The sequence below is a fragment of the Christiangramia sediminis genome (assembly GCF_020552705.1).
GTDB classification, from domain to species: Bacteria; Bacteroidota; Bacteroidia; order Flavobacteriales; family Flavobacteriaceae; genus Christiangramia; species Christiangramia sediminis.
Genome location: NZ_JAJBZG010000005.1, coordinates 173,014 through 230,684, shown reverse-complemented (window position 1 = coordinate 230,684; position 57,671 = coordinate 173,014). Strand labels below are relative to the sequence as shown.

Below are 57,671 nucleotides of genomic sequence, written 5' to 3'. Positions count from 1 at the left end.
AATTATAAACAGGATCATTATCAGCTTCTTTGGAACCAGGATTATAACAGCAACTGGTCTTCAAATATCGCACTGCATTATACGTATGGGAGAGGATATTATGAAGAATATAATGAAGATGCAGATCTTGTAGAATTTGGTTTGCCTTCGTTTGTTTCAGAAGGGGAAGAAGTGAATACTTCCGATATAGTTGGAACCAAATGGCTGGATAATCATTTCTACGGAACGGTTTTCAGTTTAAATTATCAAAATACCAACTGGGATGTAACCTTTGGTGGTGGATGGAATAAATATGAAGGAGATCATTTTGGAGAAGTGGTTTATACCAGATTTGCCAGAAATAATGATCCTTATGAGCCATATTATTTTAACCAGGCAGATAAGACAGATTTCAATATGTATGCTAAGGCTAATTTCGCGATCACGGAGAAACTTTCCGGTTATGCCGATCTTCAGCTAAGAACTGTGAATTATGAGACAGAGGGTTTGCTTGATGATCAATCAAGGTTTGATAATGAAGATAATTTCAATTTTTTCAATCCTAAAGCTGGTTTAACCTATGAGATCAATCCGTTTAATCAGCTTTATTTATCATATGCGCGAGCGAACAGGGAACCAAGCAGGAATGATTATGAAAATGGGGATCCTGAGCCTGAAGAATTGAATGATTTTGAATTGGGATGGAGACATAATACCAGGTCTTTTCAGGTAAATACCAATTTATATTATATGGGCTATCAAAATCAACTGGTGCTTACCGGTGGAATTGATGACGTGGGCGCTTTTATCCGTCAGAATAGCGGAAACAGTTATAGATTAGGACTGGAGGTAGATGCAACAGTTAGACTTTCAGATAAATTTACCATAAGGCCAAATATTGCTTTGAGCCGAAATAAGAATATTGATTTTGTTTCCACATTCAACGGAGGCCTGGTAGAATACGGGGATACAGATATATCCTATTCTCCTGCGATCGTTGCCGGTAATATCATCAATTATGAGCCGGTTGACGGTTTAGAGCTTAGGTTGCTTTCCAAATATGTAGGGGAGCAGTATATGAGCAACATAGAAGCCGAAAACTCTAAGCTGGACAGTTATTTTGTGAACGATATTAATGTTCAGTATAGCTGGGATCAGCCCTGGGTTTTCAGAGAGATTGTGCTTACAGCTTTGGTCAATAATATTCTCAATGAGAAAAATGTATCTAATGGATATTACTACACTTTTGATATTCCCAATGAAGATGTTCCCTCGGGAGTGCAAACTTTAGATGGAGCAGGGTATTACCCACAAGCCACTACTAACTTTTTATTGGGATTAACCTTGAAGTTCTAAAGATTTCAAGGGTTTAGCTGCCTCCTTTTCAAAATGTAGGGTTTTGAAAGGGAGGTTTTTTAATTAAAAACTTCCAGTCTGTTCCCAGATCTCTGAACACGGTAAGGCTTCATGGTATATTGACCATCCCCTTCTACTATTTCGCCGGTAATCACGTTATATTGGTTGCCCTCGCAACCACAGGTAGCGATCACCCCATTTACCGTCATAGCAGAACAACTGTTTGGTGGATGATTAGGATCACTTAGCTCAAAAGCTGCGTACTGAGAATTATTAATGTTATAGATTACTATCCCGCGCACCCCATAATTATAGGTAGCAAAAGAGTTTCCGGGAAAACTTAGATCATTGTATTCGGGGAAACTTAGATCAAGCTGAAACCTGAAATTAAGATCGGGGAGATTTGGGTTATTCCTCACTTCATCATCAGAGCCGGAACAGGCCGTGACCATTATAAATACTACTATTAAACTGAAGATCTTTTTCATATAATGTTTAGTTGCAACGAAAATAATATAATTGTTCCGAAAGATTAAATTTCTTACATTTGTTTAAAGAAATCCCGCGAGAAATGGGATTTTTTTAGTTAATGATGCAATAGTTTAAACCCGGAGAGCTAAAACTTTATAGATCCGGGCAATCCCGCATCCAGGGATTCAATTATTAATAAAATCATTATAAGGTATTTTTTCCGGTTCGGGAGGGTTTGTCCCCCCTGACTGCGAAATATTAAAACGATAAAGTTATGAGTAAAGTATCTTATTACACCCCGGAAGGGTTGAAAAAGCTTAGAGATGAACTTAATCATCTTAAAGACGTTGAGAGACCAAAAGCGTCTCAGGCGATTGGAGAGGCCAGAGATAAAGGAGACTTGAGTGAGAATGCCGAGTATGATGCGGCAAAAGAAGCTCAGGGGCTTTTAGAGATGAAGATATCCAAACTGGAAGAAGTTTTTGCCAATGCAAGAGTTATTGATGAATCGCAATTAGATACTTCCAAAGTACTGGTTCATTCTCATGTGAAAATTAAGAATCAAACTAATGGTGCTGAGATGACTTATATGCTGGTTGCCCAGAGCGAAGCCGATCTTAAATCCGGTAAAATTTCAGTTGATTCTCCTATAGGAAAAGGGCTTTTAGGAAAACAGGTGGGTGATACTGCAGAAATAGAAGTTCCAAATGGAACCGTAAAATTTGAAGTGATCGAGATCTGGAGGGAATAATTCGTCTCATTTCAGTTAAAATTAAATCCTTTTCTTTCATCTGTAATTTCGGATTTGAGAAAAGGATTCTTTAATTTTATTAAAAACCAACCCAAGTATGTCTACACTATTTACAAAAATCGTAAAAGGAGAAGTTCCATCTTATAAAGTTGCTGAAAATAGTCAGTTTTTAGCTTTTTTAGATGTCAGGCCAAATGCTAAGGGACACGTATTGTGTATCCCTAAAAAGGAGATCGATAAGATCTGGGATCTGGAAGAAGAAATGTATCAGGAATTGATGCGTTTTACCAGAAGGGTCTCGATCGCGCTTGAAAAAACAATCTCCTGCAAACGAGTGGGAATGGCTGTGGTGGGACTGGAGGTACCTCACTGTCATGTACATTTAATTCCCCTGAATAGTATGAAGGATATGGATTTTTCCAATAATGTTGAAATGAGCGAGCAGGAGTTTAAGGACCTGGCTGCAGCTATAAATTCCAATATTGAACTGTGAGCGATTTCCCTGATTTCAAATTAAGCCTGGAAATTAGAATAGACTGGAGCGATCTCGATATGTATGAGCATGTGAACAATGTTTCCTATATGAGATATCTTCAAAGCGGAAGGGTCAATTTTTGGGAAGCTTCCGGGATCCATGAATTTTACAGGTCTTCTAACCAGGGCACCATGCTGGTTTCCACCAAATGTGATTTCAAAAAAGCATTATTTTATCCCGGGAATGCCATTGTGAAAACCAAACTTGATTTTATTGGGAATACAAGCTTCGGTCTAAAGCATATTATTCTTAATGAAAAGGATGAAATTTGTGCGGAAGGGGATGATGTTGTGGTTTGTTTCGATTTTAAGAAGAAAGAAACTTTTGCTGTTCCCGACTGGATGAGAAATAAGATCTCTGAATTTTAAACTTTTTTCAGACTAATCTGAAATGTAGTTCCTTTACCAATCTCACTTCTGGCAACTTTGATCTTTCCCTTGTGATATTCTTCGATTATTCTTCTTGCTAAAGAAAGTCCGAGTCCCCAACCCCGTTTTTTTGTGGTTTGTCCAGGTTCGAAAATCGATCTGTATTTATTCTTATCTATACCTTTCCCGGTATCTGTAATGTAAATATATGCCTGTTTCAGATCCTGTTTGATCTCTATTTGAAGTTCTCCTTTTCCGCGCATGGCATCGATGGCGTTTTTCACCAGGTTCTCAATGGTCCAGCTGTAAAGCTGTTCATTCAGCATCACGTTGATAGGCTGTCTTGGCGCTCTAATGCTAAAATGTATAAGGTTGGAACTTCGGGTTTTTAAATATTCGTAACTCTCCTTGGTAGAGGCTACAATATCAGTCTGCTTTAAATTAGGTAAAGATCCTATTTTTGAAAATCGTTCTGTGATGGTTCTCAAACGGTCAATATCCTTTTCCATCTCTTCCACATAAGAGGGGTCTATATTTTCTGTTTTCAGAATTTCGGTCCAGCCAATAAGCGAACTTAGAGGGGTTCCGATTTGATGTGCGGTTTCTTTGGCCATCCCTGCCCAAAGCTTATTCTGCTCACTCGATTTTGTGGTAGTGTAAAAGAAATAGACCACCCCAATAAATAAAAATCCTATAAGAGTGAGGCCAATCGGGTAATATTTCAATTTATTAAGAGCGGGAGAGTTGCCATAGTATAGATATTGAACCTGACCTTCACCCAGATCTATAATTATAGGTTCATTCTCGTCTTTAAGATCTTCCAGATATTCCTGAGTTTTTTCAGTATCTTCAATAATGGAAGGATCTAAATTAGTGGTGTAGGCTATTTCTCCATTTTCATCAGTATGAATAATTGGAATAGTGGTGTTATTGTTCAGGATTTCCAGAATAAGGCTTAGGTCTGCATCTTCAGGAGCATTGCTTAGCTCTTCCTGAGCCTTAGCCCAGATATTCATTTTAGCCCGTTCGTCTTCTTTAAGCCGCTGAAAAAATATACTTGTATTCCAGAGCACCAGGCTGGTGACCACAAGGCAGGAAATAATGATAAACCAGCGATTAAAGCTGCGTTCGTCGGGTAGATTCATGTATGCTTCCGGCTTTTAATCCAAAATAAATATAAGCGTTTTAAAACTATTTTTATTGTAATGCATTGCTTTTCATTCCCTGTTCGATTCTTTATCTTTGGCAAAAATCAATCTATGTTCAGTATAGAACCTAAGGATGTAAGTGTAGGAAAATTGCACCAATACCTATTGGGAGCTGTAGGTCCAAGACCTATTGCTTTTGCAAGTACAATTGATGAGGACGGAAATCCTAATCTTTCCCCTTTTAGTTTTTTTAATGTTTTTGGCGCGAATCCGCCGGTTTTGATTTTTTCACCTGCAAGAAGGGGAAGAGATAATACCACAAAACATACGTTTGAAAATGCTAAAAAAGTAGATGAGGTAGTTATCAATATTGTGAATTATGATATTGTTCAACAAATGTCACTTTCCAGCACCGAATATGCCGAAGGAATCAATGAATTTGAAAAAGCGGGTTTAACCATGCTGAAATCTGATCTGGTAAAACCTTTCAGAGTTGCCGAGTCTCCGGTTCAGTTTGAATGCAAGATCAAGGAAGTTATTGAAACCGGCACCGAAGGTGGAGCAGGAAACCTTGTGATCTGTCATGTGGTTAAAATGCATATAAAAGAAGAAATTCTTGATGCAGATGGGTTTATAGACCAGCATAAGATAGACCAGGTAGCCCGGATGGGTGGTAACTGGTATACCAGGGCAAAAGATGGAATGTTCGAAGTTCCTAAACCACTTTCCACTCTTGGAATTGGAGTAGATGCCATGCCTGAAGAGATTAGAAAAAGTAATGTTCTTACCGGGAACGACCTGGGGAAATTAGGGAATGTGGAAGCTTTCCCTGAAAATGCTGAAATTGAAGAATTTCTTAGATCGAATACACAAGAAGCCGAACTTGTAAAAAGTGGTGATAAAGTAAAAATTCATACGCAGGCGCAGTTGTATCTTGAAAAAGGTAAACCGGAAGATGCCTGGAAAATATTATTAGCAAAATAAACGAGACAATGGAAGTACAGGGAAAAATTAAGCTTATTGGCGACATAAAAACATTTGGTAGCAACGGATTTCAGAAAAGAGAGATGGTTGTAACCACAGAGGAGCAGTACCCTCAACATATCATGATAGAATTTGTTCAGGACAAATGCAGCCTTTTGGATGCGTTCCAGGTAGGTCAGCCTGTAAAAGTTGGGGTTAACCTAAGAGGACGTGAGTGGGTAAGCCCTCAGGGAGAAACAAAATATTTCAATTCTATCCAGGGTTGGAGAATTGAAAATCTTGCGGCACAGCAGCCGTCTGGAGGTTCTAATGTACCACCACCAGACCAGTTTGAGCCGGCTAGTGATTTGAATGAAGAGGATTATGATGATCTTCCTTTCTAAAAATAATTTGATTTAGTCATTTCGACCAACGGGAGAAATCTATTGAGATCTCTCACTTCGTTCGAGATGACACATTAAATATCATTTGTAGAACTGAGCTTGTCGAAGTTCGACCTATTTAAACTAAAGTCCGGTTGAATAAATCACCGGACTTTTTTATTTTCAGCCTTAAAAAGAAAAGCAATTGTACTTTATCTATCCAAATCAGGAATTGCCACCGGTAACATTCGCAGACAGCGAGGGTTTGCTTGCAGTGAGCAGGGATATAAGCCCTGAAAGGTTAGAAGAGGCTTATTATAAAGGTATCTTTCCCTGGTATAATAAAGGGCAGCCGGTGCTATGGTGGTCACCAGATCCAAGAATGGTTCTTTATCCGGAGAATCTGAAAATTGCCAAAAGCATGCGGCCTTTCCTGAATCAGGATAAATTTCAGGTGACTTTCAATAAGAATTTCGAAAAAGTGATCGAGAATTGTGGACAGGTTGATAGAAAAGGGCAGGATGGGACCTGGATCACCCCCGAGATCAAAGAGAATTATCTTCAGCTATATCAACAAGGTTTAGCTCAGTCTGTTGAGGTGTGGGATAAAGATAACTTGGTTGGTGGACTCTATGGAATCTATCTAAAAGATAAACATGTCTTCTGTGGCGAAAGCATGTTCGCAAAAGCCAGCAATGCTTCAAAATTTGGTTTTATTAAACTGGTTCAAAAACTGAAAAATGAAGGAGTAAAACTTATAGATTGCCAGATCTATACCAGTCATCTGGAAAGTCTGGGTGCAGAGGAAATTCCGAGAGAGGAGTTTTTGAAATTCCTCAAATAGAGAGGTTAATTCCCGTAAGAATAAACAATTCGTGGGTGGTAGCTTGTGTATAATCATCAAGACGATATTCCAGGCCAATATCAAGCTTTGTATTCCTAAATAGTTCGTTACCTACAGAAATCCCGAAACGATGCTCAAAAGATGGTTTTTGTTGTTTTCCCATACTCCATAATGCTTCAGTATTGGTAACCATAAAAAACTCTTTCTCATCTACTCTGTCTCCACTTAAAGGAAATTCTACTGAAAATTCATAACGACTTCTAAAACTGGTCTGTTCACGAAAACGCTCTTCAAATCTAATTCTGTGGGCAATTTTCACCCGATTGAATTTCCGGCTGCGGCCATATTGCTGGGTTATTCGAATTTCATCTTCCCGGCTGTCCTCAAAAACTTCCCTGAATCTATATCTTAGCCCCAAACTAAGCTTGCTGTAAAAACCAACCTCATAACTCGTAAACTGGCTGAGTTCGAGATGTTGTACTCTGAGTTGATCTGTTTCGTTCTGTAAAATCAGATTTCTGTTCCCAACTCCAAAATTATAAGACCATCTGCTATCACTTTCAATATTAAGAGAGAATTCAGGTTCTGCATATACAGAGAAATCCTCTTGAGAAAACAATAATCCGGAAAGTAGTAAAAATGGAAGAAGGAGGAATTTTTTAGAAGAGAAGATAGTCATAGGAATTCCTTATAATTTTTCGTTGTTCTTCAAAAATTCCCATTTCATCAAAGAGCATTTCGAATTTTTCAAGCTTTCCCTTATCTTTTGTTGCCACTATTAATTCATAATTATCTGGTTGAAGTTTTCGAAAATTAATACTGCGGTAAAACGTATTCTTAGCATCCCCATCTTTTGATAAATATTGAGCCTGAATTTTTTCAATTCGGAATCGCTCGTGATTTTGTTCGAGGTGGGCTTCTATATTGTCATAAACCAGTTTGATTAGTTCGTTTTTTTTCGCAGTAATTTCAACATCTTCAAGATTTCCATCCTTATTAAATTCTACACTGAAGTTGTACCGTTCATATTTGAATTTGGCTTCATAGCTTTTTTTTTGTCCATCTGTTTCATAATAATAGCGGACTTTCTTTATATTTTCCGGAAGGTTCTCCTTCAGAAATAATGAAACACTTTCCGGCATTTCTTCCAGCTTTATGCGATCTTCCTTTTCGATCTTATTGTCCTGAGCAAGAGCAAAAATCGGCAGAATATAAATGAATAGAAGTAACAAATGTTTCATTACAGGTTAACTTTTTTACCTAATTCTTTTACGGGCTTATATCTGAAACAATCTACCTGGTGATCGTTCACCATTCCGGTAGCCTGCATATGTGCATAGATCACTGTTGAGCCAACAAACTTGAATCCTCTTTTTTTGAGATCTTTACTTAGTTTATCGCTAATTTCTGTGGTTGCCGGTGCTTTTTTGTAATCTTCTACTTCGTTCTGAATAGGTTCTCCTTCTACAAATTCCCAGATATATTTGGAAAAGCTGCCAAATTCATCCTGGATCATCATAAATCTTTGAGCATTGGTAACGGCCGCCCGAATCTTCATTTGATTCCTGATGATACCGGCATCCTGCATTAGCTCGGTCACCTTCGCATCTTTATATTGTGCAATTTTTCGATAATCGAAATTATCAAAAGCTTCTCTAAAGTTATTCCGTTTCCGTAAAATAGTGATCCAGCTCAATCCCGCCTGAAAGGTTTCCAGGGTAAGAAATTCAAACAGGGTATCATCGTCAAGTACGGGGATGCCCCATTCGTGATCGTGATAGGCTTCATACAAAGGATCGCCTTCACACCAGCCACAACGTTTTAATTCTGCCATAATTAAGATCTAAAGTGATAAGTGATGGTACCGGGTTGAGAATTCCTACCTGCCAGTTTGCTAAATCTTGCTCCGGCAGAATATTCCAGGGCACGATCTGTTAAACATTCGTTAGAAGTAGTTGAACTCCCTTTGTTTACTGATGAATCTATAACATATCCATTGGCGTCCACGGTAATATTTATTACAACTTTTCCTGCTGTATCACAGGTGTACACCGGATTTGGGATTTTTACTGCCCGTCTCCCTTTTAATGAAAATGAAATAGAACTATAATCGTATGCGGCAGAGCTCTGAGAAGTTTCTTCTGCAGAATCATCTCCGTCTGAACGTTTTTTCTGCTCTTCAGAATTTTTCCTGTTTACCGAATAATTACCGCTAGAACCTTCAGTATCCTCATTTTCTGCCTGTTCCTGCTCGGCACTATTTTTTTCGAATATCTTATCCAGTTGATTTTTAAAATCTGCTTCCCGGGTTTCTTTGTCCTGATTATAGGCCTGGTGGGTTTGAACATCCCGCGGATTTCTTTTTGGAGTTTCTTCCTGCTTTTCAGGTTCTGCTTTTTCCTCTTCCTCAACTTTGAATTGTTCAAGATCCACCAACATCTCTGCAGTTTGCTGATTACTATTGGCAAGATTAAAATTATATAATGCCAGCATCAGGATAGCAAACAGAAGCGAAGTTATGATAAGCGCCTTATGCTTGTCGAAAAAGTTCTCGAAAAATTCCATATCTAATTAACAGTCAGTCGACTTAATTATTCTCTCGTGAAGGTAGCAATTTTTCGAAAGATTCTATATCCATCGCTTCTTCTACAGAATAATCACCAATTGCAGTTCTTCTTAATTCTGAAAGATGCGCACCGCTATCTAAAGCCTGACCAAATTCGTGGGCGAGACTTCTAATGTAAGTTCCCTTGCTGCAAACCACTCTGAAACCTATCTGCGGAAAGTTACTTGAGTCTATCTCAAATTCCGAAATTTCTACCTTTCTTGACTTTACTTCAACTTCCTTGCCTTCCCGGGCATATTCATAAAGTCTTTTTCCGTCTTTTTTTAAAGCAGAGAATACCGGCGGAGTTTGCTCAATTTCGCCAATGAATTTTTTGGAAGTATCCTGTAGAAATTTTTCAGATATATGTTTTGTGGGGAAATCCTGATCAATTTCGGTTTCCAGGTCAAAAGATGGAGTAGTGGCTCCTAAAGTAAAAGTTCCTGTGTATTCTTTGATCTGCCCCTGAAGGTCAGGAATCGTCTTGGTGAATTTACCTGTGCAGATAATGAGTAACCCCGTTGCCAGCGGATCTAATGTTCCTGCGTGACCAACTTTTATCTTTTTGATATTGCAGCTTTTTCTAATAAGCCATCTAACCTTATTTACAACCTGAAATGAGGTCCAGTTCAAAGGTTTGTCAAAAAGTAACACCTGTCCGGTCTTGAATTCTTCGGGAGTAAATTCCTTATTGTGCATATGCAAAAGTAATCGCCGCGAGTCCCACTACAAAACAATAGATAGCAAACCATGATAGCTTACTCTTTTTAACCAGGGAGATCATCCAGGTACAGGCTACAAGACCCGCCAGGAATGCTGCTATAAAACCAACTGCTAAAATTGAAAAATCGGTGGAACTAGCCATTAATTCTCCACTCAAAAGATCTTTAGCGATCTTTCCGAAGATTAATGGAACGACCATTAAAAATGAAAACCTTGCAGCCTTAGTTTTGTCATTCCCCAATAATACTGAAGTTGAGATGGTAGCCCCGCTTCGGGAAATTCCCGGTAACATGGCGATAGCCTGAGAAACTCCTATTACAAATGCATTGCTGTAGCTTACTTTCTTTCCGGTATTTTTGGCTTTATCGGCCAACCATAATAGAAGTGCAGTTATTAAAAGCATAAATCCTACAAAAAGAATATTTCCACCAAATAAAGCTTCTAATTGTTCCTCGAATAAAAGCCCTACGATTACTGCAGGAAGCATGGAAACGATGATCTTCAAGGAGAATTGGGTTTCTTCATTCCATTTGAAACTAAGTAAACCACCAATGATCTCAAGAACATCTTTTCTGAACACTACCAAAGTACTCAAGGCTGTTGCAAAGTGAAGTACTACGGTGAATAACAGGGATTCTTCAGGAACACTGGTGTCTCCTAGAATAGCTTTCCCCAATTCTAAATGTCCGCTGGAAGAAACGGGTAAAAATTCGGTAAGACCCTGAATTATTCCAAGGATCAAAGCATCTAATATGTCCAAACTGCTTATTTTTTATGGGGATTCAACAAAATGGCGTAAACCTCGATGGCAAAGCCAATCAGCACCATGGCTGGAGCAAGTCGAATTCTTTGAAAATTATAAATGGCGTCATTGAACTCATTTGGGTCTTCGCTACCACCGCCAGACATTAATATAAAGCCTAAGGCGATGACAGCCATCCCTATAAACATGAAGGTGTAGTTCTTCTTTCCGAATACAAAACCGGTGTTAAAGCTTCCTCCATTATGTATTTCTTTATCCTTTTTCATCTTCTAATAATAAAGTTCGTCCGTTTTCAAATTAAGAAAACGCGAGGTTGCAAAATACGTACTTATCCATGTAATTACAATTCCCATCAGGAAAATCCCGGAGAAGAGAATTACCAGCATTTTTATATCTCCCAGAAGATTAAGTTCTGTGAAACTGTTGTTTAGATAGTAAAGTACGGCGGCCATTCCTATCAAGGCCAAAATAGCACCGATTAAGCCTAATTTTACACTTTGCCAGATAAATGGTCTTCTTATAAAACCTTTAGTCGCACCAACCATTTGCATGGTTTTAATGATAAATCTTTTGGAATATACGGCAAGTCTGATACTGCTGTTGATCAATAGAACAGCGATAAATGTAAATACGGAACTGGCTACTAAAACCCAGAAACTAATCTTTTTTACATTATCGTTGAGTAGGGCAATAAGAGGTTTATCATAAACTACTTCGTCTACAAAATTCTTTGAGGTAAGATCTTCAGCGATCTTGTCTACCTGTTCAGAAGAAACAAAATCGGCATTCATATAAACATCGATAGAATTCTGCAGTGGATTGTAGCCCAGGAATTCCATGAAATCTTCGCCAATTTCTTCACTATGAGCTGCTGCTGCTTCCTCCTTGGAAACGTAAGTGGTTGATTTGGTATAATCGGCCATTGCAAGGCTTTTCTTCAATTGCTCGATCTCAACTTCCTTCGCAGTGTCTTTCAGGTAAACCGTAAGGGCGATCTGTTCTTTAAAATGATCGGCTACTTTTTTGGTGTTCAATACCAAAAGACCTAGCATTCCTAATAGGAAAAGCACCAGTGAAATACTGATAACTACTGAAAAATAGGAAGATATGAGTCGGCGTTTCTGATACCTTTCAAAAGATGTGGTCATAGAGTGACTTCAGATTTTTTGTAAAAATAAGAAAGTTCGGCTTTCTCAATCTTTAAAACGTTTAAACTTTTAAAAATATTGGGAATCCAAGTTTTTTCTTTTATACATAGGCTTTTAGTAAACTTTCTCATTTGCATTGTTACCTAAAAAATGATTAAGAATGTGAATGTTCAGTATCTTTTGAAAACCTGTAATCCTAAACTCGGCGAAATGCTGAAATCAAGCTATTCCATGGAGTGAATCCCGATCATATTGCCTTCGGTATCTTTAGCCAGACTTATAAATCCATATTCGCCAATAGACATTTTCGGTCTTACAAGTTCCCCGCCGGCGTCTTTAACCCGGGATTCTTCAATACTGCAATCTTTACTTCCAAAATAAACAATAGTACTATTACATCCAGCTTCCATGCCTTTAACCTGGACTAAAGCTCCAGTGGTTTTACCTTTAGATTCCATATTGCCCGGGAACGCCATCATTTTTAATTCATCATTGGATGGATCTCCTAATTCAGATAATTCTGTTTTAAAAACTTGTTCGTAGAAAGATTTAGCACGGCTTAAGTCGTTTACGTAAATCTCAAACCAGACTACAGGATTTTCGATATTCATAACTAATTGATTTAAGGTTAAATACCATTAAATTTAAAATTAATTGCTGAATTCTAGATAAGTCCTCTGACTTAAAAATTAGTACAACCTGCATTTATTTTGGAAACTACTTATTAGAGATTTTTACATGCAGTCGAAATGACATTTGAATATTTGTAGCACTGAGCCTGTCGAAGTACGGTCGAACTGACTTCAAATATTGATTACGCCTGAAAAGAATCATTTTCAAAAGCAGTCCCGATCACCACCAGATCTGCTCCGGCATCATAAGATAACTGAAGTTGTTGTGTGCTGCGGATGCCGCCACCCACAATAATTGGAATATCTAATGCCGCTTTTACTGCCTGAATTATTGCTGAAGAAACAGGGAATTTTGCTCCGCTACCTGCTTCCAGGTAGATCAGTTTTTTTCCCGAATATTGCCCGGCCAGTGCCGTATTTACAATTTGCTGAATGTCATTTTGGGATAAAGGAATGGTTTTACTCACCCTTTCAACTGAAGTTTCTCTCCCTCCGTCGATCAAAATATAACCGGTGGGAATAATCTCAAGATTGGTATTTTTTATCTTTTCTACAGAACGTACCTGTTGTTCAATGAGGAACTCGGGATTTCTTCCGGAAATAAGACTTAAGAAAAGTAAAGCATCTGCATGAGAAGAAATTTGGCTATGATCTCCCGGAAACAGGATTAGAGGTAATTTCGAAACATTTTTAATAGTTTTAACCACAGCACAGGTTCTATCTTTTTCTACCGTACTTCCGCCAATAAAGATATGAGTCGCATCTTTTGGCAATTTCTGAACAAATTCAGAAACTTTTGATTCATCAAATTTATCAGGATCTATAAGTGCCGCGAGCAATTTCCTATTTTCAAAGGCTGCCTGCTGAATTTCTTCCAGATAAGATTGCACCTCGACCATTAGGCTTTCGAATTAGAACTGGAGGACATCGCATGCACGCAGGTAAAATTCTCAAATTCCAGAAAACTGATATCAAACCAGGCATCGATCCCATTATATCTTACATGAGTAGTGGTTTCAGCATCATCAAAATCAAAATCTGTTACATTGATATGTTGTAAAAACCCAATTCCAGGTTGAGCCAGCATTTTATAAACCGATTCCTTAGCTCCCCAGACAATAGTGAGTTTTCGAATTAAGGCCTCCTCGTTGGCGAGGGTATGGTATTCATCCAAAGGAGTGAATTTACTGGCAATTTTCAGGATCTTGTTTCGTTGCTTTTCAATATCTATCCCTACATCTTTGTTGCTAATGATGATTGCGGTAAAATTAAAGGAATGGGTTATGGAAATATATTTATCATCCTTAAGATGGGGTTTTCCCAGCTTGTCATAATAAAGATCATGATCTATATAACCGGCTTCGGCAAGCAAATGCCTGATGCTCATAAAACCACGCCGATGAATTTCAGATTTCATACCGTCCACTCTTTTACGGCAATGTTCGGTTAATTCTATTCCATGAGACAGCCATTCCAAAGATTCTTCCACCTTCCAAATGAAGACTTTAGTATGTTCATCAACTGTTATTGTTTTATAAAGAGGCATAAAATTTCTAAGCTTTTCCTTATTTTTGCAAGCACAAAAATTGCTAATATTCAAATATAATAATATGTCAACTAAAACAGTACCGTATACGGCCTATAAAGTAAAAGATATTGAGCTTGCAGAATATGGACGTCGTGAAATAGAACTTGCTGAAGCTGAAATGCCAGGTCTTATGGCGCTTCGTGCAGAATATGGAGAATCTAAGCCTTTAAAAGGAGCAAGAATTGCGGGATGTTTACATATGACCATACAAACGGCAGTTCTTATTGAAACTCTTGTAGAACTTGGAGCTGAGGTTACCTGGAGTTCATGTAATATTTTCTCTACCCAGGATCATGCTGCCGCTGCTATCGCCGCTGCTGGAATTCCGGTTTACGCCTGGAAAGGAATGACGGAAGAAGAATTTAACTGGTGTATCGAACAAACTCTTTTCTTTGGAGAAGATCGCAAACCTTTGAACATGATTCTTGATGATGGAGGAGATCTTACCAATATGGTTCTCGATGAATATCCTGAACTTGGGAAAGGAATCAAAGGACTTTCTGAAGAAACTACTACCGGAGTTCACAGACTGTATGAGCGTATGAAGAAAGGAACACTTCCTATGCCTGCGATCAATGTAAACGACTCGGTAACAAAATCAAAATTTGACAATAAATATGGATGTCGTGAGAGTGCAGTAGATGCGATTCGTCGTGCTACAGATGTAATGCTTGCCGGTAAGCGTGTAGTTGTTTGTGGATACGGTGATGTTGGTAAAGGAACTGCTCAGTCTTTTAAAGGAGCAGGTTCTATAGTAACTGTTACTGAAATTGATCCAATATGTGCACTTCAGGCGGCAATGGATGGTTTTGAAGTGAAAAAACTTGAAACCGTACTTCCAAAGGCAGATATCGTAATCACTACTACCGGAAATAAAGATATCGTTCGTCCGGAGCATTTTGAAGCGATGAAAGACAAGACCATCGTTGCCAATATTGGCCATTTCGATAATGAGATCGCGGTAGCCTGGTTGAATAACAATCATGGAGATTCTAAAGTAGAGATCAAGCCACAGGTTGACAAGTATACGATCAACGGAAAAGATATCATCCTTCTTGCTGAAGGTCGTTTAGTGAACCTTGGTTGCGCTACAGGACATCCAAGTTTTGTAATGAGTAATTCATTTACAAACCAGACTTTGGCTCAGATCGAACTTTGGAAAAATACCGATCAATATAAAAATGAAGTTTATATGCTTCCTAAGCATTTGGATGAAAAGGTAGCTAAACTTCACCTGGAAAGAATTGGTGTTGAGCTTACCGAGCTTAAACAAGATCAGGCTGATTACATCGGTGTAACGGTTGAAGGACCTTACAAACCGGAATATTACAGATATTAGAATAGATCTTAGACTTAAGATCTAAGAAATTAGACAAAAAAAGCCTCGCAAATTGCGTGGCTTTTTTTATTTATCATTGATAATTTTTAGACCAAACAGTTGAAATTTAAAAAAAAATATTATTTTAACCCTTTGAATATTACTGATCTGTGTTGAGGATTAACAGCCCTATACTGTTTTGAAGGTGGATTACGATTGGAGAATTAATTTGATCTCGTAATTAAAATTTTTAAAACAGGGGAAGCCGAAAACCTATAAGAGTAGGCACATTCTTAAACCAATTTCATGAAAAATTTTGTATTACTAGTTGCGGTTTTTTTAAGCTGCAGCATAGCCGGGGCTCAAAACTTAAAAGAGCCTGACTTTATTGGAGAAGCTTTTATTCTTAAATCAGATTCTACTAGCCTCCCCTTAGAAAAAGAAACTGTAAAAATTAAAACTAAAGCCGGAGCCAGTGTTTATATCGTTGGGATAGGTAAGGTAAAATCAAAAATAGAAGTTGATGGTTGTTGCTCCAATACAAGAACTGCTACTAACAAAAGCCTGGATATCGTTGTAAGATCTGTAGATAACCAGACAGATCCGCTTTCTATTATTAGTTTGTTCAGATTTGATAATAACAGAAAAGTTAGAAAAGCAGAATTATCTTCTACCGGAACATTTTCAGGAGGATCAAATAATAATCTTGACTACATAATGTTTCAGGGTCGAAAATTTGGAGAATCTTCTTATATCATTACTGTACCGGAAATTGAAGATGGTGAATACGGAATTATCGTAAGGAACCCGAATTCCTTAGATGAAAAAAGTACCATTGTTTCTACTTTTGGAATAGGTAACTAAAAAAACTTCTTTTCATAGTAAAAAGCCTCGCAAATTGCGAGGCTTTTATTTGAATAATCAGTAATATTTTATTCAGCTTTTTCAAGTTGTCCTACCTTTTCCCATGTAGGATCAATATTAAGGCTTACGCTAATATGTATATCTTTTCCTCCATCTTTGAATACTACATCAGAATTATCATTTTCTAATCTGGCAGTTAATTCATTAGGAGTTAGTTTATACATCGCTCCTGTAATAGGATCTACCACAAGACCAATAAGACCTCCAAATACTATATTCCCTATATACCACTCATTGAATTTTTTAGAAAGCGTGGTCTTATAGGATTTATAACCATCCATTTTTATAAGAACCTGATATTCCTGATTTCTCTTAAGATCTTTTTCTACAGGAGTTTTACCAACTTCAACTTCGTTGATAAAAACTGTAGCCGCAGCCGGAATAGAGTTAAACTTAACGGTTTGTCTGGAACCCGATACAATCGTAGCGCAGCTTTGTAGCAATAAAAAGCTAACCAGAGGTAAAATTTTAATTAGATTTTTCATTTATAAGTTCAAAATTAGGTTAGTCGAGAGTTAGTTCGTATTGAGGCAAGCTCGACACATCGCCTTCAAATTTGTATAGCTCGATATCAAGACGATAACAGCTGCTCCAGATATCAGGTTTCTTTTTTCCAACTACTTTTACAATGTTGGCACCATTCTCTCTAGCAGTTTTTCTGGCCTGATTCATAATACTATTAAAACTACAATCAGTTGAGAATCCTGAATCCTGGAATTTGAGATTACCAATTTTTAAGATATTTTCGGGAAGATGATGATCAATATCCAGCAAAGCCACCTCCTGGTCAATTGATAATTTCGGTTGTGTGTTAGTAAAATTAGATTTGATTTTCGGGCTACAACTTACAAGCCCGATAAGCAGTAAAAAGAATAATTTTTTCATTTCATTTTTAATGTGTTATATCCCTGTTAATAAGGCTCTTCAGTTGAGCCCTATTAAAAATTTTTAATTTTCGGAAGACGAATTTATATTAAAAAGCAATTGGTTTTACACCTAACAGTTATTTTTTTAGTACACTTCAAAAAATTCTTAATAAAAACTACAATGGGATTTTATCTACCTTAGAACATTACTATAAAAATTTTAATATGTACAAGAAATTAATTTTTGCTATTCTGTTGGTTGTTTGCTTCGTTGGCTGTAAAAATGAAGATTCTAAAGCTTCCGCAGAAAAAGAGGCCGCTCAGGTGAGTGCAAAGTTCGACTCTATTCTGAACAATTATTATGAAGATGGGTTGAAACTCAATCCTATTTCAGCCACCACCTCTGGAGATATGCGCTATAATTATAAGTTTCCAGATTTCCTTTCTTCAGAATATCAAGACAGTTTGAGAAATTACTATACGAAGTACAGAGACGAGGTTAATTCTATAAATGACGAAGATCTTAGTGATACCGAAAAAATGAGTAAGGATATCCTGCTTTGGGAGTGCGATATCAATCTTGCTTCTATGGAATTTAAAAAATCCAAATACATTCCTGTAGACCAAATGTGGTCTGTAAATCTTTTTATGGGACAATTGGCCAGTGGGGTAGGTGCACAACCCTTCAAAACTGTAGAAGATTATGAAAACTGGCTAGAACGCGTAGATGGTTTTTTAACCTGGATGGATTCAGCCGAAAAGAATATGCGTGAAGGTATGGAGAAAGGCTATGTGTTACCGGCATCCTTAATTCAGAAAGTAATCCCGCAAATGGAGTCTATGACTGGTTCTAATGTCGAAGAGCATTTGTTCTATGGACCGGTGAATAATTTTCCGGATAGTTTTTCAGAAGAAGAAAAGCAGAGAATTACGGAAGAATATAAAACCATGATCACCGAAAAAGTGATTCCGCAATATAAAAAAATGTATTCTTTTTTAAAGCAGGATTATTTGCCAAAGGGACGAAAATCAAGTGGAATAGCAGATATTCCTGAAGGAGAAGCCTACTACAAACACCAGATAAAGCTTTATACCACTACCAATATGACTGCGGAAGAAATTCATCAGCTCGGTCTGGATGAAGTGGCGAGGATCTCAAAGGAAATGGAGAAAGTGAAAAAAGAAGTTGGATATGAGGGAGATCTAAAATCCTTTTTCAATCATGTGCGTGAAAACAAAGAATTGATGCCTTTTACAAAACCGGAAGAAGTGATCGCAAATTTTGAGGAGATCCATGAAACTATGAAGCCAAACATCGATAAACTTTTTAGTGTTACTCCAAGAACAGAATTTGAAGTTAGAAGAACGGAAGCATTTCGTGAAAATTCGGCGAGCGCAGAATATAACCCCGGCTCCCTTGATGGAACAAGACCAGGAATTTTTTATGTGCCAATTCCCGATGCTGCAACTTATAATGTATATAGCGATGAATCCTTATTTCTGCATGAAGCCATCCCGGGACATCACTACCAGGTTTCTTTAACCCAGGAAAATGAAGATTTACCAGATTTCAGAAAGACCCTCTGGTATAGCGGTTATGGTGAAGGCTGGGCCTTATATTCAGAATCTTTAGGAAAAGAGTTAGGACTGTATACAGACCCTTACCAGTATTTCGGTACGTTGGGTGCAGAAATGCATCGTGCGGTACGCCTGGTGGTTGATACAGGTTTACATAGTAAAGGATGGACCCGAGAGGAGGCAATCCAGTATTCTCTGGATAATGAAGCGGAACCAAAAGCCAGTGTAATTTCAGAAATTGAAAGATATATGGCCAATCCAGGACAGGCCTTGTCTTATAAAATAGGTCAGTTAAAGATCCAGGAGCTAAGAGAGCGTGCAAAATCTGAATTAGGCGATAATTTCGATATCAGGGAATATCACAAGGAAGTATTGGAGACCGGATGTGTACCATTGCAGTTACTGGAAAATAAAATAGATAACTGGATCGCAGAAGCGAAATAAAGTTTTTAGAAATAGCAGAAAGCCTTTCTGGAATTTTAGCCGTCAAGCTGAACTTGACTCAGCTTCTCTAGAGATCCTGAATCAAGTTCAGGATGAGGATAATTAAAATTTCAGACGGGCCTTTCTATTTATAACCCGGTATACCCTGACCCAGCACAAAATCTCTTTCTATAAGTGCCATTTTTCCTGTCTTTGTTAATTGAACCACACCCTTACTGCCCCGGGGAGGATCTTCCATATGATCTTTAGTGAAGCGGGGATCATCTTCGAAGAAATAGGCTGAGAGATAATAATAGCTTCCGTCAGGCTCCAGAATATAGGGATGTATATGCGCCGGGGTTCTACGGTCTGGATAACCTGCCGGCACTTGAGTATAAAAAGTAAACTCCCCGTCCTTCCCGGTCTTAATCCAGCCTCTAAGGTAGCCGTGTCTTTTAGCCCAGTCTTTTTCATCCCCTTTGGTAGGATAAACACCGTCTGCATTGGTATGATGAATATAAAGCACAATATCTTCAGCAGGGGTACTGCCATCAGCTTCATAAATAGTTCCGGTGATCTTCAGTTTATTTTCTGCAGAAGCGAATTCCGGAAGGGTGTCCACCGCATTCAAATCACGTTTTCCATATTCCAGCACAGCTTCACAACCCTCACAAGGTCCGCCCACAAGTATGGGTGCTAGTTGCTGTTGCGACCTGGCACATGAAAAGAGTAAGAGTGAAATCCCGAAAATGATTATTCTTAAGTCCATATCTATAATGTTCTACCTAAATTTACTTAAAAATTGATTATCAGTCAACTAACCAGTTGACGCTGAATACTTTCCTTTGATCCAAAAATTAAGACCGAATCAATTCAATTCCCTGTTTTTGAGTAAATTGAAGTCTAACCAAAACCCAATTATATGAAAGTATTCAAATTGTTACCCATTTTCGCCCTGCTTTTATTCAGCAGTTGTGATGAAGAAAAGAAAGAAACTGACGATATGGATGACATGGCTGAGCAGGCCGATTTACGTGATCCTTCCGAAGCCAATAAGCAATGGATAGCTGCCTGGAATAGAAATAATCCACAGGAGCTGGACACGCTTACGTCTAAAGATGCGGTTCTTTATATGCAGGGTCAAAGTATGAGTGCAGACAGTATTCGTTCCTGGTATAAAAATGCGGCGCCCATGATGAAAGACCTCAAAACTACTCCAGAAGTTGAATATTCAGGTGATGAGGTTGCTTATGAAGCCGGCACCTATATGCATGGTATAAAAAATGACAGTACTAATGCTTCCTATCAGGGTTCCTATACTTTTATCTGGAAAAAAATGAATAATGACTGGAAGCTACAGGTGATGAATATTACCGATAAAGAAAATGATACCACCGCTACCAATTAATTAGCTGGATAAAGTTTCTATAAAAAATAAAGCTCTTTCAAATATTTGAAAGAGCTTTATTTTTTAATTCAATGAAGACTGAAAGTTCTTCATCATTTTATAGATAACTTTAAATACGAATTTGCGTTTCTTACTTCCCGGACTTCTTTCTAATCTGAATTTTATAAATTTTCCACCAGGTTCATTATTTGAAAACTGATAATTTGTACCGTCAAGAACAAATTTTGTCTTTTCAGAGAAGATAAAATCAGACACATATTTCTTGACCAACCTGCGTTTACCGGAAGAGCCTTTCATAATTTTGGTTTTTGGTTAGAACTATTAAGATACGAAAAAAATCTTTCGCATTTAATCAGGTATTAAAATCTCCCTACTTCGATAACTGATTTTCTCAACATCATTACATCCAGAAAAAGTCATTTATCGATTTAAATGGCTGTAAAAAATGCAGATAGGCGCATGAAATGAAAGATTTATCAATGCTTTCCGATTTTTATTTTGCTGTTCAATGCGGGGATGGTTATTTTAATCTTCCCTAAATTTGATATAAATCGAACTAACTATGGAAATACTGGTTTATGGGATTGGCGGCGTTGGCGGATATTTTGGCGGAAAGCTCGCAAATGCAGGGCTAAATGTAAGTATGATCGCCAGGGGAGAGCATCTTAAGCAGATTCAGAAATACGGGCTTGAAGTTGAAAGCATCAACGGGAATTTTAAAGTGAAACCAAAAGTTGCCACTTCTGATATTTCCAAAGTTCCTAAACCAGATCTTATCATTCTCGGAATTAAATCCTGGCAAATTCCTATGATCGCTTCGGAATTAAAACCCATCTTAAAGAAAAATACTATCGTCTTGCCCCTTCAGAATGGAGCCGATAATTATGAAAAATTAATAGAAGTTTTACCGAAAGAGAATGTGCTTGCCGGTCTTTGTTTTGTGGTAAGTTTTATCGAAAAACCTGGTAAAATTAAACATGCGGCTTATGAGCCAAAGATCGTTTTCGGGGAAAGTGATAATTCGAGATCAGATCGAGTGATGAAAATTCACGAAACCCTGGATGAGGCAGGAATTGAAAATGATATTCCGGAAAACATTCAGCTGGAGATCTGGAAAAAGTTCCTCTTTATCTGTACAGTGAGTGGTATCGGTGGATTAACTCGTGTTCCTGTAGATAAGATCAGGGAGAATAAATTTCTTTACGAGATGATGAGAAATTCGGCCAGGGAGATCATCGAAGTTGGTAAAGCCAGGGGCATTCCGCTTAACGAAAAGCACCTGGAAATGGTATTCGAGATCATCAATTCTCAACCAAAGGGCACTACGGCTTCCACGCAGCGCGATATTATGAATGGCAAGCCTTCAGAATTAGAAAATTTCAATGGATTTATAGTAAAAGAAGGGAAGAAGCTAGGTATTGAAACTCCGGTGAACCGGTATATTTATGAGTGTCTGAAACCTATGGAAGAAGCCGCCCGAAAATCGAAATAATAGAACTTTCAATTCCTCCCCATAAGTCCTTTAAAATTGTATTTTTGCAGGCAGGTTAAAAAACGTCACCCTGAACTTGATTCAGGGTATTATTTTAGAAGCTGAATCAAGTTCAGCTTGACGAAATGTAAAAGAAAGCGACAGAAGATGAGTTACCACTTTAATAAGATCGAGGAAAAATGGCAGAAATACTGGGCAGAGAACCAGACTTTCAAAGCTGAAAACGATTCTGATAAACCAAAATATTACGTATTGGATATGTTCCCTTATCCTTCGGGAGCGGGGCTGCATGTAGGGCATCCGCTGGGGTATATCGCCAGTGATATTTATGCGCGCTTCAAAAGACATAAAGGTTTTAATGTATTGCATCCGCAGGGATATGACAGTTTCGGTCTTCCGGCAGAACAATACGCCATTCAAACTGGTCAGCATCCTGCGCTAACTACCGAAAATAATATTGCCCGTTATCGTGAGCAATTGGATAAGATCGGATTTTCATTCGACTGGAGTCGTGAGGTGAGAACCAGCGAGCCAGACTATTATAAGTGGACGCAGTGGATCTTTATCCAGCTGTTTGAAAGCTGGTATGACCATGAAGCTGAAAAATCCCGGTCAATCACTGAGCTTGAGGAAATTTTTTCTTCGGAAGGTAATTCCAGGCTAAATGCCGCTTGTGATGAAGAAATAGAAGAGTTTTCTGCGGAAGCGTGGAAAGCGTATTCGGCTGATGAAAAAGAACAAATCCTTCTAAAATATCGCCTTACTTACCTGGCGGAAGCAGAAGTAAACTGGTGTCCGCAACTTGGAACGGTACTGGCGAACGATGAGATCGTGAACGGGGTTTCTGAGCGTGGAGGGTATCCTGTGGTACGAAAGAAAATGACCCAATGGAGCATGAGGATTTCGGCATTCGCTGAAAGATTGCTCCAGGATCTTAATAAAATTGACTGGACCGAAAGTTTGAAGGAAAGTCAGCGTAACTGGATCGGAAAATCGGTAGGTGCACATGTCGATTTCAGAATTAAAGATACAGATCATAAAGTAGGAGTTTTTACCACCCGTCCCGATACCATTTTTGGAGTTACGTTCATGACGCTGGCGCCAGAACATGATCTGGTTGAAAAGATCACTACCGATGCTCAAAAAGAAGAAGTTGAAGCTTATATTACTGCCACAGCCAAGAGAAGTGAGCGTGAGCGTATGGCCGATGTAAAGAGTATTAGTGGTGTATTTACCGGTGCTTATGCAGAACATCCTTTTACCGGGGAATCTATTCCTATCTGGATCGGGGATTATGTTTTAGCAGGTTATGGGACTGGAGCCGTGATGGCCGTTCCCTGTGGCGACCAGCGGGACCATGATTTCGCCAGGTATTTTGATCTACCTATTACCAATATTTTTAAAGATGTTGACGTTTCGCAAGAGGCTTATGCGGGGAAAGAAGGCACGGTGATCGCAAATTCAGATTTCCTTAGCGGACTTGAATATAAAGAAGCGCTTAATAAAGTAATTCTCGAACTGGAAAAAACAGATCAGGGTTACGGAAAGACAAACTACAGGCTAAGAGATGCAGTTTTTAGTCGCCAACGATACTGGGGAGAGCCTTTCCCGGTTTATTATGTGAATGGCCTGCCGAAAATGATAGACCTGGAGCATCTTCCTTTAAGGTTGCCTGAAGTGGAAAAATATCTTCCAACTGAAACCGGCGAACCGCCATTAGGAAATGCAACGGATTGGGCCTGGGATACAGAGAAAAACGAAATAGTGTCGAACGATAAGATCGATGACAATACTGTTTTTTCTTTAGAATTGAATACTATGCCGGGATGGGCAGGAAGCAGCTGGTACCTATTCAGATATATGGATTCCGGAAATCCGGATCGATTTGTTTCAGAAGAAGCTCAGAAATACTGGGAGAATGTAGACCTGTATATTGGAGGTAGTGAGCATGCTACCGGTCACTTGTTATACTCAAGATTCTGGACGAAGTTTTTACATGATCGAGGCTGGCTAACAGTGGAAGAGCCTTTTAAAAAGCTGATCAACCAGGGAATGATCCTTGGAACCAGTGCTTTTGTGTACAGGCTGGAGGGAGAAAATGTTTTTGTTTCCAAGAATCAGATCAAGGGTAATAATGTGCAGCCAATTCATGCAGATGTTTCTTTGGTGAATGCTTCCGATGAACTGGATATTGAAGGTTTTAAGAAATGGCGCCCGGAATTCGCTGATGCGAAATTCCTGACTGAAGACGGGAAATATGTTGTTGGAAGAGAAGTGGAGAAAATGTCCAAGTCTAAATATAACGTTGTAAATCCAGATGAGATTTGTAATGATTACGGGGCAGATACCTTAAGAATGTATGAAATGTTCCTCGGGCCGCTGGAGCAGGCGAAACCCTGGAATACTGCCGGAATCACCGGAGTACATAATTTCCTGAAGAAGCTATGGAAGCTATACCATAATGGAGAGGAATTCTCAATTTCAGATGATAAAGCTTCCGCAGATTCATTGAAGACCTTGCACAAGACGATTAAAAAGGTGACGGAAGATATTGAGAATTTCAGCTTTAATACTTCTGTTTCAACATTTATGATCTGCGTAAATGAGCTGACTGCTCAAAAATGTAATAGCAGAGAAATTCTTGAGCCTCTGGCAATTTTAATCGCTCCTTATGCTCCGCATATTGCTGAGGAATTGTGGGAAAAAGTAGGTCATTCCGAATCTATTACTACGGCTACCTATCCTGTTTTTGAAGAAAAATACCTGGTGGAAAGCAAAAAGAACTATCCGGTTTCTTTTAACGGGAAAATGAGGTTCACCATGGAGCTTCCACTGGATATGGCGAAAGATGAAATAGAAAAGACGGTATTAGGGGATGAGCGTACCCAGAAACAGCTTGAAGGGCGTACTCCTAAAAAAGTGATCGTTGTACCCGGAAAAATTGTGAATATCGTAGGCTAATATTGGGATAGAAAAATACTGCAGACCGCTTTCAAAAGGGAGCGGTTTTTTTATATAATTAGGACATGCTGAACTTGTTTCAGCATCTTTTAGTTGTTAGAGATAGTAAGGAGAGATTAGCCTAAGTAAAGATCCACAAGTCCTTCCGGCGTTTTCACTTTAATTGTCTTGTTCTTCTTGTCCACTTTTTCGATGAATTCATCGTTCATGGGAATAAGGATCTGTTTGCCGTCTTTTTCAATTTCGAATAGGGCCTGGGCAGTAGAATCATTGATGGAAACTATATGTCCAATATTTCCATGTGTGGCGTCTACCACATCAAAACCAATGATCTCGTGGAAGTAGAATTTATCCTCGGGAAGTTTGGGGAGCACGCTCAGGGGGAGATATACATCGGTGCCAATCATATCTTCGGCATCATCTTCAGTATCTATATCTTCAAATTTCGCACGAAGGAGTGTACTTTTGTGCAGGTAAGATCTTTCAATAAAAAATGGAACCAGATTATTGTTGTATTCAACGAAAACTGATTCCATTTCTGTGTAAGTTTCAGGTTCATCGGTGTCCAGTTTAATGAGCACCTCGCCTTTAAAGCTAAATTTTGCTACGATTCTTCCAAGATAGAAGCATTCTTCCTTAGTCATCGTAACTTGCTGTTTTAAGCGTCTTTTTTGTCTTCAGTTTTAGCTTCTTCTGCAGTTGCAGCTTCCACTTCTTCTTCAGCAGCTTCTACTGTAGCCTCGTCTGTAGCTTCTGCAGTTGCAGCAGCTTCAGCCTCAGCAGCAGCTTTCGCTTCAGCTTCTTCAGCTTCTTTTGATTCAGCTTCACGCTTAGCGTTAGCTTCTTTCTCAGCCTCTAGAGCTTTAGCTTTTTCAGCTTCCTGAGCTTTGCTTAAAGAATCTTTTTTAGCTCCGATCTTTCCTTCTTTTTCTTCCATCCAGGCCTTGAATTTCTCTTCAGCCTGTTCTTCAGTCAAAGCTCCTTTTTTCACACCTACAGCAAGGTGTTTCTTAAGAAGAGCTCCTTTATAAGAAAGGATAGCACGAGCGGTATCTGTGGGTTGAGCACCATTTTGCAACCACTTAACAGCTCCATCTACATCAAGTTCGATAGTAGCAGGATTCGTGTTAGGGTTGTAGATTCCCAATTTGTCCAAAAATTTACCGTCTCTTTTAGCGCGGGTATCCGCAGCTACGATCCAGAAAAAAGGTTTTCCTTTTTTACCGTGTCTTTGTAATCTTATTTTTACTGGCATAAAAATTAAATTTTGGGGTTCTCGACCCCGGTTATTAATAAGTGGGCAAAGATACGACATTTTTATTATTTTATAGTTTTTCACTCTTTAATTTATAAGAGGAGATTTAAATTGACTTCATCCTCCGGTTTAATAAGAATTAGGAAGATTTTTGGTTAAAAATACAGCCTGTTGTTAAAAGAGGTTAATTAGTGCTAAACCCTGTTAAATAGGTTGTTGGGGCGGTTTTCTGATCTTATATTTACTCAAATAAAAATCGAAAAATTAAAGCTATGAGTTATTCAAATGAAATTTCCAAAAAACTAAATGAGTTACTGGAAAAGAATTATGATGCCGAGAAAGGATACAAGTTGGCGGCAGAAAAGGTAAAGAATGAGCGTTTAAAGAGTTTTTTCTCTGAACGTGCACAAGAAAGATATGATTTTGGACATGAATTAAAGTCTGAAATTAGAAATTTTGGAGAGAATCCTGAAAAAGGTTCGAGTTTGGCCGGAGATGCCCACAGAACCTGGATGAATCTGAAAGCCAGTCTTTCCAGTGATAAAGATGAATCAGTTTTGGAGGAAGCGATTCGTGGAGAAAAGGCAGCCGTTGAAGAATACGAGGATATCTTGAAAGAGTCAGAAATTCCTGCATCTACAGGGAATATCTTGATGAAACAAAAAAATGCGATCGTAGCTTCATTAAATGAAGTAAAGTCTCTGGAAAATTTAGCCTAGGATCTTACTACAAGTAAAGGCTTCGGTAAATTTCCATATAAATGAATTACTGAAGTTTTATAAATAAGATGCGAACAATGTTTGATTGAAGTAGTAGTAGTTTTTAGTGTTCGTATCAGGCCTCACAAATCATCTGAATTTTCAGGTTTTTGTGAGGCTTTTTTTATGGTTGATAATTCCTGAAAACAAAGTTTTATTTCAGCCACAAAGTTCCTTATTTTAGCCCGGATGGTTTAATTTTGTGAACCACTATTATTCTTCATTCAGGCATAAAATACTAAGGAATGTACCTCATTTTTGATACCGAAACCACCGGCCTTCCCAAGCGATGGGACGCCCCTTTAACCGATTCTGATAACTGGCCCAGATGTATACAGATCGCCTGGCAGGTACATGATGAGATGGGAAATCTGGTTGAGAATCATGATTACCTGATCAAGCCCGATGGATTTGATATTCCTTATGATTCTGAGCGTATTCACGGTATCTCCACAGATCTTGCGAAGGAGCAGGGAATTCCACTGGATGAAGTTTTAGAAAAGTTTCATACTGCCCTTAAGAAATCGAAATTTGTAGTGGGCCAGAATGTTGGTTTCGACCTTAATATTATGGGGGCCGAATTCATTAGGAGAGATTTTGATAATAGCCTACAGGAAATGCCTGTTCTGGATACCTGTACCGAAAAGACCGCCGAGCTTTGTAAGATTCCCGGGGGGCGTGGTGGAAAGTTCAAATTACCAACGCTTACCGAATTACACGAATTTCTTTTTGAGGAAGCTTTTGCCGAGGCCCATAACGCAACTGCCGATGTGGAAGCAACTACCCGTTGTTTTCTCGAGCTTATTCGCCAAAGGATATATACCATAGAGGAACTAGATGTTCCTGTAAATTATTTCGAAAATTTTTCAGAAGAGAATCCACAGCGAATAGAGCTGATCGGCCTGAAGCATATCAATCTTAAAAAGGCGTCAGATAAGATTAGAAAAAGGCTGGAAAAACAACAGCCTTCAGATGATATAAGCCATGAAGAGATCCAGGAGAACCTGGAAAAACTTGATGAAGTTCCGTTTGCGCATTTACATAATCACTCACAATTTTCGGTATTACAGTCTACCATAAGTATTCCAGATCTGGTGGCTGCTGCCGCAGAAGAGGATATGAATGCCGTGGCGCTTACAGATCATGCGAATATGATGGGTGCTTTTCACTTTGTAAAAGAAGTGGGAACTTATAATAAGAGTATAAAAGAGCATAACGCAACCGCCGAAGAAAATGGCGAGGATCTAAAGAAACCTTTAAAGGCGATCGTAGGTTGCGAGTTTTTTGTTTGTGAAAACCATTTAGATAAAAGCCGAAAGGATAACGGATACCAGGTAGTACTACTGGCCAAAAATAAAAAGGGTTATCATAATCTGGCAAAGATGTCTTCTAAAGCCTATACCGATGGATTCTACTATGTACCACGTATAGATAAGGAAGTCATCAGGCAATATAAAGAGGATATTATCGTCCTTACCGGAAATCTCTACGGAGAAGTCCCTAGTAAAATTCTAAATCTTGGTGAAAAACAGGCTGAAGAATCTTTGCTGTGGTGGAAAGCAGAATTTGGTGACGATCTTTATATTGAAATGATGCGTCATGACCAGGAAGATGAGAACAGGGTGAATCCGGTTTTAGTAGAATTTTCCAAAAAGCATGAGGTAAAATTAATTGCAACCAATAACACTTATTACTGGAAACAGGAAGATGCAAATGCCCATGATATTTTATTGTGTGTAAAAGATGGCGAAAAACAGGCAACGCCAATAGGTCGTGGTCGTGGTTATCGTTATGGATTGCCTAATGAAGAGTATTACTTCAAGTCTGGTAGCCAGATGAAGAAGCTCTTTAAAGATCTGCCCGATGCCATTGCAAATATTCAGGAAATTATAGATAAAATCGAGCCTTTTGAACTTGCACGGGATGTATTGCTTCCGGCCTTTGAGATCCCTGAAGAGTTCTTAAGTGAAGAAGATAAGACTGATGGAGGTAAAAGAGGTGAAAATGCCTATTTAAAGCATATTACTTTTGAAGGGGCGAAAAAACGTTATCCTGAAATTACTCCGGAAATAGAGGAACGCCTAAATTTCGAATTATCGGTAATTGAAAACACTGGTTATCCCGGTTATTTCCTGATCGTTGAAGATTTTATTCGCGCAGCCAGGGAAATGGGAGTTTCGGTAGGGCCTGGACGGGGTTCTGCTGCCGGATCTGTGGTAGCGTACTGTCTCTGGATCACCAATATAGATCCTATTAAGTATGACCTGCTTTTTGAAAGATTCCTGAATCCGGATCGTGTGAGTATGCCCGATATTGATATCGACTTTGATGATGAAGGGAGAAGTCGGGTTATGGATTACGTGATCGAGAAATATGGTGCAAATCAGGTGGCGCAGATCATTACGTATGGTACCATGGCTGCAAAATCTTCTATCCGCGATACGGCAAGGGTGCTGGATCTTCCCTTAATGGAGGCCGATAGGATCGCGAAGCTTATTCCGAACACCAAGCTTGGGAAGTTATTCGCCATGGATGATAAGACGATCAAGTCTAAGTTCCGTGGGGATGAAATTGAGAAAATAAATGAACTCTTTAATATTTCTGAAGGAGATGATCTGGAAGCCCAAACGGTTAACCAGGCTCGAATTCTGGAGGGGTCAGTAAGAAATACAGGTATTCATGCTTGCGGGGTGATCATTACTCCCGGGGATATTACCAATTATGTGCCGGTTTCCGTAGCGAAAGACTCCGATTTGTATGTGACCCAGTTCGATAACTCGGTGGTGGAAAGTGCAGGACTGCTAAAAATGGACTTCCTGGGTCTTAAAACCCTAACCTTAATTAAGGATACCGTAAAAATCGTAAAAGGAAGACATGATATAGACCTGGATCCGGATAGTTTTCCGCTGGATGATGAAGAAACTTATAAGCTGTTCCAGAGAGGAGAAACAATCGGGATCTTCCAGTATGAATCTCCCGGAATGCAGAAGCATATGCAGGCATTAAAACCAACAGTTTTTGATGACCTTATTGCCATGAACGCATTGTACCGTCCGGGGCCGATGGAGTATATTCCAAGTTTCATTGCCCGTAAGCATGGGGATGAAGAGATCTCTTATGACCTTCCGGAAATGGAGGAATACCTGGAAGAAACCTACGGAATTACGGTCTACCAGGAGCAGGTGATGTTGCTTTCTCAGAAGCTGGCAGGATTTACTAAGGGTGAAGCCGATATGCTGCGTAAGGCGATGGGTAAAAAGATCGCTTCCTTACTGGCAGAATTAAAACCGAAATTTATTGGGGGTGGTGAAGAAAAAGGACATCCAACAGAAGTTCTGGAAAAGATATGGAAAGACTGGGAAGCTTTTGCTTCTTATGCCTTTAATAAGTCACACTCTACCTGTTATGCCTGGATCGCTTACCAGACCGCATATTTAAAAGCACATTATCCCGCAGAATATATGGCCGCGGTACTTTCCAATAATATGAATGACATCAAGCAGGTTACGTTCTTTATGGAAGAATGTAAGCGCATGAAGCTGAATGTACTTGGGCCAGATGTGAACGAATCTTATTATAAATTTTCCGTTAATAAAGATAATGCTGTTAGGTTTGGAATGGGAGCTATCAAAGGAGTAGGTTCCGGAGCGGTAGCTACCATTGTAGAGAATAGAAAAACTAAAGAAGGTCCGTATCGATCAATTTTTGATATGGCCAAAAGAATAGACCTCAGATCTGCCAATAAAAAAGCTTTTGAAAATCTTGCCCTGGCCGGAGGTTTTGATGGCTTTGGAACTACCCACCGGGCACAATATTTCCATGATGATGGCAGCGGAATGAGCTTTCTGGAAAAGGTGGTGAAGTATGCCCAGAAATTTCAGGAAAATGAGAATTCTTCGCAGGTAAGCCTGTTTGGGGAAGCCAGCGATGTTCAAATCCCCGAGCCGGAAGTCCCGGGTTGTGAGGAATGGGGAACCATGGAAAAACTACGTAGGGAAAAAGAGGTGGTTGGAATTTATATTTCGGGTCATCCGCTGGATGATTTTAAGATCGAGATGAGCTATTTCTGTAATGGAAAATTATCAGATTGCCGGGATCTGGAATCGGTCGTCAATAGAGAGTTGACCATGGGTTGTGTAGTGGTTGATGTGCAGCATCGGGTTTCTAAGAATGGAAAAGGTTGGGCGATCTTCACCGTTGAAGATTACGATGAATCTTATGAGTTCAAGATCTTTGGTGAAGAGTATTTAAGAATGAAACATTTCTTTGTTCCGAATAACTTTATTCACATGAAAATATTTGTGAAGGAAGGCTGGACCAATAAAGATACAGGTAAGAAAGGGGAGCCTAGAATACAGTTCAGAGAAATTGGTCTTTTGCATGACGTAATGGATAAGAATGCTAAAAAGCTTACCATACAGTTAAACATCAATGATCTTAAAAATGAGAAGATAGAGTGGTTAAAGGATACTTTTATGTCTCATAAAGGAGATTGCCATTTGAACTTTGTGGTTTATGAAATGGAAGAGCAGGTAAAACTGCGAATGCCAAGCAGGAAACATAAGATCAGGATCTCTCAGGAACTAATCGAGATGCTGGAAAAGGAACAGTTTATGTATAAGTTGAACTAAGCCCCCATCCCGGCCTTCCCCCAGAAGGGGAAGGAGTTAAAGAAGCTGAAACAAGTTCAGTTTGACGGGTCTTTAAATGTGAGGGCTTGGGCCAGGGATTGAGGCGAGCTACCGTGTAGCGCCGAAAGCCCGACCCCGAGCCTGTGCGAGTGGAGGCCCCCAAATAAAACGAACCAATATGCTCATAGTCAAATGCAATATGGGTGGTGTAAGGAATATTTATTTTATTGACTACTTTTACGAATCAAATTAAAAACATAAAAAATAACATATTATGGCTGTTGAAATAACTGACGCGAATTTTGAAGAACAGGTGCTTAAAAGTGATAAGCCTGTAATGGTAGATTTTTGGGCTGCATGGTGCGGACCTTGTAGAATGGTTGGACCAATCATCGACGAAATTAGTACTGAATATGACGGAAAGGCTGTTGTTGGTAAACTAGACGTTGATGCAAACCAGGAATTTGCTGCTAAATATGGTGTGAGAAACATTCCTACGGTTCTTGTATTTCAAAATGGAGAAGTAGTAGGACGTCAGGTTGGAGTAGCTCCAAAACAAACCTATGCTGATGCAATTGATCAGTTGTTGTAATAACTGATCTTATCAAAATATAAAGCCTCGCAATTTGCGGGGCTTTTTTTATTCATAAAGTATAGGTAATTTAATGCCTGCTATGAATATAGAAAAGGAACTTCATAAAACCGGCGGATTTCTCAACCTCGACCTTCTGGCGAAACAGGTAGTGGAAGGTTATATTTCAGGGATACATAAGAGTCCGTTTCATGGCTTTTCTGCGGAATTCGCCGAACATAAGATCTATAATAACGGGGAAAGTACGCGGCATATCGACTGGAAGCTTTTTGCCAAGACCGATAAGTTGTATACAAGACGTTATGAGGAAGAGACGAATCTAAGATGCCATTTGATTTTAGATAACTCTGCTTCGATGCATTATCCGGCGGTAAAAGAGCAGAACCTTGATTCGCTGAATAAAATAGGATTTTCGGTTCTGGCCTCGGCCTGTCTAATGGAGGTCTTAAAGCGCCAGAGAGACGCTGTGGGTGTAAGTATATATAGCGATGAATTTGAATTCTACTCGCCAGAGAAGTCCAGTGAGCGGCATCATCATATGCTTTTGAATAAGCTGAACGAGATCTTAACTGGTTCAGCCAAAAGGAAGAATACAGATACCTATACTTATTTGCACCAGATCGCCGAAAAATTAAAGCGCAGATCGCTGATCTTTCTTTTTACCGATATGTTCCAGGCAGATGCCGACGAGGAAAGATTATTTGAAGCTTTAAGACATTTAAAATATAACCGGCATGAAGTGATCCTTTTTCATGTAATAGATGAGAAAAGAGAGCTTAATTTCAGTTTTGAGAATACCCCGCGAAGATTTACCGATGTGGAAACGGGAGCTGAAGTAGATCTTTATTCAGATAATATCAGGGAGAATTATAAAAAAGCGGTAGAAAAATACTTGGCCGATCTTAAAATGCAATGTGCGAAGTACCGTATAAAGTATGTCGAGGCAGACATCAATAAAAATTTTGACAATATTATGACCGCTTATTTACTTGAAAAACAAAAGTTTGGATAGGAGGCGAATTTTTAGTTTGAAATATTTTCAAAAAAGGTTTGGTGAATCTAAAAAGGGGCGTATATTTGCCCTCGCAATAACGCAACGGTCTGGTAGTTCAGTTGGTTAGAATACCTGCCTGTCACGCAGGGGGTCGCGAGTTCGAGTCTCGTCCAGACCGCTTATTGAAACTCAAAGTAACACTAAAAGCCTCTAAATCAACGATTTAGAGGCTTTTTCTTTTTATTTGATGTCATATAATAGCAAATAAGTATAAGTAATTGGTGCTCAATTCGGTGCGTCTTTTTTCACTTCAAAAAGACGCACCTCGAAGCTCCTAACGTACTGTTAATAAAAGATTTGCGCGTTTTCTTTAACACTTTCACATCCCTTCATTTTGTACCTTTCTGGTGAGCAATTTAAAAGACGCACCTATGGCAACTTTACTAAACATTCTTTTTTACCTTAAACGTGGAAGATCAACAGCAGATGGAGTTTCAGTAATTTACACCCGGATTACTATTAATGGAAAGCGATCTGAATTTAGCACTGGCAGGCAAATTGAGGTCCGAAAATGGAATAAACAAGGAAGTATAGCTAAAGGTACTTCCGATGAATCCAGGGCTATTAATAGATATCTTGATTCTATCCGTTCCAAGCTGTATGATATCCACGATAGGTTAATGAGAGATAACCAACCAGTTTCCGCCAAGATTATCAGGGATATTTATTTTGGCAAAGGGGATGAGCAGGAAAGAATGCTTTTGGATATTTTTCAGGAGCATAATGACCAAATGGAAAACCTAATTGGTAAGGGTTTCACCAAAGGCACTATGCAACGCTATAATGCCTGTAAAAATCATATTGAGAACTATCTGTTGTTTTCTTATAAGAAGAAAGATATTCCTGTTCAGGATGTCGATCATAAGTTTATCACTGGTTTTGATCATTACTTAAAATCACAGAAAGACTGTGCTCACAACACGGCACTAAAATATATCGTAAACTTTAAAAAGATTATTCGAATCGCTTATGCTAATCAATGGATAGACAAGGATCCTTTCTTCCACTGGAAAAGCACCTGGAAATCTGCGGAGCGTGAATATTTAACTGACCTGGAACTGCAGAAAATGGTGGAGGCTGAATTTGATATGCCGCGTTTGGATTTAGTACGGGATATCTTTCTATTTTGTTGTTATACCGGTTTAGCCTTTGCTGATGTAAAAAAGCTGTCTGAAGATGATATTGTTTTGGGGATGAATGGTAAAAAATGGATCAAAACGAAGCGGCAGAAAACAAAATCTTTGAGTAGTATTCCTTTGCTGGACGTTCCAGCTTCTATAATTGAGAAGTATAAAGATCATCCCCAAGTGAAAATTAAGAATATAATCTTGCCTGTTCTTACCAACCAAAAGTCTAATGCCTATTTAAAGGAAATAGCTGACGTGTGCGGCATTAAAAAGAATTTAACCACTCATTTAGCCCGCCACACCTTTGCGACCACGGTAACCCTTTCTAAGGGTGTCCCAATTGAATCGGTTGGGAAGATGCTTGGGCATAAATCTTTAAAAACTACGCAGATTTACGCAAAGGTGCTCGATGAGAAAGTGGGGAGGGATATGGAAGCTTTAGAAAAGCAACTTTTAAGAAAGAAAGAATCTTAATCCACGTTTGTATTTAGATTTTTAGATCAGCTTTAAATCTTTATAATGCTAATAAGATGCGGATTGGGATTGGCGGGAAATTCTTCCCGTAGCTCTTTGTCAGTTGAGCGCAGTCGAGAACTATTGGGTGGATACCTCTATAAAATTAAATGTTTTTCATTCTGGCAAATAAGCCATAGAAATTGTTAGAAAGGCAGGGATTTTTCAAAAATAAAGGAAGTTATAGAGCCAGTTTGTACGATGTTTTATCCAAATTAAAAAATCATTTTTCATGTAAGATATCTAAAAGTACTTGTTTTTCATGGGTAGTTAATGTTTTTCACGCTATATCCTTGACAGAATGGGATACACTAAACGGGGGATGATCTTTCCGGTTTCTTCGGCAATTTTAGAGCGCATCGACGAATATCAGGATACATTGGAGCATTATTCCAGCCCAAGGGTGGATTTAATTGACTGGAAAGCTACTCCAGATCATAATGTGGAAATATTAAATGATACTATAGATATCTACCGGTATTATGACTTAACCAAACAAGCTGAATTTTTATATGACTGTGTAGAAGATACTATTGAAAAAATTATACCTGCTGAATTAGACTATCTTGAAAAATATGATCGAATGACCCAGTTTATCAATGAGTATACTAGTTTGCCTGATACAAAGGTTGATTTGCTGATTAAATTTCTGGATCAGAATGGCGGAAAATTATCTAAGAAGAAAAAGGAAAAGCATTTTGAGGAATTAGGGGATCAGGAAATAAATATACTTGAAGAAAATTTTGAAGAAATATTTATGAATGAATAATATCCAGGTGTACAGTTTATCTTCGAATAAATCGGATAATTGAAACTTATAACTGGCACTTGCTTATATTAACTTCAAATCTTTCATAATCCCGATAAGATGCGGATTGGTATTGGCGCTGAATTCTTCCCGTAGCTCTTTTAAACGTTTTTCGATAGCACTTTTACTACTGGGTTTAATGTTTTTATTTTTTAATTCCTGTTGAATCTGATCCTGGGTGAAGCCATTGGCGAGATACTTTACAATATTGATTTCAAAATCATTTAATGTCAGGATATTATTTTGATTTAGAATTTTTTCGATGGAAGGGGAATTATAGGATTCACCATTATTCAAATGTAGAATTGCTTCCTTTAATTCTTTGAGTCCATGGCGATCTTTGCATACATACGCATCGATATTTCCAGAATTCCATAAATCCTTTACCGTTTGCGGATGGTCTTCAATAGAATTCACAATGATCCTTAGCTTGGGATCTTCTTTTTTAAGGAGGGCTATAAGTTCCTGGCCTGAGCTTATCTTTTCATCCCGGTGATCCTGTTTAAACGAAAGGTCACAGATAAGCAGGTCGAAAGCTTCGTTTTCCTGGATGGCCTTTTTTGCCATCAGCCAGGCCTGATCACAATACTGGGAATGTGCCACTTCCGCAATACCAAGATCTTTGAGTACTACAGCCACCGCCTGATTGATGCTGTCCATATCTTCGGCAACCAGAACTTTTCTAAACATAACAAAAATTATAATGGAACCTGGATCAAAATCTTCAATCCTTTACCCTGTTCGGTTTCAAAATTAAGTTTTCCATTGATAGAAAGAATACGGTTTTCCATATTCAGTATCCCATTTCCGGTTTTCAGGCTTTTCATAGATGCACCCATTCCATTATCGGAATAATTGATATTCAGGTAATTTTTTTCTTCGGAAAAGATCACCGCTACTAGACTCGCGTTGCTATGCTTTTTCATGTTGATCATGATCTCCTGAAGCACCCTGTAAAGAATGATCTTTTTTTCAGGAGCCAAGCTGCTCCAGTTGATGCTGTTTTCACCCCGAAGGATCAATCGAGCCTCGTCTGGCACTGTAGAGCTTAGCGTGGAGAGTAAATGAGGCAGGTAATATGTTCCGGTAGGGATACTGCTATTTTCCCTGGAGATATTCCGGGTGCGATTATAAATATGTTCCAGTTTGTCCATCATGTCACTTGGAACAATGGTTTGCATACTACTCATCACGTTATAAACGTCATTGGCCAGCTCATCATGGATCTTCTTGGAAATTCTGGATTCTGTATGGTGGGCTTCCCTTATCTTTTCCTTTTTATGCTTCTGTCTCAAATAATAAAATCCGAATCCTCCACTTACTAAAACCAGTAATCCACCGAGAGAGAGGATGATCATTTGATTTTGTATTTGTTTAGTCTCCAATTTTTGTAAGGCAGATTGTGCCTCCAGATCATTAATCTCTCTTTGTTTTTGTTCCTCATCATACCTGATCTTGGCAAAGAAATTCTTCGCCCGGATATTTTCAGACCTGATACTATCATTTAATTGTATATATCTATTTGAAAGATCTTTTAATTTCTTAGCTGGAGAAAGTTGTATCAGTTTCTGTATTGCGTTTAGCTGGGCAGTCTTACTGCCGGTATTAATTGCAGTTATTAGTAGACTATCTGCGTATATTTTTGAAAGGTTTGTATTCTTATATCTAAAATAATCTGAAAGATGGTCATAACTGGCTAAAAGACCATTCTCATCATTCTCCTTTCTCCTGATTTCCTTTGCCATCAACAACTCATCACGGACAAGTGCTGAAGAATCCTGCAGCCATTTTGTATAGGCCAGATTATCTATAAATCTAGCCCTTGACTTTACATCTGTGCGATTAGATGTTTCAACAATATTTTCAAAAATTTTTATTGCTTCACCGTATGTTTTTCCGTCTTGAAGAGCAAGTGCAATATTATTCAAATTACTTAGGCTGTCTCGCGTAGTGGAAGCGTATTTAAGAGCATTTCTCCATTCGTTTGTTGCATCATTGTATAAACCCTGACTCCTGTAGGAGGTTGCAATGGTATTGTAGATGCTGCTTAAATATTCGGAATCATCTTCTTCCAGATATTCCAGGGCTTCGGTAGCTGTTTGCTGTGCTCCGGTATAGTCGGTCATTTGACTCTGGGCGATAGCCATTTCAACAGTTCTGCGGCCGGCATTGGCAGTATCACCAATTTTTAAATAAATTTCACGTGCAGCATAAGCGTTTTCAAATTGTTTTTCATTTTGATTCAGGGCTCTAAATGTTGTAGATTTTCGATAGAAACCTTTTGCAATATAGCCAGAGTCCTTTTGTGCCTTCGCTACGTTAATAAGGGAGTCTGAGAAATAAAGCGTACTGTCATATTCCTTCAAGGTAACGTGATAATATATTTTATAATCAAGAATGTCAGGGATAAGAGTATCTGTTTTGTCTCTCAGTGTTTGAAGAGCCTTATTAAAATATGAGATTTTTTCTCTGACATTTTTTTCAACCTTACCTTTTTCAAAATATTTATAAGACTCTTTGTTTTCAGATTCGAAATGATTAATCGAATCATTATTTGTTGTGCAGGAATTAAATGTAAGTAAACCAATAAATAGTAGCGTGTGAAAAAAGGAGCGCGAATTCATAAAGCGAAAATAAATAAAAAAAGCCGCTAAAAAAGCGGCCTTTATTATCCAAGGTTAATTACCATCACCAGGTGGTTCATGAGAGGGGTCATTGGGATCCTCTTCACCTTCAGTAGCATATTCCTTTTGAGGTGCGTTAGTAGCATCGGCTAAACTTTGTTCAGTGCAAGAAATAATAGATAAATTTGAAATAAGAAATAATAGTAATAGACTGATTCTTTTCATGACTTAGATTTTGAAAATTGACATTAGATTGTTAACCCGACTTATGTGGATTTCTCGATTTTAAGCTCAGAAATGAGCTACTGGGAAGTCATGAGTTGATAAACCAGAAGTACTTTACTTCCCTGTAAGTTTTACTGATTTATCAATCATAGGGCAAAGTAAATAAGGGTAGTATGGTCAAGGATAGACAAGATCTAGACAAACTTTAGACATTTTTGTCCAGGCAGAATGTCCAATAGATTTCTTAGTTTTACATAGCTGAATTTCTAAGTAATGACCCACCAAATAATTAATGCGGCTTTTAAAAAGGCAGAAAGTGAAACAGAAAAGGACTCAATCAATGCAAATGCAGAATTTTTATCAGAATATATCTTTGAAAAGTTCAGATATTCGATTTCCACAAAATCCCTAACCCGATATTATAAAGGTGAGTCATCTCCAAATCAAAAAGTAAAAGATTATTTAGCTCAGTATTTAGGCTATGAGAGTTATGATATCTATATACAATGGAATTCTACTTCCAACCAAATGGACGAACTTGAAGAAAAAAAGAAGATTCATCTATTTTCCAATAAGAAATTAATAGTTGCTTTAAGCTTTCTTATGGTGGTAGCTACTTCATCATATTTGGGTTACATATCAGGGAAGGAAGAATGTATGATCTGGAATAATGATCATTATATCAAAACTGAATGCAGCGGACGCAGTGAAGAACAAAAGTTTATTCCAAATACCTATAATAACCTCAAAAAAGTTGAAGTTTCTGAGACCACAACTTTTTTTAAAAATGGTGAAGTTCGAATTTGGTACTATAAAAGTAATGGTGAATTGGAGTATTTCTCATCTCCAGGAAAACATCCTGTAAGTGGAAAAACCTTAAAACCAATTACAAAATATATGATTGATAAATACGTCAAGAACTAAATTTTACTTGATTAATTTCTCATTTTACGGGAAACCGTATGATCTTCTTTTTAGTTGGCCTTAGTTTTACAACTGGATATTGAACAGATCAAATGTTTAGTAAAAAACTGGAGTTTTCTTTTTGCCATCAATTACCTGAAAGGTCTTTTTGCTTTAAGGGTAAACAATTCCCGGTTTGTGCGAGATGCACGGGTATCCATATCGGCTATTTAAGCTTTCCGATTTTTTTGTTCAGTTATTTTACTCTTAGCCTATGGTTAAGTTTACTTATTATGCTTCCAACGATAATTGATGGTTTAACCCAGGCATTTTCTAATTGGGAAAGTACAAATGTGGTAAGGTTTATAACTGGGTTAGCCGCTGGTATCGGCTGTATGTCTCTAATATCCATCTGGGGAAAACAAATTGGAAATTTAATATTATCACTAACCTAAATTATTATATATGTCCAATAATAACCATAGAGATGAACTTGGAACCGGATTAACAATTTTATCCTTCTGTATACCTCTGGCTGGTGCTGTTGTGTATTTCTCAAAAAAGGATACCCAACCGAATAGCGCAAGGTCTGCCTGTCATGCTGCCTTATGGGGTTTTGGAATAGGTTTAGTCCTGAATATACTAATGACTATGGCGGGAGGAGTTTAATTAAAGAATGTAAAATCAAGATTATTTTAATGTAAACAAGCACTTAATAATTCACAGATAGTAATTAAGAAAAAATTTAACATCTGTAAAAAAGCTTATAATAACCAGAATCCATGAGGAGATTTAATTGTCAGATATTTAATGAAATAAAAAAGATTTTAGAATCTTTATAAAATTAAATTCTTTGGAAAATTACTTAAATGATGATTGCATATTAACATAAATTTTGGAAGAGTCATAAAAAAAGATTAATTATGCTATCCCTACACCGATTACTAACTAACCTACAATCAGAATGAAGCAATTCTTTGCTGCAATTTTTCTTTGCGCATTTTTATCGACTCTTAGTTCCTGTGAAGGAGGTAGAGGGGGAGGTAATAAAACACCACAGACTCCTCCAACTAATGTAACCCCTGCTGTTACTTCCGACACTCCAGTTGATGCCACTGTCAAAATTTATTTTGAAAATACACTTAGTATGGATGGCTACATAAATGGAAATACTGGTTTTAAAAATGTATTTCGTGATTTATTAGTAGCCGTTGAAAATGAAGATGAAATTGACTTTAATACTGAGTTTTTTCTTATAAACGATAAGTTAACTCATACTGATTTTGGAGTTGATAATACTAAGATTTCTGAAGAACTTACCCCACAAAATACAGCTGGAAAAGGAAATAAAGGAAATAGTGATTTTGAAGAAATACTGGATAAAATTCTTGAGAACCAGGAAGGTGATGCTTTATCAGTAATAATGGCAGACTTTATTTATTCCCCTGAGGGAGAATCAAATGTTCCTTCAGCTTTAGATAAGCTTAAAACATATACTCAGGATGCTTTTTTGAAAGCTGGGAAAAATCAGGATCTCGATACCAGAATTTATCGATTTGCTAGTGATTTTAATGGTATTTATTACGATTATAACAATAGAAAAATCACAAATATAGATCAACGGCCATTTTATTATATAGTCATCGGCCCCAGAAATTTGATGAGTCTTTTTAACTCAGAGATTGCTTCACAACTTAAAGACAATTCAGGCTTCGAAAATGAAGCGTTATTTACTGGTTCTAATTATAATTCACTACCAGTAAAAGTAATAACTTCCGGAGTAAACGGCCGAATTAAAACGAGAGGAGGGGATCTGGAAGTGATGAGTTACCCCAGAACTGGAAACCTTGAATTCATAGCTTTAGTGAATATGGAAAAATTGCCTGTGAGTCAAAGTTATATTTTGGACGGGGAAAATTATAAACTTTCTAATCCAGAATTCGGCATAAATGAAGTAGGAGTTGTAAAGGGGAAGAATATAAAATTTTCGAAATCTGGTGTTGTAAAAATGGATCCTTCAACATTAGTAGATATAAAAGGAGAAAAGTACACACATGCTATTAAGTTTTCTGCTGATGGCCTTGTATCGGAAAATCTCAATTTTTCATTACAGAAAAGAATTCCGCATTGGGTTGAAAAAGCTAATAGTGATGATGACCGCGAGATTAAGTCCGACTCACTTGAACAAACTAAAACTTTCAGTTTTGGTCATCTTGTTTCAGGAATATCTGAGGCTTATGAACAGCAAAGTGGAAGCAATAAATATTTTAATATCACCATACCAGTAATTCAAAATTAAACAACCAAAAAATGCTAAAAGATTTTATCGCAAATTTCTATGAACTATGGGGAGGAGCTTATTTAGGTGACTTTTCAGAACAGATGTATAATAATGATTTATATTTTTCTGTAGCTCTTTACTCCATTATTGTAGCACTGATTTTAACTATCGCATATTATTATGTTGTAGATCGACCTGGAACAGCGAAGCTTAGTATATGGTCTTTAAACTTGCTGGTTGGAGCTATAATTAACTTTATCATAGCTTTTGTTTCGGCCAATAATGATTTGACCGAAATTTTTGCTTCCGTTGGGTCTGCAGTTCCGGCCTCTTTTACTTCAGATATGATGGTATTTTCAATCATAAATTCCATGTGGACTGTACTTTTAATGTTTTTATTTTCCATGTTATTTAAATGGAAAAGTTCTCACTCATCTTATGTTCCATTTTAATAAAATAACCTATGTCTAAATTATATGTTTTTGGTATTGGAGGAACTGGTGCCAGGGTATTAAAGTCACTTTCATTTTTATTAGCAGCAGGTGTTAGATGCAATAGTTCATCAGTAATTCCAATGCTAATTGATCCCGATGCTGCAAATGGAGATGTTAATAAAACAGTAGATATTCTTCAGCGATATAAGAGTGTCAGGGAAAAATTATCTTTTGATGGAGAAACCTCTAATGAATTTTTTAAGACCCCAATAGAACCTTTAAGCAAGAATTGCAGGATCAATATCCAGGACTCAAAGAAAAAATTTAAAGAGTTTATTGATTACCAGGGCCTGGATAAAAAAAATAAGGCTCTTATTTCATTACTGTTTAGTAAGAAGAATCTGGATGCCGATCTTGAAGTTGGGTTTAAGGGTAATCCCAATATGGGGAGTGTTGTTTTGAACCAATTCAATACTTCTGAGGATTTCGAAAATTTTGCAAGTAGCTTTTCACAAGGAGATAGAATATTTATTATCTCATCAATTTTTGGGGGAACCGGAGCAGCAGGCTTTCCCCTACTTCTTAAAAATATAAGATCTGCCAGTCCAAACCTCAATAATCATTCTCTATTACAAACTGCACCTGTAGGAGCAGTATCGGTTCTACCTTATTTTGGAGTTAAAAAAGATGATGAAAGCGAGATAGAGAAATCTACTTTTATTTCTAAAACAAAGGCAGCTCTTAGGTATTATGAATATGGAGTGAATGATTCAGTAAACTCCATGTATTATCTCGGAGATAAACTGGTTAAGGATTATGAAAATAATGAAGGAAGTGTGTCTCAGCAGAATGATGCTCATTTTATTGAATTGGCATCTGCTCTTGCTATTTTAGATTTTGCTAATGATACCGATGTTTCATCCAATAAGGTCAAGGAATTTGGAGTTGAAAATGAGACACCTAGTATAACATTTAATGATTTAGGGGATGAGACTAAGATGGATTTAGTAAAACCGCTAAGCAAATATTACTTTTTCCACCTATATCTAAAGAATCAACTTAGGTCTAATCTGAGTGCAGATTTCGCTAAAACACTTAAAATTAAGGAACCATTCCTCAACGAAGATTTTTATAGAAAACTATCCAAATTCAATGATTACTACTGGAATTGGCTTCAGCAAATGAGTAATAATCAAAGAGGATTTGCACCTTACACGATGTCTACAGGTCAGGATATTTTTGATGGAATAAAAGGATTTAAGGCTCACAAAGGTTTTTTGGAAAAAACGAAAGATTATGAGCGTATAACTGCTTTTTTAAATAAAGAAGCAAAGAAAATGAATACTTCTGATAGCATCGAAAATAGGTTCCTGGAAGTCTTTTACGAGACAACTGATAAGTTAATGGCTGACAAATACAAATTATAATTATGGCATACGTTTTTAGATTTCATAGTGGAAAAAATTTAAAAGGATGGGAAGATTCTAATCCCTTGAATTCGGTTGCCATAAACGCAATTGAAGATCCAAATGGAGCTCACTCCAGTAGAGAAATAACTTCCATTCCTAGTCCTTATGCAAGAATTGACCTGGTTAAGACTGCATTTAAGGAAGTTGCCAATTTAGGGCCGGAAGGAAATACAACCTTTCATAAAATGGTTTCTGATGCCTTGGATATTGGTCAGATCTTTTTCAATGCAGATAAATATAAGGATCAAATAGAAATTATAAGCTGGGATAGAAGGACAGATCTTGATCAATTGATTAATTCTCCTAATCCACAACATAAACTCCTGGGTGAGAGCTTAAGGTTATACTTAGAGCAAGATGCCCAGACTTATAATTTTGATTCCCTGGAGAAACTCTATTTAATCAACTATACCAGAGGTCCGGAACCTCTAAACATTATCGGAGGAACGTCTCCGTCAACTCTTTTCTTTACTTCCGCAAATAAATTCGATTTAGCAGGATTTCAGGAAGGAAGTGATAAGCTTCTGGATGATGAGTACCAGCCGCTATATGAAAGAGACCCCGAATACATAAAATACCTTTTTTCTCTTCGGAATAGTATATCTGGATTCTCATCTAAAATGAAAGAATTGGATGATTACTTTGAACTTACTTATAAACACCTGAGTAGGGAACTAAAGGATCAGGTTGGTCAATTAGGTAATCACTATAATAATCTTCCGAATTTGAACATTGATGGGGGAGGAGAAGTAGTAGAAGTTTTAGGTGTTAACCTAAAAAAAGCAAAGGGGAAAGAGGATGCAATCAAGGATAGTGATTTTGTGATTAAATCTGACCGGAATCAAAACGAAGAATATCCACCCCTGGTTTTGCCAAATGACACAGAGAACCCCGGGCTTAAATATGTAAGTGCACCTTGGAATCAAAATGATAAGGCTCCTCACTATGATGAGAGAGATTTAGAGGATAGAACTTTACCTGTAGATGGCAATAAATATCCATATTTAACCATAAGTGATTTTCTTGAACCCGTTATAATAAGGACAGAGTTCCCTGTCGATAAAAATTACTTCTTAGATGGAGGGTTTAAAGGTACTGAGGATGAAAAAGGCTTTTTACTCCCAATAAAGCCCTTATATTTTAAATATTTTCATGTTGACAGCCTAACCCAAACAATAAATGGAGAGCAAAGATTTGAATTAAATAAAATTTCAGGCGGATATGTAGAGGCCATTTTGAGAGTTCCTGTACAAAAAGGTTATCATATCACTTTTAGAAGAACATATAATAATCCTGTAAACAAAGCACAAAAACCGATATACGATGAAGGGTTCAATAAGGGAGCAATTATAGAGAACCGTATAAATGTTGGTATCACCCCATTTTATAAGTTTCCTAGCAACCTAGAGCCTGAATATAACATTGCGTTCTACGATGCTGATAGAAACCCACTTTTTGAAAATAATAAATATCAAATTAGCTTTTTTAATTCAAGCTCTGAATTTATAAATGTAAACTCCCCAACCCAAAGAAGGAAAAAGGAGGATGAGAATTTAGATATGATGTCTTATGTAGCTAGAGATAACTTTAGTTATTTACAGGTAAGTCATTCGTATGCAAAGGGAATCCTAGTTCCCAATTTTGAAAAGGTGATTCCAGGAGTGAACAAATTTACGTTTGCCATTGATTTCGGAACTACAAATACCCATGTTGAGTACAAAGTTAACGATGGACAATCTCTGCCATTTGAAATCAGTTATAACGAAAGGTGGCATTCTGGACAATTAATTAATTCCACAAAATTTGATGAAGCTTATTTAAAGAGAGCAAAAGATGATTTAATACCAGATGAAATAGGAGAAAATAGTTCAACTGGATTTAATTTGCCACAAAGAACTTCTATAGCTTACCATCGCTCAACTAATTTCCTTAAAGAAATAATTTCGATGGGGAATGTTACAATACCCTTCAAATATGAAAAAGCTTCTTTTGATTTATACACTGAGGTAAAAACAAATTTGAAATGGAATTCTGATGATAATAGTAGAGTTCTTATGAAAGTATTTTTTGAGCAATTGGTTAAAATGATTAGAAATAAAATACTACTAAATAATGGTAATCCTGCTCAAACTGAAATTATTTGGTCCTATCCGGCAAGTATGTCAACAGGAAGATTAAATCAGATTGAGGCCGAATTGAAAAGTACTATTAAGTCATATATTGGTTCCATTAAAGTTGAAAAAGTTTGTGAAAGCCTAACTCCTTATTATTACTATGTATACGAAGAAGGTAAAAGTGCACTTGTAAGGCCAACTGTGTCAATTGATATTGGAGGAGGCACCTCAGATGTTGCTATATACGAGAATAACATTCCTGTATTATTTACTTCATATAAATTCGCAGGTGATGCAATTTTTGGAGACAATTATAATCGGAATATTAAGATTAACGGTTTTGTTCAAAAATACTATGATGAATTTTCGAAAATTTTAGATGCCAATGAGCCTGCCTTAAAAGGAATTATACTTTCCATTAAAGATCGGAATAATAGTAATGATGCAATCAATGCGCTTTTTAGTTTGGAAGATAATAAGCAACTGTTATCTAAAAAGTTAAATATTAGCTTTTTGGATAAGCTTAGAAATGATGATGAATTCAAAGTTATTTTTCTAATCTTTTTCATGGCTCACATCTTCCATGTAGCTAAAATCTTCAAATCAAAAGGCCTCCAAGTTCCTGCTCAATTTGCGTTTTCTGGTACTGCATCTAAATTGTTATCCATATTAGATGCTAGCGAAGAAAAACATCTTTTAAAAGATTTAATTAAAAGGACATTTAAGAAATTATTGAATAAGGAAGAAATACCAGATATTGAGATTCTATGGGCATCTAATCCTAAGGAATTATCAAGCAAGGGAAGTTTACATATTAACCAGGGTCAAAATATTAATGTAAAGGATATCAAGGAAGTTCTAATTGCAGAAGGAGAAACTTTATCTGCCAATCCAGATTTGACTTATGAGTCATTGAATGGTTCAGAAATGAGAGTCCTGAAAGAGTATGATGAATTTTTGGACTTCTTCTTCAGGTTAAATATGGAAATCTCTTATAAAGATCTGTTCGGAATAGAAAATAAAACATTGAAATTGGTTAAGGAGCTACTAAACAACAAGAAGGAAAATCATTTACGAGTTGGAATAGAGCAGAAAATAAAAGAGAATGGGAATACAGCTAATTCAAAGATAGATGAAACTCTTTTCTTCTATCCTTTAACCGGTAGCTTAGGAGAAATTGCTTATACACTTTACAAAAAAAGCTAATCAATAATTTTAGAAATGAGTTTTAAAAGGATTTTTGTTTTTAGTTTTTTACTTCTAGCATTTTTCTCCAGTGGACAATCTCAGGAAAGTGGAAGACAATATTCAGAAGAGGATGAAAATAAAATTTGGTACCGGGTTATAGATTATCTAGCTGCTGAATTAACGTATGAATATATTCTTGAATTTGAAGAAAAAAAACCTTTAAATGAGGAGGAGAAAGCAAGCTTTGATAATTACCGAGAACAACTAGCCAATAGTACTATCGACAGACCATTTGCACCGAATTCCTTGAAAGAATTTATGAATAAGAGCTTTACAAGGACTTATAGTAATTTGACCCAAGAGATTTATGGCTTTAAAAAGCTTGAATCCAAAACTGCAGCTGAACTTTTTCAGAAGACGGATTCTTTATTAGTCGCTGTTAAATCAAATCTAAAAGGTTCCAACGTTTATGATAAAATTAAATACAATGTTTATTCCGAATTAGAGAAAAATGAAGCTAAACCAGATCCTATTCCCCTAACACCAGATGTAGTTTCAAATAATGTATCCAATTCAGAAAGCTTTTTACCAGAATGGTTTTTTAAAGCTTTATCAGCCATTCTATTTTTGACTTCAATGTTCTTCTTTTTTTTATATAAAAATTTTCGAAATGAAGCTAGGGAATTAAAGAATAGGCCTGAACAATCTTCAACGCCGGTCAAACAAAGTTCCCGGGGGGAGCATAATTATAATAGAAAATGGAACAATGGAAATGATTTCTTAACAAAACCCCAACCATCGACAAGATCAGAAAAAAGTGAAAAAAAACCTGGAGATGATACCTATAGCAGAGAAAGGCTAAATAAAAACCCTTCTACTAAAACTCAAGGAATGAGTGATTCTAAATTGCAAGCTAAGGAGAAAGAATCATTAGTAGAAGCAGCGGGAAGTAATGATGTAAAATCTGAAACCCATGGACCAATGAATAAGGAGGTAACATATGATCACTCTTTTGATAATTTTCTTTATGCAGGCAAACCAACTAACGATGGCTGGTTCAAGGATGCAGAAAGGCTAAAAGGAGATAATCATATTTATGAACTAAGTTTATCAAACGATTCTGAGGCAGAATTCTCGTTACTTGAATTAAGCAAGTATATGGAAACCGAAGTAATTAATTCTCCGGACGATTATTTATATCGTGTTTGTATTAATGAAAATAGCAATCAGGAGTATAGAAATGAAATTATAACTACAAAAAGGGGTATAGCCCACAAAGTAGATGGTAAATGGAAAGTAAATGAAGAAGATAAAGCAACTATTAAATTCCAGTAGAAATGCATGATTACATAATAATCCTAATAATTGCTGTAATTATTGGGATACAGATATTGATTTTTTGGAAGAATATGTCCAAAATAAAAAAGTATAAGCAGACTATAGAAGATGTAAAAGATTTTGAGATCGTGGAGGTTTCAGTTCCTGAAGAGTGGATTAAGGAAATTGGTGTAGAAGAAATTTTACAGAATCCTGAGAAGTTTCAAGAGCTATCAACCAATTTTTCGTCAACTACGGAAGAAACAGACGAGGATCTTGGAATATTTGAAAATGAACAAATTAATTCTCAATTAGATGAGGATATAGAGGAAGATGAACTATTGAATTTAAAATTAAAGGGTCATAATTCTGAAACTGAATTAGTTTTTCCTGAAGACGACTCTGAAATAGAAGAATTCGAGGAAGAGGATTTTGAAGAATACAAAACTAACCGTTAGAACAAGTAGCAAGACTTATGAATGATAAAATAAGCATTTCTTTAATCGATTATAAGAGGTTTCAAAATGAAACTTTAAATGATATTTTGACTTCGGTTAATGGCTACCTGTTGAGAAATAAAGGTGCTGTAAGTGATTTTAACCTGGTTAAAGACATAGTAGATAGAAATATTGATAAAGTAGATGATGAGATAAGTAACAATATACCCACGCCTCTATATCTAGGCTTAATGGGAACAATGCTAGGAATTGTAGGAGGGCTAATTTTTATGCCGTCTCTTTCATCTGATGATACTTCAAATGCAATAGGTGGAATTGATGCTTTACTAGGTGGGGTGAAAATTGCTATGGTTGCTAGCGTCGTAGGGTTGTTGCTGACCATCATTAGTAATTATTATTTCTTTAAAGCAAGAAAACAAGTAGAGCATCAGAAACATGATTTCTTTACCTTTATTCAAACCAGGCTATTACCTATTCTTTCAAAAAATACTTCTTCGAGTATTTATTCACTTCAAACTAATCTTTTAAAGTTTAACCAGGACTTCTCCACCAATATGAGAAGTTTCAGTAGTACTGTTAATGAGGTTAAGCAAACTTTTGATAGTCAACTTGAAGTAGTTCAGGAGCTAAAGAGAATAGACGTAGCAAATATTGCCAAGTATAATATTGATGTGATGCAGCAGATGCAGGCTTCATTTAATAAGCTAAAGGATCTTTCGGCTTATCTGGATAATATGAATGGTTTCATAGGGAATACACGGGATCTCAATCTTGCAGTAAATCAGCAACTTGAAAAAGTAGGAGAGATATCAGAACTTATTAATCGTTTTGATAGTAATGCCGGAACTATTTCCGAAACATCTACTTATTTCAAGAGTCAATTTGAATCTATTGATTCCCGAGAACAAGCCTTAGTAGACCGGCTTGCGAAATTTGATGGGAATACCGGTGAGATGATTGATAAAATAAAAACATCCTTCGATACTCGTTTACAGGATTTTAATAACAAAGACGTTAAAATTAGCTCTGGATTTGAAACGTTATTCAAAGATCTCCGGGCAATGACAAAGGAGGTATTCGAAGACGAAAGTAGTAATATAGGTGCTATTAAAAAAGAAGTGGATAATCTAAAGGGAGTAACATCAGAGCTGTCCGTGTTGAATACTAAAGTCTCTAAGCAGGATGATACAATTAGAGAGCTACTAGATATTCTGAAGGATAAACCCGTTCAAATGAAACAATCTCTGGTAATGAAAGTAGGAACAATAGTATTGGCTAGTGTTGGAACAATTACCTGCGGAGTGATCATTTATAAACTACTAACTGTCTAATGGCTGGAGGAAAGAAAAAGAACGATTACTTCTGGGTTAGTTTTTCTGACCTTATGACCACTCTGTTTTTTGTAATGCTGGTGCTTTTCGTTTTAACCGTTGTTTATTTGAAAATCGAGCAAGCAAAAACTCAGGCTACATTAGAACAGTTTAAGAAAATTGTGAAACTTGAGGAGCAGTTTGAGCCTTTGCAGCAGGATGGAGACTTTTTTTATTTACCTGCCTGTAAGAAGTATGTGGCCAGCGATCTCATGGGGAAGGAAATATTTGAACCTGATAAGGCGGATATCAGGCCGAAATTTATTAATAGTACTATTAATGTAGGTAAGAAGCTTGAAAGCTTTCTTAATTCTTTAGAAAAACAAAATCCCGATTTTTCTTATTTACTAGTTATCGAGGGAAATATGGCTAATAGCTGGGATAAAAAATATAGCAAAAATTCCGAACATGGTTTTAAGAGAAGCTATGAGAGAGCCTTGGCAGTGTATAATTTATGGTTAAAGAACAATATCAATTTTAGAAAATCGAATGTTGAGGTTTTGATTTCTGGAAGTGGTTTTAACGGTTTATGTAGAGAAAAAGAAGAAGAGAATAATAAACGATTTTCAGTTCAAATAATTCCAAAAGTAAGTAATAAGATATGAGAATCCTTTTTAGTTTCTTATTAATTTGCCTAGTTCTGTTTAGTTGTAAAAGGCCGAAAAGAAATCCTCAGAACACTACTGGTAATTCTGCTACCCAAAGAGAATATAGGAGTGCGAACACTGAATTAAGGCAAAACTCAAATACTAGGAAAAGCTCGAACGAATCTCGTTCAAATACTATTGAAAGTTCATCAGGAAAAAATAAAAGCGTTTCAGTCCTATTTAAAGAATTGAATCCAGCTGTTTTTAGGGTGGTAGGAGTAATAAGTGAAGATGAAGTATCAACGGGAAGTGGATTTTTTATTGGTCAGGGAATAGGTATTACAAATTTCCATGTACTGGAGGATAGCCAGGAAGCCTATATTTTAATTGGAGAAGAGATTTATGAGATCACTAATGTGCTTTCTAAAAGTTATCCTGCAAATTTAGACTACGTTATTTTTGAGACCGAATACCTTAATGCCAGTAGCCTGCCAATAGCAAATAAAAACCCACAGGTTGGAGAAGATGTTTTTGCTATTGGTAGTCCCAAGGGTTTATCGAATTCTTTAACCAAGGGAACGATTTCCGGCTTTAGAGAGAATAAAAGGATTCAGATCGATGCTACTATTGATCACGGGAGTTCCGGTGGGCCTCTATTTAATATGAAGGGTGAAGTAATAGGAATTACCACCTCAGGAATGGGAACGGGATCTGAATTGAATTTTGCTGTGGATATACAGGCCTTGCCCTATGAAAAATACACTCGCTACTAATTAATGACCTTACCTTTGAATTTCAAAATACTCTTTATTTCCGGTTTAATTTTACTTTCCTCCTGCAAACGGTCAGTTAGGAATAGTGTTGAGTTGTCAGAATCCTCGTCAAAAGAAGTGGAGTTAAAAACAGAAACTAAATCGGATCCTAAAGAAAATAAAAATCCAAAGGGACAAATTTCCCTAGAGGCAAAGATTATAAGAATAGTAGATGGGGATACTGCTGAGCTTCTTTACGGAGAGTTACCGATCATGTTACGGCTTCAGCATATAGATGCTCCCGAAAAAAGAGGTAGTCAGCCCTTTGGAAATAACGCAAAAACTATCTTGTCAGACCTTTGTTTTGGTCAGGAGGTTACCATACTGACCGAAGGTGATTTTGACATGGGAGGCCGAATGATAGGGGAGATTATCAATGAAGACGGCTTGAATGTTAATAAGGAGATGGTTCGATTGGGATATGCCTGGCATTTTAAAAAATACTCTTCAGACATGAACTATGATAAGTTGGAAAAGGAAGCAAGAAGAGAAAGAAGAGGGCTCTGGCAGGAACCCAATCCGGTTGCTCCCTGGGATTTCAGATAATTGTTGTAAACTTTCTCGGCTATACCCCTACCTAATAGTTGAGTTTTAAATACCGAAAATTGAAAATTTTACTATGGATAAGTGCTGCCCTGCTGTTTCTGGCAGTATTTTCCTTTCCCATTGGTTATTATACCCTGCTAAGATTAATAGTAAGCTTAACGGCAGTACTACTTTGCTTTAAGGTAATTAAGGATGATAATACCTTAGTGATGGTAATAAGTGGGATCATAGCGCTTCTTTTTAACCCTGTTTTCCCAATTTATTTAGGTGAAAAAAGTATCTGGATGCCCATAGATATAATAACAGCATGTTTTTTTATCTACGTGGCAATAACTTATAAGTCTTCAAAATCGATAGAATCAGTTTAACAATCATTTTTTTATGGCAGATTATTATAAAATTCTTGGTGTTGCGCGAAATGCTTCTAAAAATGATATTGATCGCGCGTTTTACAAGGTCAAGTCAAAATTTTCATCTGAAGATGTTGAGGATCCGTATTTCAAAAATTTCTATCGACGAATTCTGGAGGCTTACAATGTTCTATCGAATGATAAACTGAAGACTCAATATGATCAGAAATTTGATTTTTCAGAACAGAAAATATCAAATGGAAAGAAAGAAGAAGAAAAAATACTCAATGAGCCAATTATAAAATATTTTAAATCGAATCAGGAAAGTTTAGGTAAAGGAGAAAAGCTTATTCTTAGCTGGGAAGCCAGCTTTGCTGATAAAATAATTTTAGATCCTGTAGGTAAGGTAAGTCCAACCGGAACTAAAGTGATTTGGTATGATGATTTAGCGGAAGGGGAAACTGAATACAATTTAACGGCTGTAAATGAGAATTCAGGAAGGAAAGTTTCAAGAAATATTCAGGTTAAAAAACAGTTTTCCCAGGAGACCGAAGTTTTAAAGGATTCTGTTGATATACCCAAGGAGGAAAGAAAAGAAGAATTACAGGACTCCGAAAATGTTTCATCAGTCGATAATAAACAGAATTCGAACTTAATTAGGAAATATGCTATTCCTGTGAGCATTGGAATATTGTTTATAACAGCAGGTGTTTTTTTCTTTAATAAGGCAGAAAGGGATGTGGTTGAAATTCAGTCTGAAGTGGTTGATGAGTTATCCACTCAAGAAGAGGAAATTGAAAAATCATTAATAGCATTAGACTGGAAGCAGATTCAGCGGGAAAAACAATTATTAGCTCAGAATTTAAAAGTAAGTTCAAAGTCTGAGGATCGAAGAATTCTCGAATTTCTGGATGGTTATCGAGCATTGGTGAACCAGATGAATCAAACATTTTACGAGGATGAAAATTATGAAAAGGTTTCTTCAGCCTTATACACTGATCAATCAGAAAATAAAACTGAAGCCTCCAAATTTTTTGAAAAATTAGAAAACAACGGATTTAAAATTTCTCAATCAGAAGGCAGTCCATTTATTGAAGAGAAATCCAGTCACCTAAGGTCAGTTTTGGAGCCTAATATTAGTGATGCTACAGCTCTAGGATATCTTGACCTGTATCTGGAAAGTATCGATAGCCCTTGTTGTCATGATGCAGCATTGATGATTTCATTTGATGACCTAATTAATAGAACATATCACTGGGGTGAGTTAATTACCAAAGCAGAAAATTCCTCTTTAGCCGACATAGCCTCTCGAAGATTTGCAAATCATTTGTATTTATTATTTCTAGGTATAGATAATACTCCGGCCTTCGATTACGATTCAGAAATGTATAATAACGAATTATTAAAGAAATTAGAACGACATAAATTGGATTACCCATCAGCTTTATCCTCCCTGGAAGTCTCCAATTATTTGAAGCTATTAGAATCAGAAGAGTATATAAAGAATGATAAAGTTGTGGATTATGTTAGGGGGCTTTCAGGTGCCAGTTTTGACCTGACTTCCAAATCATACTTTGAACGTTTTAGGGATCCAGATTTTCGATATATTCCAAATGCAGAAAAGATTATTCGATTATCAGATGCAGAAAATCGAAGAGATTTCTCTAAAATAGGATCATTTTATGCCCCCACTGTTAATAGGTATTGGAATGATACAATTGTTGATTATACCAATTTAAAAAGCTTATATGAAACCGCATGGTCAAATAGCGATTTTTCATGGAATCATATTCAGAATATTGAAGAATACGAAGGCAATAATTTGGAATTGATTACAAAATTTGAATATGTAAATAAGGACGGTGATACTATTTACCAGTTTAGTTCCACTCATTTTGTCTTTAACGAAGATGGCCTAATTGAAGAGGTATATGGGGTTGATTCTGATAATACTTATAAAAGTCTAAGGGATAGTGATTTTGATTATATATCAGATGAAGAGAAGATCAGGCGACTTTTAAAGGCAGAAGATGATCGTGATTTCGATAAGGTGGCATCTTATTATTCTTCAAATCTAAAGCGATACTGGCATATAACTGAACCTACATTCAGGGAGATAGGGAATATTTACAGGGATGCCTGGAATACTACTTCATACTCCCAGAACATAATCCTGAATATTGAAAAATCAGGTTTCAGGACTTATGATGTACAGGTAAGATTCGCTTTTTATAGTAAAAATCAAAATCAGCCGGAGGCAAAGGAAAGTTTTACCAGATATATTTTTAATGATAAAGGTCTGATAGAAGAAGTGTATGGATTAATTGATAATCAAGGCTAATTATTTCTCAAATTTCAAACAAGAAAATTATGACTAACCATTACGAAACTTTAGGGCTAAAATCTACTGCATCTCAACAGGAAATTGAAGATTCTTATCAAAAATTATCAAAAAAGTTTCATCCCGATAATAATGGTGGGGATCAATATTTCTCTGATTTGTACGGGAATATCAAAGAAGCTTATGAAATTCTTTCTGATAAAAATAAAAAGGCAGAATATGATAATCGCGAGCATACTAAAAAGACAGAGCCGGTTGAAAAAAAACCGAAAAGTGGAGCCCCGGAAATTTTATTGTTTGAATCAGATAAGAAAACCTTTATCGAGGGAGATACTATAGAACTCAAGTGGGAAACCCGAAATGCAGATAAGGTATTCATAAAGCCTTTTGGTGAGCTTAAAGCGAATGGTAGCAAAATATTTAAACTGAAGAATTTTAATAAGGCTGAATTGCCAATAAGGCTTGATGCTTTTAATTCTATTTCTGATAAAACAATATCCAGAACCGTTATACTCAAAAATGAGATAGCCGAAGTAGATTTTTCTAAATTTGAAGAGGAAGGTCCAGTAGAGGATTACAAAACTGAAGAAAGTGAGCAATTACAGATTGAAAAGGAGTCTATTCATTCAAATTCTTTTGCAGGAACTGCTGCTGTTGAAAGTGATGATGCTTCGGTTGCTATATCGGAGGAAAGCTTTTTTTCTACCAGTGGGAGACTAAGAAGAAGTTCTTATTTGGGTAGAGCTATCCTTCTTGGAATTCCAGCAGGCATTGCTTCGGTAATTATTCAGGACACTTATGATGATACAGCAATTGGTTGGTGCGCAATTGTAATGATTATTTGTTCTGTCTTAATTTTTATTCAATTTATAAAAAGGCTTCATGATATTAATTTAAGCGGGTGGTATAGCCTAATAAATTTGATTCCTTATGTAGGTGGATTTTTTGGTTTAATCGTACTTTTTATAGATGGTTCAAAAGGCCCAAACAAATACGGTACTGATCCAAAAAATAGAAGCCAATACTCCTGATTCTTTCCGTTTTACGGGAATCCACATGTAAAGTTGATGCGTTCAAAGTATTTTAGTGAACCAATTAAATTATAACCAATACTTCATATGGAATCATTAAAGAAATTTTTAAACGAATCACAGGACCCCAAAGCCGTAGAGAAAACAATGACTAAAGTTTCTGAACTTCTTACGCGAGAGGAAAAAATTGAATATATCGCTGTACAGAAAAAACCTGCTGTCAATCTATCTCCAGATTCAATTGCCCTAACCAATAAACGAATCATTTTTTGCCGGCCCAGGAGTTTCGGGTTTTCTATGGATTTCCAGGATTTTCTATGGAAAGAGGTCGCAGATTGCCATATGAAAGAAGGAATTCTGGGAGCAACTTTTACTGTTAAAACAATAAAGGGCGGACATATTGCGCTTGATTATTTACCTAAATCACAGGCAAGAATGCTATACAGATATGGCCAGGAAAAGGAAGAAGAAATGTCTGAGTATAGAAGACAGAGAGAACTGGAAAATTCCAGAGCCAGTGCCGGTGGAGGAATTGTCGTGAATACAAGTTCTGAAGATAAAAGTACAGAAGCGAAAGAAGCACAGGATGATCCAATGGCCAATCTAAAAAAATTAAAAATGTGGTTGGCAGAAGATCTAATTAGTGAAGAGGAATTTAATAATAAGAAAGCTGAGATTTTAGCAAAGCTTTAAATCAACAATAATTATGAGAAAATTCTTAGCGACTATAATCTTTCTAAGCATTTCATTCTTGAATGTTCAAGCCCAAATCTTTCAGGAAAAAGAAGAAATCATTAAAGATTTGAGTTCATACGAATCTGGAGTAGCGGATGATGGTTCTGAGTATATTTATTTTGATAAGGAGATTGAGACGGATGCAAGTGGAAAATATACCAGGAGAAAAGTCGTGTATTTTGTGGAACTGGATGATGGAACTAAAATATGCAATATGTGGAAGATCTTTGAACCATCCTCCGAAACCAATTCATCGGTAGCTTTTTTTAAAGCTAAATATGTAGAAGTGGACTACATGCAATGGAAGGATTATGAGAATGAAATCCTTTATGATGTTGAAGTAGAAGATGAAATTTGCATCATTACTGCGATATATGATAACTCTAAATAGATTAATTAGCTTTCTATGAAAATCTTTTTGAATGTCTTATTTATAGCCTTTGGCCTCATTGCAGTAGGTTCAATTTCAATGCTAGGTATTGAACTTAATGATACCAGAGAATCCGTAGAGAATTTAAACCTGCCCGTGGTAGGTGAGGAACCTGGAATGATCAAGTATAGAACCAAAAATGGAAATGATTTTTCAGTGACCTTTAAAAATGAAAGGGTCGTTTACATGGAAAACGACTGGTTACTAGAGGAGGAAGGCAAGGAACCGTTATTTACCGAATTCACTTTTGGTAAAACTTCCATTGCCGACATAAGGAATGAATTTGGGAGCAATGGTTTCACCTATTCAAACCGGTTGTTCTCCAGTACAGGCACGCATTTGGTTACCTTCAATTGTTTTGAGTTTGATACGGCTAAGAATGAGATCCTTGTTACGGTAACCGGAATCTCGATTGCTGAGAAAGATGAGGTAAACGAAAGCAATATCTCAGATAAACTGAAGCTCCTGGCAATTATAATTGGCGATAAAGA

General features: G+C 37.1%; 60 protein-coding genes and 1 tRNA gene (2 of these 61 only partly in view). 39 read left to right on the top strand and 22 right to left on the bottom strand.

The window, feature by feature from the left end; all coding sequences use genetic code 11:
- Positions 1-1,335 carry the 3' portion of a TonB-dependent receptor gene (locus LGQ90_RS10405; protein ID WP_229340857.1) on the top strand. It extends 1,047 nt beyond the left edge of the window, so only the last 1,335 of its 2,382 coding nucleotides appear in the window; its start codon lies off the left edge, out of view; its stop codon occupies positions 1,333-1,335.
- A gap of 59 nt (positions 1,336-1,394) precedes the next feature.
- Here the strand turns inward: LGQ90_RS10405 and LGQ90_RS10400 are convergent, their stop codons facing one another.
- The gene (locus LGQ90_RS10400) at positions 1,395-1,823 is read right to left on the bottom strand and encodes a Rieske (2Fe-2S) protein (protein ID WP_229340855.1); all 429 of its coding nucleotides are present in this window, start codon (positions 1,821-1,823) and stop codon (positions 1,395-1,397) included.
- Between the two features lie 257 nt (positions 1,824-2,080).
- Between LGQ90_RS10400 and greA the strand changes: the two genes are divergently transcribed.
- From greA to LGQ90_RS10385, 3 genes are all read left to right on the top strand, one after another.
- A complete protein-coding gene (gene greA / locus LGQ90_RS10395) occupies positions 2,081-2,557 on the top strand; it encodes a transcription elongation factor GreA (protein WP_229340853.1) in 477 nt (158 codons plus the stop codon).
- Positions 2,558-2,654: 97 nt separating this feature from the next.
- Positions 2,655-3,050 carry an HIT family protein gene (locus LGQ90_RS10390; protein ID WP_229340851.1) on the top strand — a complete coding sequence of 132 codons (396 nt, stop codon included), beginning with the start codon at positions 2,655-2,657 and terminating at the stop codon, positions 3,048-3,050.
- On the top strand, positions 3,047-3,460 hold the full coding sequence (locus LGQ90_RS10385) for an acyl-CoA thioesterase (protein ID WP_229340849.1): 414 nt from the start codon (positions 3,047-3,049) through the stop codon (positions 3,458-3,460). Before LGQ90_RS10390 ends, LGQ90_RS10385 begins: the two co-directional genes overlap by 4 nt.
- On the opposite strand, the gene LGQ90_RS10380 is transcribed toward LGQ90_RS10385, so the two are convergent.
- The gene (locus LGQ90_RS10380; RefSeq protein WP_229340847.1) at positions 3,457-4,605 is read right to left on the bottom strand and encodes a sensor histidine kinase; all 1,149 of its coding nucleotides are present in this window, start codon (positions 4,603-4,605) and stop codon (positions 3,457-3,459) included. The genes LGQ90_RS10385 and LGQ90_RS10380 overlap by 4 nt on opposite strands.
- A 114-nt stretch (positions 4,606-4,719) precedes the next feature.
- On the opposite strand from LGQ90_RS10380, the gene LGQ90_RS10375 reads away from it, so the two are divergent.
- The 3 genes from LGQ90_RS10375 to aat all read left to right on the top strand — a co-directional run bounded on the left by LGQ90_RS10375 (position 4,720) and on the right by aat (position 6,798).
- On the top strand, positions 4,720-5,592 hold the full coding sequence (locus LGQ90_RS10375) for a flavin reductase family protein (RefSeq protein ID WP_229340845.1): 873 nt from the start codon (positions 4,720-4,722) through the stop codon (positions 5,590-5,592).
- An 8-nt stretch (positions 5,593-5,600) separates the two neighbouring features.
- Positions 5,601-5,975 (top strand): DUF3127 domain-containing protein, encoded by a 375-nt coding sequence (locus tag LGQ90_RS10370; protein WP_229340843.1) that lies wholly within the window; start codon positions 5,601-5,603, stop codon positions 5,973-5,975.
- Positions 5,976-6,159: 184 nt separating this feature from the next.
- A complete protein-coding gene (aat, locus tag LGQ90_RS10365; RefSeq protein WP_229340841.1) occupies positions 6,160-6,798 on the top strand; it encodes a leucyl/phenylalanyl-tRNA--protein transferase in 639 nt (212 codons plus the stop codon).
- On the opposite strand, the gene LGQ90_RS10360 is transcribed toward aat, so the two are convergent.
- The 11 genes from LGQ90_RS10360 to LGQ90_RS10310 form a co-directional block, all read right to left on the bottom strand.
- Positions 6,791-7,477, bottom strand: a complete 687-nt coding sequence (locus tag LGQ90_RS10360; protein WP_229340839.1) for a DUF2490 domain-containing protein — start codon at positions 7,475-7,477, stop codon at positions 6,791-6,793. The two genes, aat and LGQ90_RS10360, sit on opposite strands and share 8 nt — an antisense overlap.
- A complete protein-coding gene (locus tag LGQ90_RS10355; protein WP_229340837.1) occupies positions 7,458-8,039 on the bottom strand; it encodes a hypothetical protein in 582 nt (193 codons plus the stop codon). Before LGQ90_RS10355 ends, LGQ90_RS10360 begins: the two co-directional genes overlap by 20 nt.
- Positions 8,039-8,632, bottom strand: coding sequence for a DNA-3-methyladenine glycosylase I (locus LGQ90_RS10350; RefSeq protein ID WP_229340834.1), 594 nt, complete (start codon positions 8,630-8,632; stop codon positions 8,039-8,041). Before LGQ90_RS10350 ends, LGQ90_RS10355 begins: the two co-directional genes overlap by 1 nt.
- 2 nt (positions 8,633-8,634) lie before the next feature.
- Positions 8,635-9,363: an energy transducer TonB family protein gene (locus LGQ90_RS10345; RefSeq protein WP_229340832.1), complete on the bottom strand. Its 729-nt coding sequence runs from the start codon at positions 9,361-9,363 to the stop codon at positions 8,635-8,637.
- Positions 9,364-9,385: 22 nt separating this feature from the next.
- Positions 9,386-10,102: a tRNA pseudouridine(55) synthase TruB gene (gene truB, locus LGQ90_RS10340; RefSeq protein ID WP_229340830.1), complete on the bottom strand. Its 717-nt coding sequence runs from the start codon at positions 10,100-10,102 to the stop codon at positions 9,386-9,388.
- The gene (locus LGQ90_RS10335; protein ID WP_229340828.1) at positions 10,092-10,886 is read right to left on the bottom strand and encodes an undecaprenyl-diphosphate phosphatase; all 795 of its coding nucleotides are present in this window, start codon (positions 10,884-10,886) and stop codon (positions 10,092-10,094) included. The genes truB and LGQ90_RS10335 overlap by 11 nt, the downstream gene beginning before the upstream one ends.
- A 5-nt stretch (positions 10,887-10,891) precedes the next feature.
- Positions 10,892-11,155 (bottom strand): DUF3098 domain-containing protein, encoded by a 264-nt coding sequence (locus tag LGQ90_RS10330; protein ID WP_229340826.1) that lies wholly within the window; start codon positions 11,153-11,155, stop codon positions 10,892-10,894.
- 3 nt (positions 11,156-11,158) lie between these two features.
- Positions 11,159-12,037, bottom strand: coding sequence for a cell division protein FtsX (locus tag LGQ90_RS10325; RefSeq protein ID WP_229340823.1), 879 nt, complete (start codon positions 12,035-12,037; stop codon positions 11,159-11,161).
- A 224-nt stretch (positions 12,038-12,261) separates the two neighbouring features.
- Positions 12,262-12,648 (bottom strand): VOC family protein, encoded by a 387-nt coding sequence (locus LGQ90_RS10320; protein ID WP_229340821.1) that lies wholly within the window; start codon positions 12,646-12,648, stop codon positions 12,262-12,264.
- Positions 12,649-12,851: 203 nt separating this feature from the next.
- On the bottom strand, positions 12,852-13,568 hold the full coding sequence (locus LGQ90_RS10315; RefSeq protein WP_229340819.1) for a phosphoglycerol geranylgeranyltransferase: 717 nt from the start codon (positions 13,566-13,568) through the stop codon (positions 12,852-12,854).
- Positions 13,568-14,215 carry a 4'-phosphopantetheinyl transferase family protein gene (locus LGQ90_RS10310; RefSeq protein WP_229340816.1) on the bottom strand — a complete coding sequence of 216 codons (648 nt, stop codon included), beginning with the start codon at positions 14,213-14,215 and terminating at the stop codon, positions 13,568-13,570. Before LGQ90_RS10310 ends, LGQ90_RS10315 begins: the two co-directional genes overlap by 1 nt.
- Before the next feature lie 64 nt (positions 14,216-14,279).
- On the opposite strand from LGQ90_RS10310, the gene ahcY reads away from it, so the two are divergent.
- Together ahcY and LGQ90_RS10300 are read left to right on the top strand one after the other, a co-directional pair.
- Positions 14,280-15,596, top strand: coding sequence for an adenosylhomocysteinase (gene ahcY / locus LGQ90_RS10305; RefSeq protein ID WP_229340814.1), 1,317 nt, complete (start codon positions 14,280-14,282; stop codon positions 15,594-15,596).
- A gap of 285 nt (positions 15,597-15,881) precedes the next feature.
- The gene (locus LGQ90_RS10300; protein ID WP_229340812.1) at positions 15,882-16,439 is read left to right on the top strand and encodes a hypothetical protein; all 558 of its coding nucleotides are present in this window, start codon (positions 15,882-15,884) and stop codon (positions 16,437-16,439) included.
- A 68-nt stretch (positions 16,440-16,507) separates the two neighbouring features.
- Here the strand turns inward: LGQ90_RS10300 and LGQ90_RS10295 are convergent, their stop codons facing one another.
- Both LGQ90_RS10295 and LGQ90_RS10290 read right to left on the bottom strand, forming a co-directional pair.
- Entirely contained in the window at positions 16,508-16,984 is a 477-nt protein-coding gene (locus LGQ90_RS10295) for a PEGA domain-containing protein (RefSeq protein ID WP_229340810.1), read from the bottom strand.
- Between the two features lie 19 nt (positions 16,985-17,003).
- Complete coding sequence (locus tag LGQ90_RS10290) at positions 17,004-17,384, bottom strand: hypothetical protein (protein ID WP_229340808.1); 381 nt, start codon at positions 17,382-17,384, stop codon at positions 17,004-17,006.
- Between the two features lie 206 nt (positions 17,385-17,590).
- On the opposite strand from LGQ90_RS10290, the gene LGQ90_RS10285 reads away from it, so the two are divergent.
- The gene (locus LGQ90_RS10285; RefSeq protein ID WP_229340806.1) at positions 17,591-19,387 is read left to right on the top strand and encodes a DUF885 domain-containing protein; all 1,797 of its coding nucleotides are present in this window, start codon (positions 17,591-17,593) and stop codon (positions 19,385-19,387) included.
- Positions 19,388-19,511: 124 nt separating this feature from the next.
- Here LGQ90_RS10285 and LGQ90_RS10280 read toward each other — a convergent pair whose 3' ends face one another.
- Complete coding sequence (locus LGQ90_RS10280; protein ID WP_229340804.1) at positions 19,512-20,135, bottom strand: peptidase associated/transthyretin-like domain-containing protein; 624 nt, start codon at positions 20,133-20,135, stop codon at positions 19,512-19,514.
- 153 nt (positions 20,136-20,288) lie between these two features.
- Here LGQ90_RS10280 and LGQ90_RS10275 point away from each other — a divergent pair, with 153 nt between their 5' ends.
- A complete protein-coding gene (locus tag LGQ90_RS10275; protein WP_229340802.1) occupies positions 20,289-20,774 on the top strand; it encodes a YybH family protein in 486 nt (161 codons plus the stop codon).
- A gap of 63 nt (positions 20,775-20,837) precedes the next feature.
- On the opposite strand, the gene LGQ90_RS10270 is transcribed toward LGQ90_RS10275, so the two are convergent.
- The gene (locus LGQ90_RS10270; RefSeq protein WP_229340800.1) at positions 20,838-21,071 is read right to left on the bottom strand and encodes a hypothetical protein; all 234 of its coding nucleotides are present in this window, start codon (positions 21,069-21,071) and stop codon (positions 20,838-20,840) included.
- Between the two features lie 265 nt (positions 21,072-21,336).
- Between LGQ90_RS10270 and LGQ90_RS10265 the strand changes: the two genes are divergently transcribed.
- Positions 21,337-22,266 (top strand): ketopantoate reductase family protein, encoded by a 930-nt coding sequence (locus tag LGQ90_RS10265; RefSeq protein ID WP_229340798.1) that lies wholly within the window; start codon positions 21,337-21,339, stop codon positions 22,264-22,266.
- Positions 22,267-22,413: 147 nt separating this feature from the next.
- The gene (gene leuS / locus LGQ90_RS10260; RefSeq protein ID WP_229340797.1) at positions 22,414-25,227 is read left to right on the top strand and encodes a leucine--tRNA ligase; all 2,814 of its coding nucleotides are present in this window, start codon (positions 22,414-22,416) and stop codon (positions 25,225-25,227) included.
- Positions 25,228-25,343: 116 nt separating this feature from the next.
- Here leuS and rimM read toward each other — a convergent pair whose 3' ends face one another.
- Both rimM and LGQ90_RS10250 read right to left on the bottom strand, forming a co-directional pair.
- Entirely contained in the window at positions 25,344-25,871 is a 528-nt protein-coding gene (gene rimM, locus LGQ90_RS10255) for a ribosome maturation factor RimM (protein ID WP_229340795.1), read from the bottom strand.
- A gap of 14 nt (positions 25,872-25,885) precedes the next feature.
- Positions 25,886-26,482 (bottom strand): 30S ribosomal protein S16, encoded by a 597-nt coding sequence (locus LGQ90_RS10250; RefSeq protein ID WP_229340792.1) that lies wholly within the window; start codon positions 26,480-26,482, stop codon positions 25,886-25,888.
- Between the two features lie 272 nt (positions 26,483-26,754).
- Between LGQ90_RS10250 and LGQ90_RS10245 the strand changes: the two genes are divergently transcribed.
- The 7 genes from LGQ90_RS10245 to LGQ90_RS10215 all read left to right on the top strand — a co-directional run bounded on the left by LGQ90_RS10245 (position 26,755) and on the right by LGQ90_RS10215 (position 35,926).
- Complete coding sequence (locus LGQ90_RS10245) at positions 26,755-27,201, top strand: ferritin-like domain-containing protein (protein WP_229340790.1); 447 nt, start codon at positions 26,755-26,757, stop codon at positions 27,199-27,201.
- A 284-nt stretch (positions 27,202-27,485) separates the two neighbouring features.
- Positions 27,486-31,871 (top strand): DNA polymerase III subunit alpha, encoded by a 4,386-nt coding sequence (gene dnaE / locus LGQ90_RS10240; protein ID WP_229340788.1) that lies wholly within the window; start codon positions 27,486-27,488, stop codon positions 31,869-31,871.
- A 274-nt stretch (positions 31,872-32,145) separates the two neighbouring features.
- Positions 32,146-32,463 carry a thioredoxin gene (trxA, locus tag LGQ90_RS10235; protein ID WP_089666357.1) on the top strand — a complete coding sequence of 106 codons (318 nt, stop codon included), beginning with the start codon at positions 32,146-32,148 and terminating at the stop codon, positions 32,461-32,463.
- Positions 32,464-32,545: 82 nt separating this feature from the next.
- Positions 32,546-33,475 (top strand): DUF58 domain-containing protein, encoded by a 930-nt coding sequence (locus LGQ90_RS10230; RefSeq protein ID WP_229340786.1) that lies wholly within the window; start codon positions 32,546-32,548, stop codon positions 33,473-33,475.
- 86 nt (positions 33,476-33,561) lie between these two features.
- Positions 33,562-33,635 (top strand) — tRNA-Asp (locus tag LGQ90_RS10225).
- A gap of 253 nt (positions 33,636-33,888) precedes the next feature.
- Positions 33,889-35,118 (top strand): site-specific integrase, encoded by a 1,230-nt coding sequence (locus LGQ90_RS10220; protein WP_229340785.1) that lies wholly within the window; start codon positions 33,889-33,891, stop codon positions 35,116-35,118.
- A gap of 340 nt (positions 35,119-35,458) precedes the next feature.
- Positions 35,459-35,926 carry a hypothetical protein gene (locus tag LGQ90_RS10215; protein WP_229340783.1) on the top strand — a complete coding sequence of 156 codons (468 nt, stop codon included), beginning with the start codon at positions 35,459-35,461 and terminating at the stop codon, positions 35,924-35,926.
- A 63-nt stretch (positions 35,927-35,989) separates the two neighbouring features.
- Here LGQ90_RS10215 and LGQ90_RS10210 read toward each other — a convergent pair whose 3' ends face one another.
- Genes LGQ90_RS10210 through LGQ90_RS10200 form a run of 3 tightly spaced genes read right to left on the bottom strand, consistent with a single transcriptional unit; the run spans position 35,990 to position 38,814 of the window.
- Positions 35,990-36,655, bottom strand: coding sequence for a response regulator (locus LGQ90_RS10210; RefSeq protein ID WP_229340780.1), 666 nt, complete (start codon positions 36,653-36,655; stop codon positions 35,990-35,992).
- An 8-nt stretch (positions 36,656-36,663) separates the two neighbouring features.
- Complete coding sequence (locus LGQ90_RS10205; RefSeq protein WP_229340778.1) at positions 36,664-38,589, bottom strand: sensor histidine kinase; 1,926 nt, start codon at positions 38,587-38,589, stop codon at positions 36,664-36,666.
- 54 nt (positions 38,590-38,643) lie between these two features.
- Positions 38,644-38,814 (bottom strand): hypothetical protein, encoded by a 171-nt coding sequence (locus LGQ90_RS10200; RefSeq protein ID WP_229340776.1) that lies wholly within the window; start codon positions 38,812-38,814, stop codon positions 38,644-38,646.
- Between the two features lie 273 nt (positions 38,815-39,087).
- Between LGQ90_RS10200 and LGQ90_RS10195 the strand changes: the two genes are divergently transcribed.
- The 19 genes from LGQ90_RS10195 to LGQ90_RS10105 all read left to right on the top strand — a co-directional run.
- A complete protein-coding gene (locus tag LGQ90_RS10195) occupies positions 39,088-39,738 on the top strand; it encodes a hypothetical protein (protein WP_229340774.1) in 651 nt (216 codons plus the stop codon).
- Between the two features lie 92 nt (positions 39,739-39,830).
- Positions 39,831-40,172 (top strand): DUF2085 domain-containing protein, encoded by a 342-nt coding sequence (locus LGQ90_RS10190; protein ID WP_229340772.1) that lies wholly within the window; start codon positions 39,831-39,833, stop codon positions 40,170-40,172.
- Positions 40,173-40,182: 10 nt separating this feature from the next.
- Positions 40,183-40,386, top strand: a complete 204-nt coding sequence (locus LGQ90_RS10185; RefSeq protein ID WP_229340770.1) for a hypothetical protein — start codon at positions 40,183-40,185, stop codon at positions 40,384-40,386.
- A gap of 295 nt (positions 40,387-40,681) precedes the next feature.
- Positions 40,682-42,016, top strand: coding sequence for a hypothetical protein (locus tag LGQ90_RS10180; RefSeq protein WP_229340768.1), 1,335 nt, complete (start codon positions 40,682-40,684; stop codon positions 42,014-42,016).
- 11 nt (positions 42,017-42,027) lie between these two features.
- Positions 42,028-42,450, top strand: a complete 423-nt coding sequence (locus LGQ90_RS10175) for a hypothetical protein (RefSeq protein ID WP_229340766.1) — start codon at positions 42,028-42,030, stop codon at positions 42,448-42,450.
- An 11-nt stretch (positions 42,451-42,461) separates the two neighbouring features.
- On the top strand, positions 42,462-43,859 hold the full coding sequence (locus LGQ90_RS10170; RefSeq protein ID WP_229340764.1) for a hypothetical protein: 1,398 nt from the start codon (positions 42,462-42,464) through the stop codon (positions 43,857-43,859).
- Between the two features lie 2 nt (positions 43,860-43,861).
- On the top strand, positions 43,862-47,221 hold the full coding sequence (locus LGQ90_RS10165) for a hypothetical protein (protein ID WP_229340762.1): 3,360 nt from the start codon (positions 43,862-43,864) through the stop codon (positions 47,219-47,221).
- Positions 47,222-47,236: 15 nt separating this feature from the next.
- Positions 47,237-48,538, top strand: coding sequence for a hypothetical protein (locus LGQ90_RS10160; protein ID WP_229340760.1), 1,302 nt, complete (start codon positions 47,237-47,239; stop codon positions 48,536-48,538).
- A 74-nt stretch (positions 48,539-48,612) separates the two neighbouring features.
- A complete protein-coding gene (locus LGQ90_RS10155; protein ID WP_229340758.1) occupies positions 48,613-48,978 on the top strand; it encodes a hypothetical protein in 366 nt (121 codons plus the stop codon).
- Between the two features lie 17 nt (positions 48,979-48,995).
- Positions 48,996-50,309, top strand: a complete 1,314-nt coding sequence (locus LGQ90_RS10150; protein ID WP_229340756.1) for a hypothetical protein — start codon at positions 48,996-48,998, stop codon at positions 50,307-50,309.
- Complete coding sequence (locus tag LGQ90_RS10145; protein WP_229340754.1) at positions 50,309-50,953, top strand: hypothetical protein; 645 nt, start codon at positions 50,309-50,311, stop codon at positions 50,951-50,953. Before LGQ90_RS10150 ends, LGQ90_RS10145 begins: the two co-directional genes overlap by 1 nt.
- 230 nt (positions 50,954-51,183) lie before the next feature.
- Entirely contained in the window at positions 51,184-51,708 is a 525-nt protein-coding gene (locus LGQ90_RS10140; protein WP_229340751.1) for a S1C family serine protease, read from the top strand.
- A gap of 117 nt (positions 51,709-51,825) precedes the next feature.
- Positions 51,826-52,293 (top strand): thermonuclease family protein, encoded by a 468-nt coding sequence (locus LGQ90_RS10135; RefSeq protein ID WP_229340750.1) that lies wholly within the window; start codon positions 51,826-51,828, stop codon positions 52,291-52,293.
- Positions 52,294-52,352: 59 nt separating this feature from the next.
- On the top strand, positions 52,353-52,661 hold the full coding sequence (locus tag LGQ90_RS10130; protein WP_229340748.1) for a DUF6804 family protein: 309 nt from the start codon (positions 52,353-52,355) through the stop codon (positions 52,659-52,661).
- 13 nt (positions 52,662-52,674) lie between these two features.
- Positions 52,675-54,984 (top strand): J domain-containing protein, encoded by a 2,310-nt coding sequence (locus LGQ90_RS10125; RefSeq protein ID WP_229340746.1) that lies wholly within the window; start codon positions 52,675-52,677, stop codon positions 54,982-54,984.
- A gap of 29 nt (positions 54,985-55,013) precedes the next feature.
- Positions 55,014-56,015 (top strand): DUF805 domain-containing protein, encoded by a 1,002-nt coding sequence (locus tag LGQ90_RS10120; protein WP_229340744.1) that lies wholly within the window; start codon positions 55,014-55,016, stop codon positions 56,013-56,015.
- Positions 56,016-56,102: 87 nt separating this feature from the next.
- Positions 56,103-56,708: a PH domain-containing protein gene (locus LGQ90_RS10115; RefSeq protein WP_229340742.1), complete on the top strand. Its 606-nt coding sequence runs from the start codon at positions 56,103-56,105 to the stop codon at positions 56,706-56,708.
- A gap of 13 nt (positions 56,709-56,721) precedes the next feature.
- On the top strand, positions 56,722-57,141 hold the full coding sequence (locus LGQ90_RS10110; RefSeq protein ID WP_229340740.1) for a hypothetical protein: 420 nt from the start codon (positions 56,722-56,724) through the stop codon (positions 57,139-57,141).
- 15 nt (positions 57,142-57,156) lie between these two features.
- A protein-coding gene (locus LGQ90_RS10105) for a hypothetical protein (RefSeq protein ID WP_229340738.1) crosses the window boundary here: on the top strand, positions 57,157-57,671 show its 5' portion. 67 nt of this gene lie beyond the right edge of the window; only the first 515 of its 582 coding nucleotides appear in the window; the start codon lies at positions 57,157-57,159; its stop codon lies off the right edge, out of view.

Coding starts and splice junctions, on each gene's coding strand:
- LGQ90_RS10170 (WP_229340764.1), top strand. CDS start 42,462: ATGTCTAAATTATATGTTTTTGGTATTGGAGGAACTGGTGCCAGGGTA.
- LGQ90_RS10115 (WP_229340742.1), top strand. CDS start 56,103: ATGGAATCATTAAAGAAATTTTTAAACGAATCACAGGACCCCAAAGCC.
- LGQ90_RS10120 (WP_229340744.1), top strand. CDS start 55,014: ATGACTAACCATTACGAAACTTTAGGGCTAAAATCTACTGCATCTCAA.
- LGQ90_RS10360 (WP_229340839.1), bottom strand. CDS start 7,477: ATGACTATCTTCTCTTCTAAAAAATTCCTCCTTCTTCCATTTTTACTA.
- LGQ90_RS10390 (WP_229340851.1), top strand. CDS start 2,655: ATGTCTACACTATTTACAAAAATCGTAAAAGGAGAAGTTCCATCTTAT.
- LGQ90_RS10310 (WP_229340816.1), bottom strand. CDS start 14,215: ATGCCTCTTTATAAAACAATAACAGTTGATGAACATACTAAAGTCTTC.
- LGQ90_RS10275 (WP_229340802.1), top strand. CDS start 20,289: ATGAAAGTATTCAAATTGTTACCCATTTTCGCCCTGCTTTTATTCAGC.
- LGQ90_RS10200 (WP_229340776.1), bottom strand. CDS start 38,814: ATGAAAAGAATCAGTCTATTACTATTATTTCTTATTTCAAATTTATCT.
- leuS (WP_229340797.1), top strand. CDS start 22,414: ATGAGTTACCACTTTAATAAGATCGAGGAAAAATGGCAGAAATACTGG.
- LGQ90_RS10380 (WP_229340847.1), bottom strand. CDS start 4,605: ATGAATCTACCCGACGAACGCAGCTTTAATCGCTGGTTTATCATTATT.
- LGQ90_RS10345 (WP_229340832.1), bottom strand. CDS start 9,363: ATGGAATTTTTCGAGAACTTTTTCGACAAGCATAAGGCGCTTATCATA.
- LGQ90_RS10330 (WP_229340826.1), bottom strand. CDS start 11,155: ATGAAAAAGGATAAAGAAATACATAATGGAGGAAGCTTTAACACCGGT.
- LGQ90_RS10250 (WP_229340792.1), bottom strand. CDS start 26,482: ATGCCAGTAAAAATAAGATTACAAAGACACGGTAAAAAAGGAAAACCT.
- LGQ90_RS10220 (WP_229340785.1), top strand. CDS start 33,889: ATGGCAACTTTACTAAACATTCTTTTTTACCTTAAACGTGGAAGATCA.
- LGQ90_RS10205 (WP_229340778.1), bottom strand. CDS start 38,589: ATGAATTCGCGCTCCTTTTTTCACACGCTACTATTTATTGGTTTACTT.
- LGQ90_RS10155 (WP_229340758.1), top strand. CDS start 48,613: ATGTCCAAAATAAAAAAGTATAAGCAGACTATAGAAGATGTAAAAGAT.
- LGQ90_RS10125 (WP_229340746.1), top strand. CDS start 52,675: ATGGCAGATTATTATAAAATTCTTGGTGTTGCGCGAAATGCTTCTAAA.
- LGQ90_RS10325 (WP_229340823.1), bottom strand. CDS start 12,037: ATGACCACATCTTTTGAAAGGTATCAGAAACGCCGACTCATATCTTCC.
- LGQ90_RS10145 (WP_229340754.1), top strand. CDS start 50,309: ATGGCTGGAGGAAAGAAAAAGAACGATTACTTCTGGGTTAGTTTTTCT.
- LGQ90_RS10285 (WP_229340806.1), top strand. CDS start 17,591: ATGTACAAGAAATTAATTTTTGCTATTCTGTTGGTTGTTTGCTTCGTT.
- LGQ90_RS10165 (WP_229340762.1), top strand. CDS start 43,862: ATGGCATACGTTTTTAGATTTCATAGTGGAAAAAATTTAAAAGGATGG.
- LGQ90_RS10290 (WP_229340808.1), bottom strand. CDS start 17,384: ATGAAAAAATTATTCTTTTTACTGCTTATCGGGCTTGTAAGTTGTAGC.
- LGQ90_RS10320 (WP_229340821.1), bottom strand. CDS start 12,648: ATGAATATCGAAAATCCTGTAGTCTGGTTTGAGATTTACGTAAACGAC.
- LGQ90_RS10280 (WP_229340804.1), bottom strand. CDS start 20,135: ATGGACTTAAGAATAATCATTTTCGGGATTTCACTCTTACTCTTTTCA.
- LGQ90_RS10350 (WP_229340834.1), bottom strand. CDS start 8,632: ATGGCAGAATTAAAACGTTGTGGCTGGTGTGAAGGCGATCCTTTGTAT.
- LGQ90_RS10150 (WP_229340756.1), top strand. CDS start 48,996: ATGAATGATAAAATAAGCATTTCTTTAATCGATTATAAGAGGTTTCAA.
- LGQ90_RS10180 (WP_229340768.1), top strand. CDS start 40,682: ATGAAGCAATTCTTTGCTGCAATTTTTCTTTGCGCATTTTTATCGACT.
- LGQ90_RS10185 (WP_229340770.1), top strand. CDS start 40,183: ATGTCCAATAATAACCATAGAGATGAACTTGGAACCGGATTAACAATT.
- LGQ90_RS10245 (WP_229340790.1), top strand. CDS start 26,755: ATGAGTTATTCAAATGAAATTTCCAAAAAACTAAATGAGTTACTGGAA.
- LGQ90_RS10370 (WP_229340843.1), top strand. CDS start 5,601: ATGGAAGTACAGGGAAAAATTAAGCTTATTGGCGACATAAAAACATTT.
- LGQ90_RS10375 (WP_229340845.1), top strand. CDS start 4,720: ATGTTCAGTATAGAACCTAAGGATGTAAGTGTAGGAAAATTGCACCAA.
- LGQ90_RS10210 (WP_229340780.1), bottom strand. CDS start 36,655: ATGTTTAGAAAAGTTCTGGTTGCCGAAGATATGGACAGCATCAATCAG.
- LGQ90_RS10315 (WP_229340819.1), bottom strand. CDS start 13,568: ATGGTCGAGGTGCAATCTTATCTGGAAGAAATTCAGCAGGCAGCCTTT.
- greA (WP_229340853.1), top strand. CDS start 2,081: ATGAGTAAAGTATCTTATTACACCCCGGAAGGGTTGAAAAAGCTTAGA.
- LGQ90_RS10230 (WP_229340786.1), top strand. CDS start 32,546: ATGAATATAGAAAAGGAACTTCATAAAACCGGCGGATTTCTCAACCTC.
- LGQ90_RS10110 (WP_229340740.1), top strand. CDS start 56,722: ATGAGAAAATTCTTAGCGACTATAATCTTTCTAAGCATTTCATTCTTG.
- LGQ90_RS10295 (WP_229340810.1), bottom strand. CDS start 16,984: ATGAAAAATCTAATTAAAATTTTACCTCTGGTTAGCTTTTTATTGCTA.
- LGQ90_RS10195 (WP_229340774.1), top strand. CDS start 39,088: ATGACCCACCAAATAATTAATGCGGCTTTTAAAAAGGCAGAAAGTGAA.
- dnaE (WP_229340788.1), top strand. CDS start 27,486: ATGTACCTCATTTTTGATACCGAAACCACCGGCCTTCCCAAGCGATGG.
- trxA (WP_089666357.1), top strand. CDS start 32,146: ATGGCTGTTGAAATAACTGACGCGAATTTTGAAGAACAGGTGCTTAAA.
- LGQ90_RS10355 (WP_229340837.1), bottom strand. CDS start 8,039: ATGAAACATTTGTTACTTCTATTCATTTATATTCTGCCGATTTTTGCT.
- LGQ90_RS10215 (WP_229340783.1), top strand. CDS start 35,459: ATGGGATACACTAAACGGGGGATGATCTTTCCGGTTTCTTCGGCAATT.
- LGQ90_RS10300 (WP_229340812.1), top strand. CDS start 15,882: ATGAAAAATTTTGTATTACTAGTTGCGGTTTTTTTAAGCTGCAGCATA.
- LGQ90_RS10265 (WP_229340798.1), top strand. CDS start 21,337: ATGGAAATACTGGTTTATGGGATTGGCGGCGTTGGCGGATATTTTGGC.
- LGQ90_RS10160 (WP_229340760.1), top strand. CDS start 47,237: ATGAGTTTTAAAAGGATTTTTGTTTTTAGTTTTTTACTTCTAGCATTT.
- LGQ90_RS10175 (WP_229340766.1), top strand. CDS start 42,028: ATGCTAAAAGATTTTATCGCAAATTTCTATGAACTATGGGGAGGAGCT.
- rimM (WP_229340795.1), bottom strand. CDS start 25,871: ATGACTAAGGAAGAATGCTTCTATCTTGGAAGAATCGTAGCAAAATTT.
- LGQ90_RS10190 (WP_229340772.1), top strand. CDS start 39,831: ATGTTTAGTAAAAAACTGGAGTTTTCTTTTTGCCATCAATTACCTGAA.
- LGQ90_RS10400 (WP_229340855.1), bottom strand. CDS start 1,823: ATGAAAAAGATCTTCAGTTTAATAGTAGTATTTATAATGGTCACGGCC.
- truB (WP_229340830.1), bottom strand. CDS start 10,102: ATGCACAATAAGGAATTTACTCCCGAAGAATTCAAGACCGGACAGGTG.
- LGQ90_RS10270 (WP_229340800.1), bottom strand. CDS start 21,071: ATGAAAGGCTCTTCCGGTAAACGCAGGTTGGTCAAGAAATATGTGTCT.
- ahcY (WP_229340814.1), top strand. CDS start 14,280: ATGTCAACTAAAACAGTACCGTATACGGCCTATAAAGTAAAAGATATT.